35 protein-coding genes (1 of these 35 cut by a window edge) are annotated in these 46,648 nt (G+C 68.6%); 12 read left to right on the top strand and 23 right to left on the bottom strand.

The features are described 5' to 3' along the window. The 15 genes from pal to B0E52_RS05435 form a co-directional block, all read right to left on the bottom strand. A protein-coding gene (gene pal / locus B0E52_RS05365; protein WP_077482362.1) for a peptidoglycan-associated lipoprotein Pal crosses the window boundary here: on the bottom strand, positions 1 to 192 show its 5' end (the start). It extends 318 nt beyond the left edge of the window; only the first 192 of its 510 coding nucleotides appear in the window; it begins with the start codon at positions 190 to 192; its stop codon lies off the left edge, out of view. A 240-nt stretch (positions 193 to 432) separates the two neighbouring features. Beyond that, positions 433 to 1,755 carry a Tol-Pal system beta propeller repeat protein TolB gene (gene tolB, locus B0E52_RS05370; protein ID WP_077482411.1) on the bottom strand — a complete coding sequence of 441 codons (1,323 nt, stop codon included), beginning with the start codon at positions 1,753 to 1,755 and terminating at the stop codon, positions 433 to 435. 8 nt (positions 1,756 to 1,763) lie between these two features. After that, a complete protein-coding gene (tolA, locus tag B0E52_RS05375) occupies positions 1,764 to 2,705 on the bottom strand; it encodes a cell envelope integrity protein TolA (RefSeq protein WP_077482363.1) in 942 nt (313 codons plus the stop codon). Continuing rightward, entirely contained in the window at positions 2,692 to 3,153 is a 462-nt protein-coding gene (gene tolR / locus B0E52_RS05380) for a protein TolR (protein WP_077482364.1), read from the bottom strand. The genes tolA and tolR overlap by 14 nt, the downstream gene beginning before the upstream one ends. Before the next feature lie 14 nt (positions 3,154 to 3,167). After that, the gene (gene tolQ, locus B0E52_RS05385; RefSeq protein ID WP_077482365.1) at positions 3,168 to 3,851 is read right to left on the bottom strand and encodes a protein TolQ; all 684 of its coding nucleotides are present in this window, start codon (positions 3,849 to 3,851) and stop codon (positions 3,168 to 3,170) included. A 31-nt stretch (positions 3,852 to 3,882) separates the two neighbouring features. Continuing rightward, positions 3,883 to 4,293 (bottom strand): tol-pal system-associated acyl-CoA thioesterase, encoded by a 411-nt coding sequence (gene ybgC / locus B0E52_RS05390; protein ID WP_077482366.1) that lies wholly within the window; start codon positions 4,291 to 4,293, stop codon positions 3,883 to 3,885. After that, a complete protein-coding gene (gene ruvB, locus B0E52_RS05395; RefSeq protein WP_077482367.1) occupies positions 4,286 to 5,335 on the bottom strand; it encodes a Holliday junction branch migration DNA helicase RuvB in 1,050 nt (349 codons plus the stop codon). Before ruvB ends, ybgC begins: the two co-directional genes overlap by 8 nt. A gap of 54 nt (positions 5,336 to 5,389) precedes the next feature. After that, positions 5,390 to 7,291, bottom strand: a complete 1,902-nt coding sequence (locus B0E52_RS05400) for a potassium transporter Kup (RefSeq protein WP_077482415.1) — start codon at positions 7,289 to 7,291, stop codon at positions 5,390 to 5,392. Between the two features lie 5 nt (positions 7,292 to 7,296). Continuing rightward, positions 7,297 to 7,890: a Holliday junction branch migration protein RuvA gene (gene ruvA / locus B0E52_RS05405; RefSeq protein ID WP_077482413.1), complete on the bottom strand. Its 594-nt coding sequence runs from the start codon at positions 7,888 to 7,890 to the stop codon at positions 7,297 to 7,299. Next, entirely contained in the window at positions 7,887 to 8,405 is a 519-nt protein-coding gene (ruvC, locus tag B0E52_RS05410; RefSeq protein ID WP_077482368.1) for a crossover junction endodeoxyribonuclease RuvC, read from the bottom strand. The genes ruvA and ruvC overlap by 4 nt, the downstream gene beginning before the upstream one ends. 36 nt (positions 8,406 to 8,441) lie before the next feature. Next, positions 8,442 to 9,170 carry a YebC/PmpR family DNA-binding transcriptional regulator gene (locus B0E52_RS05415; RefSeq protein WP_077482369.1) on the bottom strand — a complete coding sequence of 243 codons (729 nt, stop codon included), beginning with the start codon at positions 9,168 to 9,170 and terminating at the stop codon, positions 8,442 to 8,444. Between the two features lie 81 nt (positions 9,171 to 9,251). Next, on the bottom strand, positions 9,252 to 9,884 hold the full coding sequence (locus tag B0E52_RS05420) for an alpha/beta fold hydrolase (RefSeq protein WP_077482370.1): 633 nt from the start codon (positions 9,882 to 9,884) through the stop codon (positions 9,252 to 9,254). Positions 9,885 to 9,989: 105 nt separating this feature from the next. Beyond that, a complete protein-coding gene (aspS, locus tag B0E52_RS05425) occupies positions 9,990 to 11,762 on the bottom strand; it encodes an aspartate--tRNA ligase (protein WP_077482371.1) in 1,773 nt (590 codons plus the stop codon). A 124-nt stretch (positions 11,763 to 11,886) separates the two neighbouring features. Next, positions 11,887 to 12,414: a DUF3011 domain-containing protein gene (locus B0E52_RS05430; RefSeq protein WP_077482372.1), complete on the bottom strand. Its 528-nt coding sequence runs from the start codon at positions 12,412 to 12,414 to the stop codon at positions 11,887 to 11,889. Positions 12,415 to 12,519: 105 nt separating this feature from the next. Continuing rightward, positions 12,520 to 12,822, bottom strand: coding sequence for a zinc ribbon domain-containing protein (locus B0E52_RS05435; protein ID WP_077482373.1), 303 nt, complete (start codon positions 12,820 to 12,822; stop codon positions 12,520 to 12,522). A 287-nt stretch (positions 12,823 to 13,109) separates the two neighbouring features. On the opposite strand from B0E52_RS05435, the gene B0E52_RS05440 reads away from it, so the two are divergent. Beyond that, positions 13,110 to 15,614, top strand: a complete 2,505-nt coding sequence (locus B0E52_RS05440) for a TonB-dependent receptor (RefSeq protein ID WP_077482374.1) — start codon at positions 13,110 to 13,112, stop codon at positions 15,612 to 15,614. A 66-nt stretch (positions 15,615 to 15,680) separates the two neighbouring features. Here B0E52_RS05440 and clpB read toward each other — a convergent pair whose 3' ends face one another. The 3 genes from clpB to rluD all read right to left on the bottom strand — a co-directional run bounded on the left by clpB (position 15,681) and on the right by rluD (position 20,262). Next, positions 15,681 to 18,263, bottom strand: coding sequence for an ATP-dependent chaperone ClpB (gene clpB, locus B0E52_RS05445; RefSeq protein WP_077482375.1), 2,583 nt, complete (start codon positions 18,261 to 18,263; stop codon positions 15,681 to 15,683). 145 nt (positions 18,264 to 18,408) lie between these two features. Further along, a complete protein-coding gene (pgeF, locus tag B0E52_RS05450; RefSeq protein ID WP_077482376.1) occupies positions 18,409 to 19,155 on the bottom strand; it encodes a peptidoglycan editing factor PgeF in 747 nt (248 codons plus the stop codon). Positions 19,156 to 19,287: 132 nt separating this feature from the next. Beyond that, a complete protein-coding gene (gene rluD, locus B0E52_RS05455; RefSeq protein ID WP_077482377.1) occupies positions 19,288 to 20,262 on the bottom strand; it encodes a 23S rRNA pseudouridine(1911/1915/1917) synthase RluD in 975 nt (324 codons plus the stop codon). 93 nt (positions 20,263 to 20,355) lie between these two features. Here rluD and B0E52_RS05460 point away from each other — a divergent pair, with 93 nt between their 5' ends. Further along, positions 20,356 to 21,222 (top strand): outer membrane protein assembly factor BamD, encoded by an 867-nt coding sequence (locus B0E52_RS05460; RefSeq protein ID WP_077482378.1) that lies wholly within the window; start codon positions 20,356 to 20,358, stop codon positions 21,220 to 21,222. 171 nt (positions 21,223 to 21,393) lie between these two features. Here the strand turns inward: B0E52_RS05460 and B0E52_RS05465 are convergent, their stop codons facing one another. Together B0E52_RS05465 and B0E52_RS05470 are read right to left on the bottom strand one after the other, a co-directional pair. Continuing rightward, positions 21,394 to 23,016, bottom strand: coding sequence for an NAD+ synthase (locus B0E52_RS05465; RefSeq protein WP_077482379.1), 1,623 nt, complete (start codon positions 23,014 to 23,016; stop codon positions 21,394 to 21,396). A gap of 100 nt (positions 23,017 to 23,116) precedes the next feature. Then, entirely contained in the window at positions 23,117 to 23,734 is a 618-nt protein-coding gene (locus tag B0E52_RS05470) for a LysE/ArgO family amino acid transporter (RefSeq protein WP_077482380.1), read from the bottom strand. A gap of 104 nt (positions 23,735 to 23,838) precedes the next feature. Here B0E52_RS05470 and B0E52_RS05475 point away from each other — a divergent pair, with 104 nt between their 5' ends. Then, positions 23,839 to 24,741 carry a LysR family transcriptional regulator ArgP gene (locus B0E52_RS05475; protein ID WP_077482381.1) on the top strand — a complete coding sequence of 301 codons (903 nt, stop codon included), beginning with the start codon at positions 23,839 to 23,841 and terminating at the stop codon, positions 24,739 to 24,741. 90 nt (positions 24,742 to 24,831) lie between these two features. Here the strand turns inward: B0E52_RS05475 and sucD are convergent, their stop codons facing one another. Both sucD and sucC read right to left on the bottom strand, forming a co-directional pair. After that, entirely contained in the window at positions 24,832 to 25,707 is an 876-nt protein-coding gene (sucD, locus tag B0E52_RS05480) for a succinate--CoA ligase subunit alpha (protein WP_077482382.1), read from the bottom strand. A gap of 90 nt (positions 25,708 to 25,797) precedes the next feature. Further along, entirely contained in the window at positions 25,798 to 26,958 is a 1,161-nt protein-coding gene (sucC, locus tag B0E52_RS05485; RefSeq protein WP_077482383.1) for an ADP-forming succinate--CoA ligase subunit beta, read from the bottom strand. 435 nt (positions 26,959 to 27,393) lie between these two features. Between sucC and B0E52_RS05490 the strand changes: the two genes are divergently transcribed. Beyond that, positions 27,394 to 28,968: an ATP-binding protein gene (locus B0E52_RS05490; protein WP_254426716.1), complete on the top strand. Its 1,575-nt coding sequence runs from the start codon at positions 27,394 to 27,396 to the stop codon at positions 28,966 to 28,968. Positions 28,969 to 28,974: 6 nt separating this feature from the next. Here B0E52_RS05490 and B0E52_RS05495 read toward each other — a convergent pair whose 3' ends face one another. After that, a complete protein-coding gene (locus tag B0E52_RS05495; protein ID WP_077482417.1) occupies positions 28,975 to 29,934 on the bottom strand; it encodes a LacI family DNA-binding transcriptional regulator in 960 nt (319 codons plus the stop codon). A gap of 287 nt (positions 29,935 to 30,221) precedes the next feature. On the opposite strand from B0E52_RS05495, the gene pgmB reads away from it, so the two are divergent. From pgmB to B0E52_RS05535, 8 genes are all read left to right on the top strand, one after another. Then, entirely contained in the window at positions 30,222 to 33,305 is a 3,084-nt protein-coding gene (pgmB, locus tag B0E52_RS05500; protein ID WP_077482386.1) for a beta-phosphoglucomutase, read from the top strand. Between the two features lie 38 nt (positions 33,306 to 33,343). Next, positions 33,344 to 35,848, top strand: coding sequence for a TonB-dependent receptor (locus B0E52_RS05505; RefSeq protein ID WP_254426713.1), 2,505 nt, complete (start codon positions 33,344 to 33,346; stop codon positions 35,846 to 35,848). A 165-nt stretch (positions 35,849 to 36,013) separates the two neighbouring features. Then, positions 36,014 to 37,282, top strand: coding sequence for an MFS transporter (locus tag B0E52_RS05510; protein ID WP_254426714.1), 1,269 nt, complete (start codon positions 36,014 to 36,016; stop codon positions 37,280 to 37,282). Positions 37,283 to 37,316: 34 nt separating this feature from the next. Next, positions 37,317 to 39,119, top strand: coding sequence for a tetratricopeptide repeat protein (locus B0E52_RS05515; protein WP_077482392.1), 1,803 nt, complete (start codon positions 37,317 to 37,319; stop codon positions 39,117 to 39,119). Continuing rightward, positions 39,116 to 41,395 carry a glycoside hydrolase family 65 protein gene (locus B0E52_RS05520; protein WP_077482394.1) on the top strand — a complete coding sequence of 760 codons (2,280 nt, stop codon included), beginning with the start codon at positions 39,116 to 39,118 and terminating at the stop codon, positions 41,393 to 41,395. Before B0E52_RS05515 ends, B0E52_RS05520 begins: the two co-directional genes overlap by 4 nt. Next, positions 41,392 to 43,059, top strand: a complete 1,668-nt coding sequence (locus B0E52_RS05525; protein WP_077482396.1) for a trehalase family glycosidase — start codon at positions 41,392 to 41,394, stop codon at positions 43,057 to 43,059. The genes B0E52_RS05520 and B0E52_RS05525 overlap by 4 nt, the downstream gene beginning before the upstream one ends. Positions 43,060 to 43,096: 37 nt before the next feature. Further along, positions 43,097 to 44,173 carry an alpha/beta hydrolase gene (locus tag B0E52_RS05530; protein ID WP_077482398.1) on the top strand — a complete coding sequence of 359 codons (1,077 nt, stop codon included), beginning with the start codon at positions 43,097 to 43,099 and terminating at the stop codon, positions 44,171 to 44,173. 88 nt (positions 44,174 to 44,261) lie between these two features. Continuing rightward, a complete protein-coding gene (locus B0E52_RS05535; RefSeq protein WP_077482400.1) occupies positions 44,262 to 45,659 on the top strand; it encodes a sigma-54 dependent transcriptional regulator in 1,398 nt (465 codons plus the stop codon). Positions 45,660 to 46,648: the final 989 nt, after the last annotated feature.

A 46,648-nucleotide genomic window follows, 5' to 3' on the forward strand; every position in this document is an offset into this window, starting at 1 on the left:
CACGACGCGCTGGCGCAGGCAGGCATCGGTGTTGAGGTCGGCCGGCGTGTACTTGCCGCTGGTCTCGGCCGGCTGGGTCTGGGCGACGGGCTCGCTGGCCGGAGCCTGCGGCTTGACTTCCTGCTTCTTGGAACAGGCGGCCGCGCCAACGCAAAGCAGGGCGACCAGGGCGACGCGAACGGTCTTATTCATGGTGACGTTCCTTCAAACGTGTTGAGTTCCGGCATACAGTGACGGACTGGTTACGGGACGAAATCGCCGGTGGACCGGCTGTTGTTTATTTTGGTCTTGCAAGATCAACGGCGTGTGATGCGCGCCTTCAATGGCTGACCCTGGCGCGCGAAGGCGTTGCGGCCGGCAAAACACGCCGGGCGCGACCCTCGCGGACCGTCCCCGGCATCGACCGCCGCACGCGAATGCGGCGGTCAAAATTCATTGCTGTCGATACGGACCCCAAGCAGGATCGCTCACGCTGCCATTGGCGAGCGCAAGACGCTGGCGCACCATGCCGTCAGCCGAAGTGGCATACAGCACGCCGCGCGGACCTTCAGTGGCACCGTACAGCAGCATGCTGGCGTTCGGCGCCCAGCTGGGACCGAAATCCAGCGGTCCCGGCGAGAGGAAATGCACCTGCCCACCCAAGCCGAGATCCATCACTGCGATACGATACACGTTCCCGTTGCCCTGCACCATGGCAAGTTCCTTGCCGTCGTAGCTGATGCTGCAATTGGAGTTGTAGGTGCCCTGGAAGCTGATCCGCTGGGCGGTGCCGCCGCTGGCCGGGATCTGGTAGATCTGCGGCCGGCCGGAACGGTCGGAGGTGAAATAGATGGACTGGCCGTCCGGTGCCCATACCGGCTCGGTGTCGATCGCGAGGTTGTGGGTCAGCCGGGTTTCCTGGCGGGAGGCCACGTCGAGCACGAACAGTTCGAGGTTACCCACGTAGGACAACGCCACCGCCAGCTTCCGGCCGTCGGGGGACCACGCCGGCGCACCGTTGATGCCCTTGGCATGCGATTCCACCAGCTGGCGGGCGCCGGTGGTGAGGTCTTGCACGTAGATCTGCGAATTGCCGCTCTCGAAGGAGACGTAGGCGATCTTCTTGCCGTCCGGCGACCACGCCGGCGACATCAGCGACTCGTGCGAGCGCGCCACCACCTGCGGGTTGTAGCCATCCGAATCGGCCACCACCAGCGAATACATGGTGTTGTTGCCCAGGCCGACCTGGGTGATGTAGGCGATGCGGGTCCAGAACGCCCCGCGCACGCCGGTGATCTTCTGGTAGATCGCGTCGGCAATCTGGTGCGCCACGCCACGCAGGTCGCCCGCCGGTGCGGTGTAGGACGCCGCCAGCAGGTTCTGCTGCTTGTTCACGTCCCACAGCTCGTAGTTGATCTTGAGCATGCCGCCGCCGGCGTCGCTGACGCTGCCCACCGTGATGAAGTCCTGCTTGAGCAGGCGCCAGGTGGCGAACTTGATGTCCGCGCCCTTGGCAGGAAACTCCACGATGTCGCTCTTGGCCAGCGAGCGGAACTTGCCGCTGCGGTTGAGATCGTTGCGGATCACGTCGGCCACGTCGGTCGGCAGCGGCGCCACGCCGGGCTGGGCGAACGGCACCACCGCGATCGGGGTGGCGGTCTTCACACCGTTGGCGATCTGGATGTCGAGGCCGCCGGTCTGCGCGGCCGCCTGCCCGGCAAACAGCGCCGTGACGAGCAGCAGGACGAGGGCGTACAGCGGATTCGGTTTGCGCATGAGGCTCATCATTGCGGCGAGAAGGTGAAGGTCAGATCGCGTTGGAACACGCTCTCGAAACCCTTGTACGGCAGGGTCTTGGTGCGCAGGATGGCGTTTTCCACCGAACGCCGCCCCGCCTCGTCGTACGGGCAACTGGAATCGACCGTGGCACTCAGCACGTCGCCGCCCGGCAACTGCACAACGTGTACCTTGCACGGAACATTCGGCATGTTATCCGGCCTTAACCAATTCGGCGTGACCGCATTCTGAATGGCCGCGGCATATTCGTCGGAGAGATTGCTGTTCTGGGCGTTGTTGCCGGTCTGCCGCTGCGCGGCGTTGGGCAGGTCGGCCTGACCGTTCTCCTGGGCGTTCTTGAGATCCGCAAGTTGCTGCTTGGCCTGCCTGGCCTTGCTGTCCGCCTTCTTGGTCTGCGCCGAGGCGGCGTCCATCTTCGCGAACAGCTCGTCGATCTTCTTCAGTTCTTCCTTTTTCTTCTGCGCTGCCTGCGCGTCCAGCTCGGCCTGGCGCTGGCGCTGTTTCTCTTCCTGCAGCTTCTTCTCCTCGGCCTGCTGCAAGCCCTGCTCGACCACGCGCTCCTGGTCCTTGAGGTCGGGATGCTCGGGTGGTGGCGGCAGCGGCGCGACCTTGGGCTGCACCACCGGTGGTGGCACCGGCGGCGGCACGGCCGGCGGGGGCGGCACGGTATCCGGAATCGGCTTGGTCTTCACCGCCTTCGGCGGCGGGCTGCCGGTGGGGCCGATCAGGGTGGCCTCGATCACCGGCCCCTTCAGCTCCAGCGGGCGCGAGCAGGTGATCGGGTTCATCCACGCCGGCAGGTGCAAGGCGTTGAAGAACGCCTCGTAGCTGGCGCACGGCAGCACCGCGAGGAACAGGAACGCCACGATGCCGAGGTGCAGCAGGGCGGACAACACCACTGCCCGCGGGGTCGCCTTACGGTCGTCCATGGGACCCCTGACCCTGGCCCGGGCCTTCGCCTGGCGTGCTCATCAAGCCGACCTTGTCGACGCCCGCCTGCTGCAGGGTTGCCAGCACCTTGTAGACGCCGCCGTAGTTGCCAGCGGTATCGCCGGCCACCAGCACGCTGAGCTGCGGATTGGCATCCCTGAAGGCCTTGACCTTGGCCTGGAGCCCCGCCTCGTCCACCGGCTCGGGCTTGCCGCTGCCCACCACGAGGGCGAGCGTGCCGTCCTTCGCCACCTGCACGATCAGGTTGTCCTTCTTGGCTTGCAGCGCCTTGGCGTCGGCCTGCGGCAGGTTCACGTCGACGTTGGAGTTCAGCATCGGCGTGGTGACCATGAAGATGATCAGCAGCACCAGCATCACGTCGATGTAGGGGACGACGTTGATCTCGGATTTCAGCTTGTAGCGCTTGTGGCGCCGTGAGTTCTGCATGTCGGACGCTCCGCTCAGGCCGCGTCGTCGGACTGGATCTGCCGCTGCAGCACGGAGGAGAACTCCTCCTGGAACACGTCGTAGCGCGAGGCGATGCGCTCCACCTTGGTGGCGTAGCGGTTGTAGGCCCACTGCGCGGGGATCGCCGCGAACAGGCCCATCGCGGTGGCGATCAGCGCCTCGGAGATGTGCGGCGCGACCACCGCGATGGTGACGTCCTTCATGTCGCCCAGGCCCTGGAACGCGCCCATGATGCCCCACACCGTGCCGAACAGGCCCACATAGGGGCTGATCGAGCCGACGTTGGCGAGGAACTCCAGGTTGCGCTCCAGCGCGCCGATCTCGCGGGTACCGGCCACCTGCATCGCGCGCTCGGAACCCTCGATCACGCTGCGCTGGTCGTTGGTCTTGCGCTGGCGCTGGCGGGCGAATTCGCGGAAGCCCGACTCGAAGATGTTCTCCATGCCGTCGCTGGCGCCGCGGTGGCTCACTTCGCGGAACAGCTGGGCCAGGTCGCCGCCGGACCAGAAACGCTCCTCGAAGGTCTCCGCGTTCTCCAGCGCCGCCTTGGTCTGGCCGTACTTGCGGATGATGATGACCCAGGACATGAAGGAGAACACCAGCAGGATCAGCAGCACGCCCTTCACGGGCAGGCTGGAGCCCGCGATCAGCTCGAAAATGTTCAATCCGCCGTTCATTGCCTTGGGGTACTCCGCTTCGGCTGGGTGGTCAGGGGGCAGGTTCCAGGATCAGGTCCGCAGGGATCGCCACGGCGCGCATGCGCCGGGTGTCCACACAGGCCACGCGCACGCTGGCGCGGACCAGGCAGGCACCGTCGGCACGCTCGATCGTCTGGCCGAACAGGATACTGGCTGCGCGCCGTTCCTTGACAGCCACCGTCACCGACAGTTCATCGTCTAGCAGGGCGGCGCGCAGGAAATCCAGCTGCATCTCGCGCACCAGGAAGGCCAGTCCGGTGCTTTCCTTGAACGCCATCTGGCCGATGCCCAGCGCGCGCAGCCACTCGCTGCGGGCCCGCTCCAGGAAACGCAGGTAGCTGGCGTGGTAGACCACGCCGCCGGCGTCGGTGTCCTCCCAGTACACCCGCACCGGCCAGCGGAAGGGTTCGCGCTCAGCCATCGGCGCCGCCTCCCGCGAACAGGTCGGCCGCCTGCGCCTGGCGCGGCGGCGGATTCAGGCCCAGGTGGCGCCAGGCCCGCGCGCTGGCCATGCGGCCGCGCGCGGTGCGCACCAGGAAACCCTGCTGGATCAGGTAGGGCTCGACCACGTCTTCCAGCGTGCCGCGGTCCTCGCTGAGCGCGGCGGCCAGCGACTCCACACCCACCGGACCGCCGTCGAAGCTCTCGATGATGGTGCCGAGCAGGCGGCGGTCCAGCTCGTCGAGGCCGTCCGGGTCGATCTTCAGCATGTCCAGCGCGGCCTGCGCCGCGGCCAGGGTGATCTCGCCGCCGGCACGCACCTCGGCATAGTCGCGCACCCGGCGCAGCAGGCGGTTGGCGATGCGCGGCGTGCCGCGCGAACGGCGGGCGATCTCCTGGGCGCCGTCCAGCGCGCAGACGATGCCGAGGATCTTCGCGGCGCGGCGCACGATCGCGGTGAGCTCGTCCACCGTGTAGAACTCCAGCCGCTGCACGATGCCGAAGCGGTCGCGCAACGGGGCCGTGAGCATCCCGGCGCGCGTGGTGGCGCCGATCAGCGTGAACGGCGGCAGGTCCAACTTGATCGAGCGCGCGGCCGGGCCCTCGCCGATCATGATGTCGATCTGGAAATCCTCCATCGCCGGGTACAACACCTCCTCCACCGTGGGCGACAGCCGGTGGATCTCGTCCACGAACAGCACGTCGTTCGGCTGCAGGTTGGTGAGCAGCGCGGCGAGGTCGCCGGCGCGTTCCAGCACCGGGCCGGAGGTGGAGCGCAGGCTCACGCCCAGCTCGTTCGCTATCACGTGGCTGAGCGTGGTCTTGCCGAGGCCAGGCGGACCGAAGATCAGCACATGGTCCAGTGCGCCGCCCCTTTTGCGGGCCGCCTCGATGTAGATCTCCAGCTGCTCGCGCACCGCCTGCTGGCCGAGGTACTCGGCGAAGCGGCGCGGACGGATCGTTGCCTCCAGCGCCTCGTCGTCGAGCTGGGAGACGGGGGTGATGAGGCGGGGGTCGGTCATGCGCGCATTATGCCGCAAGGCCTTGCCCCGCGAGCGGCAGTGCCGCTCGCAGGATCAAATCTCGACCTGCGCGCCGAGTTCGATGAGGCGGTTGCCCGGGATCTGGAAATACGCGGTCGCCGGCAGCGCGTTCCGCGCCATGAAGACGAACAGCTTGTCGCGCCACAACGCCATGCCGGGACGACGCTTGTCGGCCACGATGTTCTCGCGCGACAGGAAGAACGTGGTGTCCATCATGTCGAAGCCGAGGCCGGCGCGTGCGCATTGCGACAATGCCAGCGGCACGTTCGGGTCCTCGGCGAAGCCGAAGCGCAGCGCGATGCCGTGGAACTCGTCGCCCAGCGCGTCGATATGGATGCGTTCCTCGGCGTCGGCCACCGGCGTCTCCAGCATCTCCACCGTCAGCAGCACGTTGCGCTCATGCAGCACCTTGTTGTGCTTGAGGTTGTGCAGCAGCGCATGCGGCACCGCATTCTGGTTCGCGGTGAGGAACACCGCCGTGCCCGGCACGCGCAGCGGCGGGTGCTCGCGCATCGCCGCGATGAACGGCGCCAGCGCCAGGCCGCCCTGCTTGATCTCGCGCACCACCAGCTCGCGGCCACGGCGCCAGGTGGTCATCCAGGTGAACACCGCCAGCCCCAGTACCAGCGGGAACCAGCCGCCGTACTCGACCTTGATCAGGTTCGCGCCGAAGAACGACAGGTCGATCACCAGGAACAGCACGCCCGCCGCGATCACCGCCGGCAGTTTCCAGTGCCACTGCCGGCGCGCCACGACCAGCGCCAGCACCGTGGTGATGCTCATGGTACCGGTCACGGCGATGCCATAGGCCGCGCTCAGCTTTTCGGAGCTGCCGAAATGCAGCACCGCGAACAGCACCATCAGCAGCAGGAAGTTGTTGACCCAGGGCACGAAGATCTGCCCGGACATCTCGCGCGAGGTATGCACGATCGGCATGCGCATCGAATAGCCCAGCGACATCGCCTCGCGGGTCATCGAGAACGCGCCTGAGATCACCGCCTGCGAGGCGATCACTGCCGCAGCGGTGGCCAGCGCGATCATCGGGTACAGCAGGATCGAAGGCACCAGCTTGAAGAACGGGCTGTCGATCGCCTCCGGGTGCATCAACAGCAGCGCGCCCTGCCCAAAATAATTCAGCAGCAACGCCGGAAGCACGAAGCCAAACCACGCCGCACGGATCGGCTTCTTGCCGAAATGCCCCATGTCGGCGTACAGCGCTTCGGCGCCAGTCAGCGCCAGCACCACGCCGCCCAGCGCGATGAAAGCCTGAATGCCGTGGCTGAAGAAGAACTTCACCGCATAACCCGGGTACACCGCGTACAGCACCTGTGGATGGCGCGCAATCATGTTCGCGCCAAGCAGCGCGATCACCACGAACCAGACCATCATCACCGGCCCGAACAGCTTTCCCACGCGCTCGGTGCCGTGCCGCTGCAACAGGAACAGCAGGATCAGCACCACCACGGTGAGCGGCACGACCCACTCGCTCAGGCCGGGCGAGACGACCTTCACGCCCTCCACCGCGCCCAACACCGAGATCGCCGGCGTGATCACGCCGTCGCCGTAGAACAGCGACGCGCCGAAGATGCCGAGGATCACCAGCACCCAGCGCAGCCTGGGTTGCTCGCGCACGCAGCGCTGGGCCAGCGCCATCAGCGCCATGATGCCGCCCTCGCCCTTGTTGTCGGCACGCATGATGAACACCACGTACTTCAGCGACACCACCAGGATCTGCGCCCAGAAGATCAGCGACAGCACGCCGTAGACGCTGGCCGGCGTGGGGTGCATGCCGTCGTGGCTCAACGTCGTCTGCAAGGTGTACAGCGGGCTGGTGCCGATGTCGCCGTAGACCACGCCGATGGCACCCACGGCCAAGGCGGCAAGGCGCCGCTTGGTTTCGGCGGCGGCATCGCCGCCGGCAACGGTAGGGTTCACTTGGTTCAACTCCCCAGCGCGGCGCGCAGCGCCTTGCGGATGATGGCTTCGGCGCTGTCGCCGTCAACGGCGACCTTCTGCACCAGGCGGGTGACTTCGGCGGGCTTGTAGCCCAGCTGCTGCAGCGCCACGGTGGCCTCGCCGGCCGCATCCAGCGGTGCACCGGTCGCCGCGGCGCCCGGCAGGCTCGCGGCCATGCCGTCCACGCGGTCGCGCAGTTCCACCACGATGCGTTCGGCGGTCTTCTTGCCGATGCCGGGGATCTTGGTCAGTGCCACCACGTCGCCGGCATGCACCAGGCGCGCGAAATCGCTGGTGGAGACGCCGGACAGCACTGCCAGCGCGATCTTCGCGCCGATCCCCGAAACCTTCTGCAGGTTGCGGAACAGCGTGCGCTCGGCCTCCTGCAGGAAGCCGTACAGCGCCACGCTGTCTTCCTTCTGCGCGTAATGGGTGAGCAGCACCACTTCCTTGCCCAGTCCCGGCAGATCGTAGATGGTGGACATCGGCGCCTCCAGCTCGTAGCCGATGCCGCCCACTTCCACCAGCAGCCAGGGCGGCTGCTTCGACACGAGCGTCCCGCGCAGGCGACCGATCATCGCCGCCTCCATGCCGTGCGCGGAATGCCCACGCGCTGCAAGCTGGCACGCGTGTGCGCATGCGCCACCGCGATCGCCAGTGCATCGGCGGCATCGGCCTGCAGCGGCCCCTTCAGGCCCAGCAGGATGCCGACCATGTGCTGCACCTGCGCCTTGTCGCCGCGGCCCGTGCCGACCACGGCCTGCTTCACTTCCGTCGCTGCGTACTCGTGCACCGCGATTCCCCGGCTCACCACCGCGCAGATCGCGGCACCCCTCGCCTGTCCCAGCTTCAAGGCCGAATCGGCGTTGCGCGCCATGAACACGCGCTCGATGCCGCACTCGTCCGGTCGATGGGCGGCGATGATGTCATTCAGTTCGTCAAAAATGCGTTTCAGGCGCAGCGGGAAGCTGGCTTCGCCAGCGACTGCCAGCGCGCCATGGAACACGTGCGTGAGCTTGCCGGCGGCATCGACGTCGATGATGCCCACGCCGGTGCGCTGACTGCCGGGGTCGATGCCGAGGATGCGCGTCATCGCGGAATCGGTTCGCTCTGGCGCCGCGACGGCGGCTCAGCCGCCGCTCTCGGCCGGCAGCAAGGCGTTGTGATAGACCTCGCTCACGTCGTCGAGGCCATCGAGCTTGTCGAGCATCGCGGTGAGCGCTTCCAGCGCCTCGCCGGTCACCGCCACGCGGTTGTTCGGGCGCATGCCCACGCCGGCGTGTTCGGCGCCAAGGCCGGCCGCGATCAGCGCCTGCTGCACCGCCTCGAAACTCTCCGGCGCGCACAGCACCGTGCTCTCGCCGCCTTCGTTGACCACGTCGTCAGCGCCGGCTTCCAGCGCCGCTTCCAGCACCTTTTCTTCCTTCGCCGCGTCGCCACCGGTGGCGAAGGCCAGCTCGCCGCAGCGGGTGAACTGGAACGCCACCGAGCCCGAGGTGCCGAGGTTGCCGCCGTGCCTGGTCAGCGCGTGGCGCACGTCGGCCACGGTGCGCACGGGGTTGTCGGTGAAGCAGTCGATGATCAGCGCGATGCCGCCGGGACCGTAGCCTTCGTAGCGCATCTCCTCGCCGGCGCCATCGGCACCCGAGCCGCGCTTGATCGCGCGCTCGATGGTGTCCTTGGTCATGTTCGCCGCGAGCGCCTTGTCCACTGCGGCGCGCAGGCGCGGATTGCTCGCCGGGTCGGCCACGCCGGCGCGCGTGGCGACGGTGATCTCGCGGATCAGCTTGGTGAACACCTTGGCGCGCTTGGCGTCCTCGGCGTTCTTGCGGCCTTCGATGGACGGACCTCTACCCATGGGGACACCCGGACTCGGTTCAAAAAGGACAAGCGGACGATTTTACCGCAAGACGGGCGGATCGCCGCCAGTGCACCGCGCTCAAGCCGCCGTGGTGTCGAAATGGCCATGCCGCAGGAACGCGGTCACCAGACGCGCCACTTCCTGCGAGAACAGCAGGCCGGTGTGGTTGGCCTCGACCACGCAGTGGTCGGCCACGCCGGGCAGCCGGGTTTCCTCCACCGCCACGGTGCCGTCGTGCTCGCCGGCCAGCTGGCCCAGCATCGCCCCCAGCCCCAGCGGCAGGCGGCCGGCGATCACGCCGACCTCGCGCGGGCCGTCCCAGCGCTCGAGACCCTGCTCCAGCAGGCTGCGGTTGTGCCCCAGCAGCACTTCGCCGCCACGCCCCCACGTGGCGAAGGCGCGCGCCGCCGCACTGCCCTTGAGCGGCGAGCCAAGGCAGACCACGCGCCCCGGCGGCAGCGTCTCCGCGTCGAGGCAGGCGCGCAGCGCCAAGAGGCCACCCAGGCTGTGCCCCACCAGGTGCACCGCGTCGGGTGCGCAATCGCCCATCCGCGCCTGCAGCCGCGCGAGGATGCGCTGCTGCGACGAGGCCACGCTGAGGTAGTCGAAGCGGTGCACGCGGTAGCCGTCGGCGATCAACCGACGGTGCAGCATGCCCAGCGCGAAGCCGCGCATCCACAGGCCGTGCAGCAGGATGATGTGTTCGGTCATGCGCGAAAGTGCCTGGATACACCGACGGAGACGACGAGCGAGCCCGCCCCCGATGGGGCAAAACCCGTGAGTCACGAAACCGGCCGGTCCCTGGCCCGCGGCGGCTCAGCCGTGCAGTTTGTCCGCCGCGGCGACGCGCACGTGCAGCTCCTTGAGCTGCGGCTCCGAGACCATCGACGGCGCGTCGGTCATCAAGTCCTGCGCGCTGGTGGTCTTGGGGAAGGCGATCACGTCGCGGATCGACTCGGTACCGGCCATCAGGGCGGCGATGCGATCGATGCCGAAGGCCAGGCCGCCGTGCGGTGGCGCGCCGAATTTCAGCGCCTTGAGCAGGAAGCCGAACTTCGCCTCGGCCTCGTCCGCGCCGATGCCGAGCAGCTCGAACACCGCGCTCTGCATCTCGGGGCGATGGATGCGGATCGAGCCGCCGCCGATCTCGTTGCCGTTGAGCACCATGTCGTAACCGCGGCTCACCGCGGTGGCGGCGTGGCTCTTGAGATCCGCGATGTCGTCGATCTTCGGTGCGGTGAACGGGTGATGCAGTGCCACGTGGCGCTGCGCCTCCTCGTCGTACTCGAACATCGGGAAGTCGGTGACCCAGAGCGGCTTCCAGCCTTCGGCGACCAGACCGCGGTCCTTGACGACCTTCAGGCGCAGCGCGCCCATGAAGTCGGTGACCGTCTTCCACTTGCCTGCGCCCACGAACACGATGTCGCCCGAAGCGGCGCCGGTCGCCTTGAGCACGGTATCCAGCGCCGCGTCGTCGAGGAACTTCGCCACCGGCGAGTTGATGCCTTCGCGGCCCCTGGCGAGATCCTCGACCTTGAGCCAGGCCAAGCCCTTGGCGCCGTAGCGCGCCACGTATTCGGTGAGGCCGTCGATTTCCTTGCGCGACAGCGTGCTGCCTCCCGGCACGCACAGCGCGGCCACCCGGCCAGCCGGGTCGTTCGCCGGCTCGGCGAACACCTTGAACTCGACGTGCTTCAGCGCGTCGGCCACGTCCACCAGCTCCAGCGCGATGCGCAGGTCGGGCTTGTCCGAACCGTAGCGACGCATCGCCTCGGCCCAGGTCATGCGCGGGAACGTCGCGTCCAGCTCGACGCCCTGCACTTCCTTGAACACGTGGCGGATCAGCTCCTCCACGAAGTCCTGCACGTCCCGTTCCTCGACGAAGGCGAACTCGAGGTCGAGCTGGGTGAATTCGGGCTGGCGATCGGCGCGCAGGTCCTCGTCGCGGAAGCAGCGCGCGATCTGGTAGTAGCGGTCGAAGCCGGCCATCATCAGGATCTGCTTGAACAGCTGCGGCGACTGCGGCAGCGCGTAGAACTGGCCCGGATGCACGCGGCTGGGCACCAGGTAGTCGCGCGCGCCCTCGGGCGTGGCCTTGGTCAGGATCGGCGTCTCGATGTCCTGGAAGCCGCGTGCATCGAGATAACGGCGCAGCGCCTGCACCAGCTTGATGCGCTTGCGCATCATTGCCTGCATCTCGGGGCGGCGCAGGTCGAGGTAGCGGTAAGTCATCCGCATGTCCTCGTTCGGGTTCTCGTGCAGCGCGAACGGCAGGTCCTTCGCGGCGTTGAGGATCTCCACCTTGTCCGCCAGCACTTCCACCGTGCCGGTGCGCAGCTTGTCGTTCACCGACAGGCGCTTGCGCAGCGTACCGGTGACGCGCACGCAGTACTCGTTGCCGATCTCGCCGGCCACCACGAATGCGGCGGCGTTCTCGCGCTCCACCACCACCTGCGCCAAGCCCTCGTGGTCGCGCAGGTCGACGAAGGCCACATGGGCCTGCAGGCGGATCTTGTTGACCCAACCGCACAAGGTGACGGTCTGGCCGACCAGCGACTCGTCGATGAGGCCGCAGTAATGCGTGCGCATGCGCTTGGAACTCCGGGCCGCAGCCCCTGGGAAACGGGAGGAAAGACCGGGGATTTTAGCAGGCTGCCGGGAAACTGCCTTCCCGCACGTTCCCGGCTCGCCGCGCCGGAGGTCGACGGCGGGACTACCAGCGTGGCCGGCCGCCGCGGGCGTCGCGGAACTGGCCGCGGCATCCGCCCTTCACCCACACGCTGTAGGGATCGCTGCCCCAGGTACGGCCCTCGACGCAGGCTGCGTCGGACATCTGCCGCGACAGCTCGGAGTAGCGCCACGGCATCTGGCAACGGGTGCCGCGACTGTCATTGCTGGCGCAATAGACTTCCTGGCCGCCGCGATCGCCACCATAGCCGGGGCGGCCGTAGCCACGTGCGTTGCTGAAGTTGCCGCGGCAGCCGCCCTTGATCCAGACGCTGTAGGGGTCACTGCCCCAGGTCTGGCCCTCGATGCAGGCCGCCTTGGACATCTGCTGGGCGAGCACCGAATCACGCCATGGCATCTGGCAGCGCGAACCGCGGGTGTCGTTGCTGGCGCAATAGAGTTCCTGGCTCTGGCCGCGATCGCCGTAACCCTGCGCCCGCGCGTCGCGCGCGGCGAAGCCCGTGGCTGCCAGCAGCGTGCCGGCAGCCAGCACGACCTTGAGCACAATGTGCATGACGGCCCTTCCATGACAGTGGTGGTGCCGCCAAGGTAACCGAGCCACCGGCAGGCGGGTACTGCACGGCAGCTACCGCGGCATGCGGCGATTCAGCTTGCGCGCTCAGTCGCTCGACGAGGTACTGGCAGCCGGTGCCGCGGCGGGTACAGGTGCAGGAGAAGCCGCAGGCGCGGCGGCCGGGGCGGCGGCGGTGTCGCCGGCCAGGTTGCGCTTCTTGTCGCCGTCCTTCTTGAAATCGGTCTCGTACCAGCCGCCGCCGGCCAGCCGGAACGAGGGCGCGCTCACGCGTCGGCGCACCTTGGGCGCGCCGCACTCGGGGCAATCGACGGGGTCGGCATCGGACAGTTTCTGCAGGCGATCGTAGCGGTGACCGCACTGGCTGCATTCGAATTCATAGATGGGCATGGGCACTCCGGAACCGCCGGATCGCCGCGCCCGGACCGGGCAGGCGACGCGACAGCATCCCATTATTCGGGCCGCGCCAGCGCTTTTCAATGCGCCATGTGGGGCATGGACAGGCGCGGACGGACGCGGCAGGCTGGACATCAGGGGAAGTCCGCACCGCCGATGCGGCGCACCCTGACATGCGCAAGCTGCCTCATTTGGACGTCTATACGGCTGTTGACGAACAACGACCGCGGCATTAGCCTGCGATTGTTGCGCCGCACCAACCACTTCCCCGGGGAGACACCATGAACAAGCCGCACCGCACCCTGCTTCCCACCGCGCTGGCCGCCGCCGTGCTGCTGGCTCTCGCCAGCACGCCCGCCGCCGCCCAGGACAACACCGGCAGCAACACGACCACAACGGACGCAGCCGCAGCTGCCAAGGCCAAGCAGTTGCAGACGGTGATCGTCACCGGCACCCGTTCCAGCGACCGCACCGTCAGCAGCTCGCTGACGCCGATCGACGTGGTCTCCGCCCAGGTGCTGCAGCAGACCGGCACCACCGATCTGCCCACCGCGCTGGCGCGCATCATTCCGTCGCTGAACTTCCCGCGTCCGGCCGCAGCCGACACCGCCGACACGCAACGCCCCGCGCAGCTGCGCGGCCTGTCGCCCGACCAGGTGCTGGTGCTGGTGAATGGCAAGCGCTGGCATCCCGGCGCGATCCTGCTCAACAACGGCGTGATCGGCCGCGGCTCCCAGCCGGTCGACCTCAACACCATCCCGCTCTCGGCGATCGACCACATCGAGGTGCTGCGCGACGGCGCCTCGGCGCAGTACGGCTCCGACGCCATCGCCGGCGTGATCAACGTCATCCTGAAGAAAGGCCCCAAGGGCGGCGACGTGGAAGTCAGCGGCGGCCAATACTCCGCCGGCGACGGCCGGCAATGGCTGGGTTCGGCGAACTTCGGCATCCCGCTCGGCAACGACCAAGGCTGGCTGCGCCTCGCGCTGGAGAGCGGCAACGAGGACAACACCAACCGTGCCGGCCCGGACAACCGCTCGCCGGCCTGGCGGGCGCTGGGCGTGAACTTCCGCCAGGGCGATCCCTGGGTGCACAGCAACAACGTGCTGCTCAACGCGCAGTACGACATCACCCCGAACGTGCAGTTCTACACCTTCGGCCACTACGGCCGCCGCAACAGCATCTCGCCGGCGTTCTTCCGCTACGGACTGAACAGCCCCTCGCCGCGCAGCCCGCTGATGGCCTCGATGTATCCCGACGGCTTCCTGCCGCTGGAGAACGCCGACTCCTTCGACCAGTCGCTGGTCGCCGGCCTGCGCGGCACGCTGGACGGCTGGCGCTGGGACGTCTCGGCCAACGCCGGCGGCAACCGCGTCTCCTACGAGACGCAAAACAGCATGAACTTCGCCTACTTCCACGATTTCGGCAGCTCGCCCGCGGTATTCGACGACGGCATCCTCAAGGCCAACCAGCAGTCGTTCGACATCGACATCGCCAAGGACCTCCAGGTCGGCTGGCTGCCGAATGCGGTCACCGTGGCCTTCGGTACCGAGTACCTTCGCCAGAGTTACCAGATCAGCCCGGGCGACCTCCCGTCCTGGTACGTGGGCACCTCGGGCACGCCCGGCGGCGCGCAGGGTTTCGCCGGCTGGCAGCCGGTCAACGCCGTGAACGCCGCGCGCCACGACGTGGCCGAGTACCTCGACTTCGAGACCAACCTCACCGACAAGCTCGGCGCCTCGCTGGCGGTACGCCACGAGGACTACTCCGACTTCGGCAACACCACCTCGGGCTCGCTGTCGGCGCGCTACGACTTCACCGACAGCTTCGCCCTGCGCGGCAGTGCATCCACCGGCTTCCGTGCACCGGCGCTGGGCCAGGAGTACTTCTCGCAGGTCTCGTCGCTGTACTTCGCCAACGGCAACTCTGCCGGCTTGCCGGCCGGCATCTACAACAGCGGCCTGGTGCCGGTGGGCAGCCAGATCGCCACCCTGCTCGGCTCCGAGGCACTGAAGCCGGAGAAGTCGCGCAACTACACGCTCGGCGCGGTGTGGAACCCCACCGGCACGCTGAACCTCAGCCTGGACGTCTACCAGATCTACATCGACAACCGCATCGCATTGTCCGGCGCGATCTCCACCACCTCGCCCAAGGTGGTCAGCTACCTTGCCGCCAACGGCATCTCCAACCTCAACTACAGCAGCGTCAACTACTTCACCAATGCCGGTGACACGCGCACGCGCGGCGTGGACTTCGTGGGCAGCTACGTGTCCGACTTCGGCAACGCCGGCACGCTGACCAGCACGCTCACCGCCAACTACAACCAGAACAAGGTCACCAGCGTCAAGCCGAACCCGGCGGTGCTGAGCAACCTGGGCGTCAACTTCGTGCGCCTCAACCGCCAGGACATCGAGGGCTACCTGGCGAACTCCTCGCCGCGCAGCAAGCTGATCTGGAACGAGCTGTACACGATGGGCAACTGGAGCGTCAACGGCACGCTGACCCGTTATGGCCGCTACACCAGCTACGTGAGCAGCGTGGCCAGCTACAACCCCGCGAAGGGCGTGGTGGACCAGACCTTCAGCCCCAAGTGGATCTTCGACCTGTCAGGCAGCTACCGATGGCAGGACTGGACCTTCACCCTGGGCGTGGACAACGCGCTGAACGTCCACCCCGACAAGAACATCGCCAACAACACCAACAACGGCACCCTGCCCTACTCCACGTTCTCGCCGTTCGGCTACAACGGTGCCTACGCCTACGGCAAGGTGCGCTACAGCTGGTGACGTCGCGGCACGCAAGAAACGCAACGAAGAGCCCCGGCCATGCCGGGGTTCTTCGTTTCCATCCGGTCAGCCCGACTGGAACGACAGGTGGCCACCGGCGGCATCCACCGCGATGGTGCTGCCCGGCGCGTAACGGCCTTCCAGGATCTCCCTCGCCAGCGGATTTTCCAGCTGCTGCTGGATCGCGCGCTTCAGCGGCCGCGCGCCGTAAACCGGGTCGAAGCCCACGTTGCCGAGCAGGTCCAGCGCCTTCTCGCTGATCTCCAGTTTCAGCTGGCGCTCGGCGAGGCGCTTCTCCAGCGCGGTGAGCTGGATCAGCGCGATGCGGCGGATCTGCGACTTCTGCAGCGGGCGGAACACCACCAGCTCGTCGAGGCGGTTGATGAACTCGGGACGGAAGTGCGCCTGCACCACGCCCAGCACCGCGGCCTTCATCTGCATGTAGTCTGCTTCGCTGTCTCCCGCTTGCTCCTGGATCAGCTGGGAGCCGAGGTTCGAGGTCATCACGATCACCGTGTTGCGGAAGTCCACGGTGCGGCCCTGGCCATCGGTGAGGCGGCCGTCATCCAGCACCTGCAAGAGGATGTTGAACACGTCCGGGTGCGCCTTCTCCACCTCGTCGAGCAGGATCACGCTGTATGGCCGGCGACGCACCGCCTCGGTGAGGTAGCCGCCTTCCTCGTAGCCCACGTAGCCGGGCGGCGCGCCGATCAGCCGGCTCACCGAATGCTTCTCCATGAACTCGCTCATGTCGATGCGCACCATCGCGTCCTGCGTGTCGAACAGGAACTCGGCCAGCGCCTTGCACAGCTCGGTCTTGCCCACGCCGGTGGGGCCGAGGAACAGGAAGGAGCCGCTGGGCCGGTTCGGGTCGGACAACCCCGCGCGTGCGCGCCGCACCGCGTCGGACACCGCGCGCACGGCCTCGTCCTGGCCCACCACGCGCTTGTGCAGATCGTCCTCCATGTGCAGCAGCTTCTCGCGCTCGCCTTCCAGCATCTTCGCCACCGGGATGCCGGTCCAGCGGGCCACCACCTCGGCGATCTCCTCGGCGGTGACCTTGTCCTGCACCAGGGTGAACTCCTGCTTCTCGGCCGCCTGCGCGGCGGCGAGCTGCTTCTCCAGTTCGGGCAGCTTGCCGTACTGGATCTCGCTCATCTTCGCGTAGTCCTGCCGGCGCTGGGCCGCTTCCAGCTCCAGGCGCGCGGCCTCGATCTGCTCCTTGATCCTGGTCGCGCCCTGCAACGCCGCCTTCTCCGATTTCCACACCTCGTTCAAGTCGGAGAACTCGCGCTCGAGCTTGACGATGTCGGCCTCCAGGTCGGCGAGGCGCTGCTTCGACTCGCTGTCCTTTTCCTTCTTCAGCATCTCGCGCTGGATCTTCAGCTGGATCAGCCGGCGTTCCAGGCGGTCGAGTTCCTCCGGCTTGGAGTCGATCTCCATGCGGATGCGCGAGGCCGCCTCGTCCATCAGGTCGATGGCCTTGTCCGGCAGCTGGCGGTCGGGGATGTAGCGGTTCGACAGCGTGGCCGCGGCGACGATGGCCGGGTCGGTGATCTCCACGCCGTGATGCACCGCGTAGCGTTCCTTCAAGCCGCGCAGGATCGCGATGGTGTCCTCCACCGACGGTTCGCCCACGAACACCTTCTGGAAGCGGCGTTCCAGCGCTGCGTCCTTCTCGATGTACTGGCGGTACTCGTCCAGTGTGGTGGCGCCGATGCAGTGCAGCTCGCCGCGGGCCAGCGCGGGCTTCAGCATGTTGCCCGCGTCCATCGCGCCCTCGCCCTTGCCGGCGCCGACCATGGTGTGCAGCTCGTCGATGAACAGGATGATCTGGCCCTCGTTCTTGGCGAGGTCGTTGAGCACGGCCTTCAGGCGTTCCTCGAACTCGCCGCGGAACTTCGCGCCGGCGATCAACGCGCCCATGTCCAGCGCCAGCACGCGGCGGTCGCGCAAGCCTTCCGGCACCTCGCCCTTGACGATGCGCTGGGCCAGGCCTTCGACGATGGCGGTCTTGCCCACGCCGGGCTCGCCGATCAGCACGGGGTTGTTCTTGGTGCGCCGCTGCAGCACCTGGATCGTGCGGCGGATCTCCTCGTCGCGACCGATCACCGGATCGAGCTTGCCCGACTCGGCGCGCTCGGTGAGGTCGATGCAGTACTTTTGCAGTGCCTGGCGCTGCTCCTCGGCATTCTCGCTCTGCACCTTCTCGCCGCCGCGCACTTGTTCGATCGCCGCTTCGAGCTTCGCCTTGCTCGCGCCCGCAGCTTTCAATGCCGAGCCCAGCTCGCCCTTGTCCTCCAGCGCCGCCAGCACGAACAGCTCGCTGGCGATGAATTGGTCGCCGCGCTGCTGCGCCAGCTTGTCGGTGAGGTTGAGCAGGCGATTGAGGTCGTTGCCCACGTTGAGGTTGCCCTCCTGCCCGCTGACCTTGGGCAGGCGCTCCAGCAGTTCGTTCACGCGCTGGCGCAGCGCCGGCACGTTCACGCCCGCCTGCGTGAGCAGCGGCGCGGTCGAACCGCCCTGCTGGGCCAGCAAGGCCGCCATCACGTGCACGGGTTCCAGCATGTTGTGGTCGCGGCCCACGGCCAGCGACTGCGCGTCGGCCAGCGCCTGCTGGAAACGCGAGGTGAGTTTGTCCATCCGCATCGGGCTATCCCCACGAAGGTTTTGGCGGACCGGCCGCCACTGCCCGCTGAGATGCGGGTGGCGACTGCCGATTCAAGCAGACACGCCGACGAGGATGCGTCAAGACTTCAGGTGGCGGGCGGGGTTCGCCTTGGAGGAAAGGGCATCAAGAAGCCAGCCAGATCAGGCTGGCAAAGCGCCCGCTGCGCGCGCCCTCGCGCCGGTACGAATAGAACCGCGCATCGGCGAACGTGTCGAAGCCGCCACCATGCACCCGCGCGATACCCGCCGCGGCCAACCGCTGCCGCGCCAGCGCGGCGAGGTCGCAGTGCCAATGCCCCGGCCGCGTCGGCGTGAAGCAGGCGGCGGCGCCGGCCGCATGGCCTACGAAGGCGGCGCGCACTTCCTCGCCGACTTCGTAGGAAGGCCCGGCTATGCACGGTCCCAGCCATGCCAGCAGGCGCGCTGGCGCCACCTGCATCTGTTCGATGGTGGCTTCGAGCACGCCGGCGGCGAGGCCACGCCAGCCGGCGTGGGCGGCGGCTATGGCGCTGCCGTCGTCGGCGCAGAACAGCACCGGCAGGCAGTCGGCGGTGAGGATCGCGAGCACGGTGCCGGGGATGCGCGAGACCGCGGCGTCGGCCTGCGGCTCGTGCTCGCTTGGCAGCGGACCCAGCTCGGCCACGGTGCTGCCGTGCACCTGGTGCAGCCAGCGCGGCGCGCTGGGCAGGTTCATGGCCTGCTGCAACACGCTGCGGTTGCTGTCCACCACCTCGGCGGATTCGCCGCTGCGCAGACCGAGGTTGAAGCGGCCGAACGGTGGCGCGGAGACGCCGGGGCCTTCGCGCGTGCTCACCGCCGCATGCACGCGCGCGGGCGCGGGCCAGTCGGGGAAGATCCAGGTGTCGGTCATATCCTTCGACGCGGGTTGGGCTGGGGAACGACAAGCATCGCATAGGCGCGCCGCTGACGCTCTGACAAGCGGGCGCGACAGGATCACCCAGTTCCGTCCCTCCCCTGCACGCAGGGGAGGGGGCCGCATGGATCAGTCGTCGTCGTGGCCGTGGGCGGCGAGGTCGTCGCGCAAGGCGGCGATCAACGCGGTCATGTCGGCCGGACGTTCGGCGGTGAACGCCAAGGCCTCGCCGGTGACCGGGTGTTCGAACGCCAACCGCTCGGCGTGCAGCGCCTGGCGGCGGAAGCCGCGCAGCGCGGCGACCAGTTCCGGGGCGGCACGCTTGGGCAACTTGAGGCCGCCGCCGTACAGCGGATCGCCCACCAGCGGGTGGCCGATATGGGTGAGGTGCACGCGGATCTGGTGGGTACGGCCGGTTTCCAGGTTGCACTGGAGCAGGCTGTGCGCACGGAAGCGCTCGCGCAGGCGGTAATGGGTGACGGCATGCTTGCCGCTCTCCTCGTCGCGCACGGCCTGGCGCAGGCGATCGCCCATGCTGCGACCGATCGGCTCATCCACCGTGCCGCCCGAGACCAGGCTGCCCAGCACCACGGCTTCGTACTGGCGCTCCACGTCGTGGCGCGACAGCATCTCCACCAGCGCGGTCATCGCGGGCAGGGTCCTGGCCACCACCATCAGGCCGGAGGTGTCCTTGTCCAGCCGGTGCACGATGCCGGCACGCGGCAGCTCGGCCAGCTTGGCGTCGTGATGCAGCAGTGCATTGAGCAAGGTGCCGGAGGGGTTGCCCGCACCGGGGTGCACCACCAGGCCGGCCGGCTTGTCCAGCACCAGTAGGTGCGCGTCCTCGTGCACGATGGCGAGCGCGATGTCTTCCGGCGCGCTGGCCACCTCGGCCTCCAGTTCGGCCTCCAGCCGCACCTGTTCGCCTCCGCGCAGCAGCTGGCGCGGCGGCGCCGTGGCGCCGTCCAGGGTGGCCGCGCCGGACTTGATCCAGGCGGCGAGGCGCGAGCGCGAGTAGTCGGGGAACAACTCGGCCAGCGTCTGGTCGAACCTGCGTCCGGCCGCCGTCAGCGGTACCCGGGCTTCGTGGCGTATCGCGGTCATGCGCCGTCTCCCGCGTAGCGGGCGGCGTCGGGCCGCTGAGTGGCGCCGGTTTCGGCTATCATGCTTTTTCGCTCAAACATCTGAATCCCTTACATGCGTCCAACTATCGACTCGCTCAAGCTGCCGATGACCACCCGGTTCTGCCTCAGGACGCTCGCCGTGCTCGCTCTGGCGCTGACGATGAGCGCCTGCTCGCTGTTCGGCCACAAGCGCGACAACATCGACACCATGCCGGTGGACGCGCTGTACAACAACGCGCACACCTCGCTGGAGAATGCCGACTATTCGGCGGCCATCAAGGCCTACCAGCGCCTGATCGCCCGCTTCCCGTCCGGCGACTACAACGAGCAGGCCCAGCTCGAGCTGGCCTACGCGCAGTACAAGGACAGCCAGTCGGACGACGCCTATTCGACGGTCAACCGCTTCATCAAGACCTATCCGGCCAACCGGCATGTGGATTATGCCTATTACCTGCGCGGCCTGATCAACTTCGATCGCACCACCGGTTTCATGGACCGGGTCTCCCGCGACAAGAAGGCGCAGTCGCGCCGCGACCAGGCCTACAATCTGCAGGCCTTCGACGATTTCGCCGAGCTGTCGCGCCGCTTCCCGAACAGCGCCTACGCTGCCGACGCACGCCAGCGCATGATCTACCTGCGCAACGTGCTGGCGCAGTACGAGATCAACGTGGCCGAGTTCTACCTGTTCAACCGCATCTACATCGGCGCCGCCGACCGCGCGCAGTACGTGATCGAGCACTACCAGCAGGCACCGCAGACCGGCGACGCGCTGGCCATCCTCACCCGCAGCTACCTCGCGCTCGGCCAGGACAAGCAGGCAGATCAGGTGCGCAAGGTGCTTGCGCTCAACTACCCGGAGCATCCTTACCTGAAGGATGCGAAGTGGCCGCACGAAGTGTCCATCTGGCGCAAGATGGTGCCGTTCGCGCGGCATCATTGAGCCGAAGGGTCGAGCGCAACGAAAAACCGGCGAGCGATCGCCGGTTTTTTTGTGGCCGGTTGCGCGAGTCTTGCGCCCTCTCCCCAACCCTCTCCCGCAAGCGGGAGAGGGGGCAATCGTGCCGTGCGGGTCCGCCGTTGCACACCTTGTGGCGAACGTTCGCGTCGACGGTCAACGCCAACCGGAGGTTATGGGATAGCGCCGCTCGCGGCCGAAGGCGCGGCTGGTGACACGCGGCCCCGGCGCCGACTGGCGGCGCTTGAACTCGTTGGCCAGCACCAGCCGCACCACGCGGTGCACCACGTCGGCGGCGAAGCCGGCCGCGGCGATCTCGGCCTGCGACTGCTCGCCCTCGATGAAGCGCGCGAGGATCGCGTCCAGCATCTCGTAGGGCGGCAGCGAATCCTGGTCGGTCTGGTTGTCGCGCAACTCGGCCGAGGGTGGGCGGTCGATGACCGCTACCGGGATCGCCTCCTCGCCGCCGGCCTGCGCGTTGCGCCATCGTGCGAGGCGGTACACCACGGTCTTGTAGACGTCCTTGAGCGGTGCATAGGCGCCGCACATGTCGCCGTACAGCGTGCAGTAGCCCACCGCCATCTCGCTCTTGTTGCCGGTGGCGAGCAACAGCTTGCCGTGCTTGTTCGACAGCGCCATCAGCATCACGCCGCGAGTGCGCGACTGCAGGTTTTCCTCGGTGGTGTCGGCGCCCTTGCCGGCGAAAGCGGGCGTCAGCGCGTGGATGAAGGAGTCCACCGTCGGCTCCACGTCGATCACGTGGTAGTCCACACCCAGTCGCTCGGCCTGCATGCGCGCGCCGTCCAGCGACAGCTGCGAGGTGTAGCGGGTAGGCATCATCACCGCGGTGACGCGGTCGGCACCCAGCGCATCCACCGCCAGCGCCAGGGTCAGCGCGGAGTCGATCCCGCCGGACAGTCCCAGCAGCACGCCCGGGAAACCGTTCTTGTCGATGTAGTCGCGGATGCCGCGCACCAGCGCGGCGTACAGCACGGCCTCGCTGCACGCATCGTCCGGCTCCGGCCAGCCTTCGGCCTGCAGCGTGCGCGTGGCCGGGTCGAACTCGGCCCACAGCAAAGCGTCGACGAAGGCCGGCGCACGCGCCGCGACTGAGCCGTCGCCGTTCACCAGCAGCGAACCGCCGTCGTAGACCACCTCGTCCTGGCCGCCGACCAGGTTGAGGTAGGCGAAGGCGCAACCGGTCTCCTGCGCGCGCGCGACCAGCACCGCCTCGCGCTCGGCCGGCTTGGCGTCGTCCCAGGGCGAGGCATTGATCACCACGATCAGCTCGGCGCCGGCGCGCGCCGCGGCCGCGGCCGGCTCGGGGCGCCACACGTCCTCGCAGATCAAGAGGCCGATGCGCACGCCGGCCAGCGTGGTGAGCGCACTGGCATGGCCAGGACGGAAATAGCGCTTGTCGTCGAACACGCCGTAGTTCGGCAGCGCCTGCTTGTGCGCGATCTGCGCGACGCGGCCCTCGCGCAGCAGCGCGGCGGCGTTGTACACCTCGCCCTCGCTGTGCGGGAAACCCACCAGTGCGGCCAGGCCGTTCGTCCCGGCCGCCAGCGCTTCCAGTTCCTGCTGGCAAGCGGCGAGGAAGCTGGGGCGCAGCAGCAGGTCTTCCGGCGGGTAGCCGGAAAGGGTCAGCTCGGGGAACACCACCAGCTCGGCGCCGCCGCTGCGGGCCTGCGCCATCAGGTCGCCCACCTTCGCGGCATTCGCCGCGACCGCGCCGACCGGGAAATCGTGCTGGGCCAGCGCCAGTCTCAGGACAGCCATGGATCGAGCTCTTCGGGGGATGGAATCGGGGACGAAATGGTAGTGCATCGCCATCCGAACAAGCGGTCCCGATACTTCCGACGCCCGTCACCCGCCGACCTCAGGCCATCGGCTGCCACAGCAGCAGGGCGGCCAGCACCCACATCAGCACTGCCACCAGCACGTCGAACACGCGCCAGGCGGCCAGGCTGCGGAATACCGGCAGCAGCAGCCGCGCGCCATAGCCGAGCGCCGTGAACCACAGCACGCTGGCGCAGCCGGCGCCCGCGGCGAACGACCAGCGGCCGGTGCCGTCGTAATGCGTGGACAGGCTGCCGAGCAGCACCACGGTATCCAGGTACACGTGCGGGTTGAGCAGGGTGAAGCCGAGGCAGGCCAGCACCGTGCGTCCCAGCCCGTCTGTCGCCGCGTCGGCCGGGTGCAGGCCGCTTTCGCCGCTCCAGGCGCGTCGCGCCGCCAGCAGACCATACGCGGCGAGAAAGGCTGCCCCGACGAAACGCAGCAGCTGCAGCAGCCCGGGCTGCCGCTGCACCGCCAGCCCCATGCCGGCCACGCCCAGCGTGATCAGCAGGACGTCGGCCAGCACGCAGACCAGCACCACCGCGCCGACATGCCGGCGCTGCAGCCCTTGCCGCAGCACGAAGGCGTTCTGCGCGCCGATGGCGACGATCAGGCCGGCGCCGGTACCGAGTCCGGCCAGGTAGGCAGGCAGTTGCATGGGGAAGCCTCGCAGAAGGAAGCCCACTTTCGAATGGCCGTCTGCATCAGTAAAACTAAATCTGCTTAACTTGGTTCAGTTCTTCTGCATTGCCGGGAGCGCCCGTGAGCCTGCTCAATCCCCAACTGGCTGCCTTCGCCGCCGTGCTCGACGAAGGCAGCTTCGACGGCGCCGCGCGGCGGCTTTCGCTGACGCCTTCGGCGATCTCGCAGCGCATCAAGGCGCTGGAGGATCGCCTGGGCCAGGTGCTGGTGCTGCGCCAGTCGCCCAGCCGGGCCACGCCCGCCGGCGAGCGGTTGCTGCGCAGCGTGCAGCAGATGCGCCTGCTGGAAGCCGAGACCCTGGACGACTTCGCGGTCGACCCCGCACACGCCGCGCCGGCCACGGTGGCCATCGCGGTGAATGCGGATTCGCTCGCCACCTGGTTCCTGGCCGCACTGGCCGGACTGCACCAGCGCGACGGGCTGCTGTTCGACGTGCGGGTGGAGGACCAGGATCATTCCGCCGGCCTGCTGCGCGACGGTTCGGTGCTCGGCGCGGTCACTGCCGACGCCCGCCCCGTGCAGGGCTGCAGCGTGAAGAAACTCGGCGTGATGCGCTACCTGCCGATCGCCGCGCCGGCCTTCGTCGCCCGCCACTTCGCCGACGGCGTGAACGCGGCGGCGCTCGGCACGGCGCCGCTGCTGGTGTTCAACCGCAAGGACGCGCTGCAGTGGCGCTTCATGCGCAGCATGACCCGCGCCAAGCTAGCTCCGCCCATGCACTACCTGCCCTCCTCCACCGCTTTCGTGGAAGGCGCGGCACAGGGCCTGGGCTGGGCCATGGCGCCGGAGTCCATGCTGGAACAGCCCTTCGCCCGCGGCGAGCTGCAGCCGATCGCGCCCGGTCGCTGGCTGGACGTGCCGTTGTACTGGCAGCACTGGGCTATCCGCTCGACCATCCTGGCCAAGCTCACCGATGCTCTGCTGCAGGCCGCGCGGCAGGGCCTGCGCGACGCACGTCCTTGAGCCCAGCCGTGGGCAACCTTTGGTCGGAAACCCGCAAACGGAAAGGGCCGCATCGCTGCGGCCCTTTCCACGTCGGTCGTGTCGACCCGATTACTTCTTCATCAGCTTCGCGAGCGTCTTGCCGAGGTCGGCCGGCGACTTCACCGTGGTGACGCCTGCCTTCTCCAGCGCGGCGAACTTCGCCGCGGCCGTGCCCTTGCCGCCGGAGATGATCGCGCCGGCGTGGCCCATGCGCTTGCCGGCCGGGGCCGAGGCACCGGCGATGAACGACACCACCGGCTTCTTGACGTACTCGCCGATGAACTCGGCGGCGTCTTCCTCGGCGCTGCCGCCGATCTCGCCGACCATGATGATGCCCTCGGTCTGCGGGTCGTCCTGGAACAGCTTCAGGCAGTCGATGAAGTTGAGACCGTTGATCGGGTCGCCGCCGATGCCGATCACCGTGCTCTGGCCGAGGCCTTCGTTGGTGGTCTGGAACACCGCTTCATAAGTCAGCGTGCCGGAACGCGAAACCACGCCAACCTTGCCCTTGCTGTGGATGTGGCCGGGCATGATGCCGATCTTGCATTCGCCGGGGGTGATGATGCCGGGGCAGTTCGGCCCGATCAGCACGATTTCCGGATGCTGCGCCAGCACGTTCTTCACGCGCAGCATGTCCAGCACCGGGATGCCCTCGGTGATCGCCACGATGGTCTTGATGCCGGCGTCGACCGCCTCAAGGATCGAGTCGGCCGCGAACGGCGGCGGCACGAAGATCACCGACGCGTCGGCACCGGTTTCGGCGACGGCTTCGTCCATCGAGTTGAACACCGGCAGGCCGATGTGCTCGCTGCCGCCCTTGCCGGGGGTGACGCCGCCCACGACCTTGGTGCCGTAGTCGAGGCACTGCTGTGCATGGAAGGTGCCCTGCTGACCGGTGAAACCCTGCACCAGCACCTTGGTGTTCTTGTTGACGAGAACGCTCATTGGAATGTCCTGTGTTCGTATCCCTGTAGGAGCGCACCCTGTGCGCGATCGGAGTCGCGATCGCGCACAGGGTGCGCTCCTACGGGAAAATTATTTGGCGGCGGCCACGGCCTTCTGGGCCGCGTCGTTGAGATCGTCGGCCGGCGTGATCGCCAGGCCGGAGTTGGCCAGCAGCGCACGGCCCTGCTCCACGTTGGTGCCCTGCAGGCGCACCACCACCGGAATCTTCAGGCCCACTTCCTTCACCGCGGCGATGATGCCCTCGGCAATCATGTCGCAGCGGACGATGCCGCCGAAGATGTTGACCAGGATGCAGCGCACCTTGTCCGACGAGGTGATCAGCTTGAACGCCTCGGTAACGCGCTCCTTGGTGGCGCCGCCGCCCACGTCGAGGAAGTTGGCCGGCTCGCCGCCCGCCAGCTTGATCACGTCCATGGTGGCCATGGCCAGGCCCGCGCCATTGACCATGCAGCCGATGTTGCCGTCCATGGTCACGTAGTTGAGGTTGCTCTGCTGCGCGGCAGCCTCGGCGGCGTCTTCCTGGGTGAGGTCGCGCATGGCGGCGAGGTCGGCGTGGCGGAACTCGGCGTTGTCGTCGGAGTTCACCTTGCCGTCTAGCGCGGCGAGGTTGCCGTCGGCGAGGATGGCGAGCGGGTTCAGCTCGACCAGCGAGAGGTCCTTCTCGTTGAACAGCTTGTACAGGCCCAGCATGATCTTGGTGAGCTGGTTGACCTGCTTCGGGTCCAGGTCCATCGCGAAGCCGAGGTTGCGGCACTGGTACGGCTGCAGGCCTTCCACGAAGTCCACCACGATGGTGTGGATGTCCTCGGGGGTGTCCTTGGCCACCTGCTCGATGTCCACGCCGCCGTGCTTGGAGGCGATGAAGGAGACGGACTTGGAGTCGCGGTCGACCAGGATCGACAGGTACAGCTCCTTGGCGATGTCGGTGGCGTCGGTGACCAGCACCAGGTTCACCGGCAGCGCGCGGCCGGCGGACTGGTAGGTCTCCATCCTGGTGCCCAGCATGCCCTTGGCGGCGGCGCGCACGTCGTCCAGGCTGCGGCAGAACTTGACGCCACCGGCCTTGCCGCGGCCGCCGGCGTGGATCTGCGCCTTGACCATCCATTGGGAACCGCCCAGCGCCTTGGCGGCGTCGACGGCGGCATCGGGGGAGTTGGCGACCTTGCCCGGCGGTACGGTGATGCCGTACTGCGCGAACAGTTCTTTGGCCTGGTATTCGTGGAAATTCATTCGATAGCCTCGAGCGAACGGGGAAAACGGCCTCGCGCGGAAGGGACGCGGCGCGGGCTTGCGGGGGTCGGACGGCGTTGTGGCCTGCCGGCGGGCGATGCGCGCGGCGATATCCCGACGAGGCGGGAACCGCGCGAAACGGCCGCCCATTTTCGCGGAAGCGGCCCCCGATGGAAAGGGGCGGTCCCGGAATCGGCCCCGGGCGAGGCCTGCCGCCGGAGCGCGGACGGCCGTGTCGGCCCGGCCATCGGCTGCCCTGGCGGCGCCACCGGGCGGGACTGTCCGGTCGCCGAAACCGTCCGGATGGCTCGAAGTTTCCACGGGGGGAGCCCCTATACTCCGCCAGACCGCCCGGGAGCGTCGTACACCGTGTCCAGCAACGTCCTGCCGCAGCTCAACGCCCAGCGCCCCGTTCCGGCGGCGATCCGCCACGAGATGCTGTTCCTGAACGCCTTCCGGGTGATCCAGGCGCTGGTCTACATCGGCCTGGCCTTCGCGCCGATGCAGATCGGCGGCGTGCCGGTGAACTCGCCGCAACTCGCCCTGCTGGTCACCCTGCCCTACCTGCTGTTTGCCATCCCGGCGCTGGCGCTGACCGGGCGCTGCGTGCCCTACGCCAAGGTGGTCGTGTCGATCTGGCTGGTGGTGGACATCACCGCCGCGGTGCTGGCGCTCAGCGCGATCGACTACGCGCGTATCGGCATCGCGATGATGCTGGCGGTGAACCTGGGCGTGGGCGCGCTGATCCTGTCGCTGCGGCTTTCCAGCTTCTTTGCCGCACTGGCCACGCTGGGCCTGCTCGCCCACGCGTTGCTGGCCCAGCCCGGCAGCAATACCGGCGACCGCAACCTGCTGGAGTCGGCGCTGTTCGGCCTGGCCTATTTCGCGATCACCACGTTGTGCCACGTGCTGGGGCGACAGTTGCGCGCCAGCGAGGCGCTGGCCGAGCAGCGCAGCACCGACCTGGCCAACCTGTCGCAGGTCAACGAGCTGATCATCCGCCGCATGAAGACCGGCGTGCTGCTGGTGGACGACGCCAACCGCATCCACCAGATCAACGAGTCGGCGTGGATGCTGCTGGGCAACCCCAGCGCGGACCAGCGCGACCTGGGCCGGCTGGCGCCCGAGCTGTCGCGCCGGCTGTACCACTGGATGACCTCCGGCAAGCTGGACGAGACCGCCACCCAGCTCGCCGACGGCGTGCCCGAGGTGGTGCCGCGCTTCTCCCGCCTCGCGCCGAACGACGACTCGCTGGTTCTGATCTTCCTCGACGACACCTCGCTGGTCTCGCGCCGCGCCGAGGAGCTCACGCTCAGCTCGCTGGGCCGTCTGTCCGCCTCGATCGCGCACGAGATCAGGAACCCGCTGGCGGCGATCCGCTATTCGGCGCAGTTGCTGGCCGAGTCGGAAAAGATGGACAGCTCCGACCAGCGCATGGTGGAGATCATCAACAACCACTGCGTGCGGCTCAACGAGATCATCGAGAACATCCTGCAGCTGTCGCGGCGCGAACGCTCGCGGCCGGAAACCCTGGACCTGGGCCGCTGGGCGCAGGGCTTCGTGGACGAATACAAACAGGGCAACGACATCGGCAACGACACCTTGCGGGTGGTCGTGGGCGGCGCCGTCGCGGTGGCCGCGATGGCCGACCCGCAGCAGCTGCAGCAGGTGATGTGGAACCTGGTGCAGAACGCGTTGCGCTACGGCCGCCTGCCCGGCGAGCCGGCGCGGGTGATGGTGATCGTGCGCAACGGCGAGCACGGCGAGCCGATCCTGGAAGTGACCGACCGCGGCCCCGGCATCGCGCCCAAGGTGGCCGCGCAGATCTTCGAGCCGTTCTACACCACCCACGAATACGGCACCGGCCTCGGCCTGTACCTGGCACGGCAGATGGCCGAGGCCAACCAGGCCTCGCTGGAATACGTGCGCGTGGCGGGCGGCGGCAGCTGCTTCCGCCTGCTGCTGACGCCACCGCAGATGAATCGCGCGGCCGCTGAAGCCACGGGCTGAGCAGCCTCAGGTCGCGCGCACGACCAGGCTGGTCGGCAACATCTGCGAGGCCACCGGCTGGCCGTCGATCAGCGCCAGCACCTTGCGCGCCAGCAGTACGCCGCCTTCCTGCCAGTTCTGCCGCACGGTCGACAGCGGTGGCAGGAAGCTGGCACCGTGCGGGGTGTCGTCGTAGCCCACTACCGAGACGTCGTTCGGCACCGACAGCCCCTGCTCCACCAGCGCGCGGATCGCGCCCATCGCCAGCAGGTCGCTGCAGGCGAAGATCGAATCGAAATGCACCTTGCGGGCAGCCAGCGAGCGCACCGCGTCGACGCCCGATTCCAGCGTCCAGTCCACCCGCTGCAGCAGCAGCGGCTTGATGCCGTGGCCGGCCAGTTCGTCGACGAAGCCGTGCAGGCGCTGGGCCATTTCCGGATGGTCGGAGTTGCCGATGAACACCGGGTGGCGCCGCCCGATCGAGAGGAAGCGCTCGGCCACGCTGATCCCGCTGTGGCGGTTGTCGCTGCCGACCACGATGTGGTTGTCCTGCGCCGACTCGGCGCCCCACACCACCATCGGCAGGCCCAGGCGGTCGTACAGCTTCACCGCGTCCTGGTGCACGCCCTGGCCCAGCAGGATCAGGCCGTCGGCGGCCTGCACCGCGGCGTTCGCCGCGTCGTGGCGGGTGGTCAGCAGCACGCTGTAGCCGGCCGAGGTCAACTCCTGCGAGATGCCGCCCAGCAGGGACAGCGGGTACGGGTCCCACATCGTGCGGCCGGCCGAGGGTTTCATCTCCACGATCACCGCCACCGTGTGGCTGCGCCGCAGGCGCAGGTTGCGCGCGCTGACGTTGAGCTTGTAGCCGTGCTTGCGCGCCAGCGCCTGGATGCGCTCGCGGGTTTCCGGGGTCACCAGCGGGCTCTCGGCCAGCGCCCGCGACACGGTGATCTTGGACACCCCGGCCAGCTTCGCCAGGTCCGCCATGGTCAGGCCGGACTGCGCCGCGGCGGGCGATTTCTTCTTGGCGGAACTCACGGGCGGCCCTCCGGGCGTGATGCGGGCGGCGCGGAGCCTGCCCTGGCGCGCTAGTGTCACCCGCGACGGCGGCCCCGTCCAATGCTCCGGCGGAGCACCGGCAAGCCGCGCCACAGCGGCTCCACAATGAAATGTTATCGATATCTTGATATCGATATCATTCGCTCGTATGCTGCGCCCGAAACCGCGCCGGTGCCTTTGCCGCGCCCGCTGCAGCCACGCGAGGGGAACATCACGTGCAGACTCATGATGCGGCTCCGCCTGTCCTGTCCGCCGATGCGGGCACGGCGCCGCATGCCGCCCCCGTCGTCGATCCCTGGCAACTCGTGCACCGCGGCCACGACCGCGCCGGTTTTGCCCAGGACGAAAGCCTGTTCGCGCTGGCCAACGGCTCGCTGGGCGTGCGCGGCGGACTGGAAGAGGACGACAGCCCCAGCCAGGGCTGCTTCCTCGCCGGGGTGTGGGAACGCTCGACTATCGCCTACCACGAACGCTTCACCGGCTACGCCCGCGCCACCGATACCCGCGTGCCGGTCGCTGACGCGAGCCGCATCCGGCTGCGGCTGGGCGATGCATCGATACGGCTGGACGAGGGCGAGTGGCTGGCGCTGGAGCGCCGGCTGGACCTGCGCGCAGGCTGCTACCGCCGGACCCTGCGTTGGCGCGCACGGGGCGGCGGCACGCTGGAAATCACCGCGGAGCGGCTGGTGGTGCTGGACCGCCCCGGCCTGCTGGCGATCCGCTACCGCGTGCGCTCGCTCGATTACCGCGGCCCGATCGCGCTGGAATCGGCCATCGACACCGCCCGCGCGGCGGTCGGCCAAGGCGACGACCCGCGCATCGGTGCGCATCTCCACGGCGGCCTGCAGCTGCACGACGCGCAGGCCGGCGCCGACCTCGCCTGGGTGGCCCAGCACACCACGCACAGCGACATCCGGCTGGTCTGCGCGCAGACGCATCGCCTGACCGACCCCGCGCTGAGCTTCCGCAATGCGGCGCGCACCCCGCACGGCGTGGTGCAGAACTTCGTCGGCCAGCTCGCCCCCGGCAGCGAGGTGGTGCTGGAGAAATTCGCCGCCTGGGCCTGGTCGCAGCCCGAAGCCGCGGCAGCCGTCGATCCCGTCCTGCTGTCCAGTGTCACGGAAACACTGGCTTCGGCCGGCCACGCAGGTTTCCCCTCCCTGCTGGCCGGCCAGGCGGGACAACTCGATGCGCTGTGGCGCGCCACCGACCTCGCCATCGACGGCGCGCCGGAGGTGGAACAGGCGCTGCGCTTCAACCTGTTCCAGTTGTTCCAGTCCGGCAGCCGCGACGACCACGGCAGCGTGGCGGCCAAGGGCCTCACCGGCGAGGGCTACGAGGGTCACTGCTTCTGGGACGCCGAGGTCTTCATGCTGCCGGTGCTGGCCACCGCCGCGCCGCAATTGGCGCGACACATGCTGGCCTGGCGCCACGCCACGCTGGACCGCGCCCGCGCCCACGCCCGCGAGCTGAACCACGCTCGCGGCGCGCTGTACCCGTGGCGCACCATCGCCGGCGACGAATGCTCGGCCTACTTCCCCGGCGGCTCGGCGCAGTACCACATCAATGCCGACATCGCCTGGGCGATCCGGCTGTACGTGGACGCCAGCGGCGACGAGGTTTTCCTGCGCGACATGGGCACGGAGATGCTGTGCGAGACCGCGCGCATCTGGCTGCAGGTCGGCCACTTCAACCCGCGCCGTGGCGGTGCGTTCTGCATACCCGAAGTGACCGGACCGGACGAATATTCCGCCCTGGTCGACAACAACCACTACACCAACCGCATGGCGCAACGGCATCTGCGCGACGCCGCCGCCACCGTCGCGTGGCTGGCCGCGGAACATCCCGCCGAGCACGCGGCGCTGGCCGCACGCATCGATCTGGCCGCGGACGAAGCCGCCGAGTGGCAACGTGCCGCCGACGCCATGTACCTGCCGGTGGACGCGGAGCTGGGCATCTTCCCGCAGGACGACGGCTTCCTCGACAAGCCGCGGCTGACGCCCGCTCAGATGCGCGATCCCGCGCTGCGTCCGCTGCTGCTGCACTGGCATCCGCTGACCATCTACCGCCATCAGGTGTGCAAGCAGGCCGACACCGTGCTGGCGCTGGTGATGGCCGGTGAGGACGTGGACACCGCCGCCAAGCGACGCAACCTCGACTACTACGAAGGCGTCACCGTGCACGACTCCACGCTGTCCGCCTCCAGCTTCGCGGTGCTCGCCGCCGAGGTGGGGCGCGACGCGGAGGCGTACCGGTACTTCCTCGATACCTTGCGGGTGGACCTGGACGACTCGCACGGCAACGCCGGGCACGGCCTGCACATGGCGGCGATGGCCGGCAGCTGGCTGGCGCTGGGCTGGGGTTTCGGCGGCCTGCGCGTGCACGGTGGCCAGCCTGCGCTGGCGCCGCAGCTGCCCGCCGCTTGGAAGAGCTACCGCTTCGGCCTGCGCTGGCGCGATGCGCAGCTGCGCATCGAGGCGGATGCCACCGGCGTGCGCTACACCCTGGTCGAAGGCTCGGCGCTGGACTTCCTGCATCGAGGCCAGCCGCAGCGCCTGCGCAAGGGCGAATCGCTGCAGCTGCCGCACCCGTCCGCGCACCCGTTGAAGGCGGTGATCTTCGACCTCGACGGCGTGCTCGCCGACACCGCGGTGCTGCATCGCGCGGCGTGGCAGCAGCTGGCCGCCGAGATCGACGCGCCGTTCGACGAGGCGATCGCCGAGCGCATGAAGGGCGTGGACCGCATGGGCTCGCTGGAGATCCTGCTGGAGCGCGCACCGCGCCGCTACAGCGACGCGGAGAAGGCCGAGCTGGCCGCGCGCAAGAACGCCCGATACGTGGAACTGATCGGCACGCTGACCCCGGACAACCTGCTGCCCGGCGCCCGCGTCGCGGTGGAATCGGTGCGCCACGCGGGGCTGAAGACCGCGCTGGCCTCGGCCAGCCGCAATGCGCCGCAGCTGCTGGACCGGCTGGGCATCGCCGGGCTGTTCGACTGCATCGTCGACGCGAACCGCATCGCGCGCTCCAAGCCAGATCCGGAGATCTTCCTCGCCGCCGCCGCCGGGCTCGGCCTGGCGCCGACGGACTGCCTCGGCGTGGAAGACGCCGCGGCAGGCATTGCCAGCATTCACGCCGCGGGGATGGCGGCGGTGGGAATCGGCCAGGCGGAGGCCCTGGCCGAGGCAGACGTGCTGTTGTCGAACATCGCCGCGTTCGACATCGGCCGAATAACAACGACAAGCGGCCCATCGGCTCGGCTTCCCGCCGCTGCCGCATCACCATGCAACCAGAACTGATGGGGAGTCAGAACATGAGCACTCGGATATTCACAAGCTTGACCCTGTCCGCGGCGATCGCGGCCGCCCTCGCCTCCGGCACTGCGCTGGCGCAGGACAACGGCCAGACCGCCAGCGGCACGCCAGCCACGGCGAACGCCACGCAGAACGCCGGCAAGAACACGAAGAACGGCAAGTCCGTGCAGGCGCTGGAACAGGTCGTCGTCACCGGTTCGGCGAACACCGCAGGCGTGCGCAAGATCGACGCCAGCTATTCGATCACCACCGCCACGGCCGCGCAGATCCAGCAGGACAACCCGCGCAGCGCCGCCGACCTGCTGAAGATCGCGCCCGGCGTATGGCCCGAGTCCACCGGCGGCCAGACCGGCGCCAACATCGAGATCGCCGGCTTCCCGGGCGGCGGCGACGCGCCGTTCTACACCAACCAGATCATGGGCACGCCGCTGTACGGCATGCCCTCGCTGTCGTTCTTCGAGCAGAGCTCGATGTTCCGCCTCGACGACACCGTCGACCACGTGGAGCTCCTGCTGGGCGGCCCGTCGGTGGTGTTCGGCGACGGCCAGATCGGCCTCACCTCCAACTACATCCTCAAGCAGGGCACCGACACGCCGTCCGGCAGCATCGGCGTCACCTACGGCACCGAGAACCTCAAGCGGGTCGACGGCTTCTACGGCTTCCCGATCGGCAAGGGTGGCTGGTACGGCAGCGTGGGCGGCTTCTACCGCGAGTCCAACGGCGTGCGCGATCCGCAGTTCCCCGCCGACAAGGGCGGCCAGCTCACCGCCACACTGACCAAGGATTGGGACAACGGTTCGCTGGTGTTCTGGGCGCGCGGCCTCGACGACAAGAACCAGTTCATCACCCCGATCCCGCTGATCCAGACCGGCTCCGGCCAGTTCACCGCCTACCCGGGCTTCGACCCGCAGACCGACACCTACTACAGCAAGGCGATGCAGCACGTGTACCTGGAGAGCTATCCGGGCGGCGGCACCAGCGCGAACCTCGCCGACGGCCGCGGCGCCCAGCTCGGCTTCTTCGGCGCGAACTTCGACTGGGACTTCGGCAACGGCTGGACGGTCAGCGACAAGTTCCTGGTCGACGGCGGCAACATGGACACCAATGCGCTGTTCTCCGGCTCCAATCCGCAGACGCTGAGTTCGTGGGAAAGCGGCAACGGCGTGCCCGCCGGTGCAGTCGCCACCGCCAGCTACACCAACGGTTCGGGCATCGTCACCGACCCGAACGCGGACGTGATCAGCCAGGGCTGGTGGCACATCCACAAGAACATCAAGAGCGCGGTCAACGACTTCCGCATCAGCAAGGAGTTGTTCGAGGGCAACACGCTGACCGCCGGCCTGTACCTGGCGCACTACACCGACAACGACCGCTGGTCGCTCGGCAACCCGATGCTGATGAGCAACACGCCGAACGCCACGCCGATTGCGGTGAGCTACGTGCAGGGCGGCCAGACCTACCAGGTCACCAACGCGCAGGGCCTGATCTACAACGGCGGCTTCAACATCACCGAGAACGGCGTGGCCACCAACAAGGCGTTCTACCTGTCCGACACCTGGAAGCTCGACCGGTGGATCCTCGACGCCTCGGCGCGGCTGGAGAACGAGGACGCGCACAACACCGTGTGCAACCTCTCGAACGTCAACATCGACGGCAACCCGAACACGCTGTACGACAACAGTGTGTCGATGTGCAACGGCACCTACTCCCGCACCGACTACAACAAGACCCACACCTCGTGGACGGCCGGCGCCACCTACAAGATCCAGGACGACATGGCGCTCTACGCCCGCGCCAACAAGGGCGTGCACTTCAACAGTTTCGACGACATGCGCGGCAGCGTCACCGGCGACACGCCGCCGGTGCTGAAGATCCAGAACTTCGAGGTGGGCTGGAAGTACCAGATCCCGCTGTTCAGCGCCGACATCTCGTTCTACCACCGCCAGTTCGACGGACTGAGCTACCAGCCCTCGACGCTTGGCGTGCCGTTCGGCAGCAAGTCCACCTATGGTTCGGACACCAAGGGCATCAACTTCAACCTGCACGCGAACACGCCGGACCAGATGTTCTCGGTGACCGCGGTCGGCAACTGGATGGAAGGCCACTACACGCACTTCGAGGGCGACGCGGTGTTCTCCGGCCTCAACGGCATCTTCTACGGCACTTACCAGGGCAAGCAGCTGCAGCGCCAGCCCAAGTTCCAGATGCGCCTGACCCCGGCCCTGCGCTTCCCCACCGCCTACGGCGACCTGCGGCTGTGGGTGACGATGGAGTACGTGGGCAACCACACCCAGGACCAGCTGGCCCTGCAGCAACTGGGCACCTACACCGACTTCAGCGTGGGCGCGCAGTACAACTACGGGCCGCACTGGCTGTTCACCCTGGTCGGCTCCAACGTCACCGACGCGCTGGGCCTCACCGAGTCGAACTCCCGCATCGCGGGTTCGGCGGCCGGCGCGTCGGGCGTGATCCTCGCCCGCCCGCTGGAGGGCCACGAGTACAACCTGCAGGTGAAGTACCAGTTCTGAGGAGGCTGTGCTCTCGCTCGTCATCCCGGCGCAGGCCGGTATGACGAGCGGGAAGCCCACTGTTCAGACGCTTCCTGAGCTAACGTTTACCCCGCGTAGCGGCCCGGACTGCGCGATGGCGGTCCGGGCCGCCTTTTTCGTCGCGGCCACCTGCACGAGGTGCGCATGAATCGTTTCCGCATGATCGCCGCGCTCGCGCTGACCTACGTGGTCTTCGCGATCCTGCTCAACAGCGTGGGCACGGTGATCCTGCAATCGATCGCCAGCTTCGGCGTCGGCAAGACCGAGGCCAGCCTGCTTGAACTGTTCAAGGACCTCACCATCGCCGTGGTCTCCTTCGGCGTGGCCTCCTTCCTGCCGCTGATCGGCTACCGGCGCGCGATGATCCTGGCGCTGGCCCTGCTCGGCGTCGCCTGCGTGCTGATGCCGCTGTTCCCCGGCTTCCGCACCACCGAGGTGCTGTTCACCTGCGTCGGCATCTCGTTCGCGCTGGCCAAGGTCGGCGTGTATTCCTCGATCGGCCTGCTCACCGCCGACCGCGCGGCGCACGGCCGCCTCACCTCGACGATCGAGGGCACCTTCATGCTCGGCGTGCTGGCCGGCAACTGGCTGTTCAGCGCGTTCATCAACCACGCCGATCCCGCCGACCTGGCGTGGCTCAACGTGTACTGGGTGCTGGCCGTGCTGTGCGTACTGGTGATCGCCCTGCTCGCCACTTCGCGCATGGACGAGTCGGCGGCGCACAACGTGCACACCTCGACCATGAAGGGTTCGCTGGTCGAGATGTTGCAGCTGTTCGTGCGGCCGCTGGTCTACGTGTTCCTGATCTCGGCCTTCCTCTACGTGCTGATCGAGCAGAGCTTCTCCACCTGGCTGCCGACCTTCAACAACGAGATCCTCAAGCTGCCGAACGCGATGAGCATCCAGCTCGCCAGCATCCTGCCCGGCGCGATCGCGCTGGGGCGGCTGGCCGCCGGCCAGGCGCTGCGGCGGATGCACTGGTACACCTTGCTCAACATCTGCGTGGTCGGCATGGCCGCGATCGTGATCGTGAGCCTGCCGCTGGCGCGCAACATCGTGCCGAACGCCCACGTCAGCTGGGGCAACGCGCCCGTCGCCGCCTGGCTGTTCCCGCTGGTGGGCCTGCTGATGGCGCCGATCTACCCGGTGATCAACTCGGTGGTGCTGAGCTCGCTGCCCAAGCCCGCGCACGCGGCGATGACCGGGCTGATCGTGATCTTTTCCGCACTGGGCGGCACCCTGGGTTCGCGCATCACCGCGATCGTGTTCGCCCGCTCCAACGGCATCGATGCGTTTTATTTCTCGCTGCTGCCGATGAGCCTGATCCTCATTGCGCTGTTTTTCTTCAAGCGCGAAACCGACCGCCACGGCATGGCCGTGGCGACGCCAGCCATCCGCCTCGCGGCGAAATAGCGCCGGCGACGCACTCGTGTCCACGCCCGCACCCATGTCGCTCGATGCCCTGCGCCAGGTCGGTGCGCTGCTGCAGGCCGGCGAGCTGCGCGGCGCGCACGAACGCCTGCAAGCCATCGTCGCGGCGCATCCGGACTGCGTGGAGGCGCTGCGCCTGCTCGGCGGCCTGCGCCTGGGCTTCGGCGATGCCGAAGGCGCCGAGGCGTTGCTGCGCCGGGCGCTGGGGCTGGACCCGGGCTGGGCACCCACGCTCGCCACGCTGGGCGAGCTGCTGCTGGCCGCCGGCCGCGACGACGAGGCCGAAGCGTTGCTGCGCCGCGCGGCCACGAAGCTGCCGCAAGCCGCCTTGCGGCTGGCTCGCCATTGCAACGAGCGCCAACGCCCGGCCGAGGCGCTGGCCTTGCTCGCACCGCTGTGTGCCGCCGGCGCAGTCGAGGCCGAACTGGCCGCGCAGCACGTGGCGGCGCTGGCGGCGCTGGGGCGTGCCGATGAAGCCGCGGATTTCCATCGCCGCGCGGCGGAAGCCGCGCCCGACAACCCGGTTGCCGCGCAGGCGCTGGCGATCGCGCTCGCCGCCTGCGGCCGCCACGCCGAGGCCGAACGCGCCGCCACGCGCGCGCTGGCGCCCGGCCGCGTGAGCGCCGCCGCCCACTTCACCCGCGCGCGCAGCCTGCTCGCGCTGGGCGAGTTCGCGCGTGCGGAGACGGACCTGCGCGAGGGCCTGCGGCTGGAGCCGCGCCACGCCGAGGCGCACGACCATCTCGCGCGGCTGGTGTGGATGCGCAGCGGCGATCTCGCCGAAACCACCGCCGCGCTCGATGCCGCGCTGCACCGGTTTCCCGGCGACGAAACCCTGCTCGCCGCCAAGGCCGCGATCCTGCAGGGCGCGGGCGATGCGCGCGGCGCCTGGGCCTGCCTCGCCGAGTCCGCCGCCCGCGCGCAGGCCACGCCGTCCCTGCTGGTGCGCGCGGGCCTTTCCGCGCTGGAGTTCGAACCCGCCACCGCGCTCGCGCTGGCCGAACGCGCGCTGCGGCGTTCGCCTGCCAGCACGCCCGCGCGCAGCCTGCTGGCCGCCGCCCTGCTCGGCATCGGCGATGCGCAGCGCGCGCTAGCGCATTGCGAACTCCTGCTCGCCGACGCGCCGGACGACCAGTACCTGGTCGCGCTGCAGACCACCGCGTGGCGCCTGCTCGGCGACCCGCGCCACGACGCGTACTGCGACTACGCGCAGCTGGTGCAGCCGTACCGTCTGCAGGCGCCGGCCGGCTGGAGCAGCCTCGCCGGCTTCCTCGCCGACCTGAAGCGCAGCCTTGAACGCCTGCACGATCCGAACGGCCATCCGCTGCTGTTCCAGTCGCTGCGCCACGGCACCGAGACCACAGCGGACCTGGCCCGCCTCGCCGATCCGGTGATCCAGGCACTGTTCCAGGCCTTCGACGCGCCGATCCGCGATTACATGGCTTTCGTCGGCCACGGCGACGACGCGCTGCGCCGGCGCAACCACGGCCACTACCGTTTCAACGGCAGCTGGTCGGTGCGCCTGCGCAGCGCGGGCTTCCACGCCAACCACGTGCATCCGCGCGGCTGGATCTCCTCGGCCTGCTACATCGACCTGCCCGACAGCATGGCCGGCAGCGGCACCACCGACGGCTGCCTCGCCTTCGGCGAACCCGGCATCCTCACCGCGCCGCCGCTGCACGCGCAGCACGTGGTGCGCCCCGAGCCCGGCCTGCTGGTGTTGTTCCCTTCTTACGCCTGGCACGGCACGGTGCCGTTCCGCAGCGAGCAGGCGAGGCTCACGGTGGCCTTCGACGCGGTGCCGGGAGAGCGGCCATGAAATGCGCCCTGCTTGCAGGCGCCTGGCTGGCGCTGGTTGCGCCGATCGTGTGCGCCACCGACGACGCGGGCTGGCAGCTCGATGCCAGCTCGGCGGATTTCGCCCACTACTTTCCGGGCCAGCTCGGCAACGGCTACGTCGCCACCTTCAGCGACCCGCGCGGCACCCAGGGCACGCTTGCGTACATGGTCGGCCTGATGGACGAGACGCCGGGCGACATCGCGCGACCCGCAGCGATCCCCGGCTGGCTGGGCATCGACTATTCCACCGGCGACTCGCAAGCCGGCCACTACTGGCTCAACCAGGTCGAACCCGACCCCGCCACGTTCCGCGATTATCGCCAGACGCTGGACCTGCGCCGCGGCGTGCTGACCACGCGCTACCGCTATCTCGACCACGGCCGCAACACGCGCATCGCGGTGACCAGCTTCGTGAGCCAGGCCGATCCGCATCTCGCCGTCACGCAACTGGCGATCACGCCGGAATACGACGGCACGGCGGAGCTGTCGCTCACGCTGGACACCTGGGCGCCGCACCAGCCGCGCCTGCCGCTGGCGCAACTGGACGGCCAAATGACGCAGGAGGCGCTGGCGGCGAACAACCTGCAGATCCGGCCGCTCCCGCCGGCCACCGCCGACCGCGCGCCACTGTGGTACCACGGCGACGTGCAGGTGCTGGACGCCAGCGGCGACGCCCGCGCCTACACCATGGCGCTGGATGGCCGCGCGGCGCACGGGCCGCGCATGGCGATGGCGGTGGCCGTCGGCCGGTCCGACAACGTCGTGCCCAGCGAGGCGAATTACCGCCGCGACCCGTACCGGATGGCGCTGGACCTGCGCGTGCCGGTGCGCAAGGGCCAGACCTACGTGTTCACCAAATACGTCGCGTTGTCGCGCGACGGCTGGGGCGGCGACGCGGCCGCCGATCTCGCGCTGGCGCGCGCCGCACGCACGCGCGGCTTCGACGCGCTGCTGGCCGATCAGGCCGCCGCCTGGGCAAAGCTGTGGCGCAGCGACATCGAGATCGACGGCGCCCCCGACGCCCAGCGCATGGTGCATGCCGACCTCTACTACCTGCTTTCCAACGTCGCCCCCGATACCGCCTGGGCCGCCGGCGCCTGCGGCCTCTCCACCGGCTACGCCGGCCATGTGTTCTGGGACAGCGACACCTGGCTGATGCCGGCCCTGCTGCTGTTGCATCCGGCGCGCGCGAAATCGTTGGTGATGTTCCGCGCGCGCGCGCTGCCGGCGGCGCGGGCGCGCGCGCAGGCACGCGGCCTGCAAGGCGCCATGTACCCGTGGGAGGCCGACCCGGAGACCGGCACCGAGCAGACGCCGCACGCCGCCCATGTGCTGGGCGAGCGCGAGATCCATGTCACCGCCGACGTCGCCATCGCCCAGTGGCAGTACTGGCTCGCCAGCGGCGACGAGGACTGGCTGAAACGGCATGGCTGGCCGGTGATCCGCGCCGTGGCCGAGTTCTGGGCCAGCCGCGCCACCTGGGTCCCCGCGCGGCACCGCTACGAGATCCTGCACGTCACCTCGGTGGACGAGGATTACAACGACGTGCCCAACGACACCTACACCAACCTCGCCGCGATCAAGGCGTTGCGCATCGCGACCGCGGCGGCGAAGCAGGTGGGCGCGGCCGCCGATCCGCGATGGGCCAGGGTCGCCGACGGCATCTACGTGCCGATGGCCGCCGACGGCAGCCATCACCTGGACTTCGACCCCAGCGTGCCGCACGACCGCGACACCTGGGGCGGCAGCTCGCTGCCGATGCTGGCGCTGCCGTCGCTGGACGTGGCGATGAGCCCCGCGCTGCGCCGCGCCGATTACGCCTACGCGGTCGCCCCCGTGCGCCGTTCCACCCGGGACCCCAACAGCATGGGCCTCGCCCCGCTGTCGATCGCCGCCGCCACCGCCGGCGAAACCGCCGATGCCGACGACTGGTTCGAGCGCAACCTGCATGCGCGGGTGGTGCAGCCACCGTTCGCCGTGCGCACCGAGACCGCGCACAACAACACCGGCTATTTCCTCACCGCCAGCGGCGGCATGCTGCAGAACATCCTCTACGGCTTCACCGGCCTGCGCATAGAGCCAAAGGGACTGGTGCCGACGTATCCGCCGATGCTGCCCGCGCGCTGGACGGCACTGACGCTGCGCAACCTTACCTTCCGTGGCCGGCTCTATGACATCAGCATCCGACGCGGCGCCGACGGCAAACCCGTGCTGTCGATGACCGCCACGCCATCCACCGGGAATCCCAGCCCATGAAACTCCGCACCCGCCTCGCTGCCCTGCTGCTTGCGCTGCTGTCCGCGCCCGTGGCTTCCGCCGCCACGCCCGACGCCGCGAAGACGCTGGACTACATCCATCACGCCTGGACCACGCTGACCCGGCAGATGGCCGACTGTTCCGCCTTCGGCAAGGGGCCGGGCGACACGCAGCTCGCGCTCTACCTGCCGCATGCGCTGCCGATGCCGTCCGGCCTACCCGCGATCGCCGCGCGCTGCCACGTCGAGCTGCGCCGGTTGCCGCAGACGATCCGCGAGATCGGCGACGTGGATGCGGCAAAGCTGCCCGCGCAAGGCCTGCTCTACCTGCCGCATCCCTACGTGGTGCCGGGCGGCTTCTTCAACGAGATGTACGGCTGGGACAGCTACTTCATCGAGCTGGGCCTGCTGACCGACCACCACGAAGCGCTGGCGCGCGACATGGTGGACAACGCGCTGTTCGAGGTGCGGCACTACGGCGGCGTGCTCAACGCCAACCGCAGCTACTACCTCAGCCGTTCGCAGCCGCCGTTCCTCGGCGCGATGATGGCCGCGCTGCTGGCCGATCCCACCAGCTTCCGCGACGACGCCGACAAGCGCGCGTGGCTCGCGCGGGCCTATCCGCTGGCGGTGCGCAACCACGATCTCTGGTTGCGCACCGAGCACCGCGCCGGCGATACCGGCCTGGCGCGCTACTTCGACTACGGCCACGGCCCGGTGCTGGAGGCACACGACGCCAGCTACTACCAGGGCGTGATCCGCTGGTTGCTGGCGCATCGCGCGGAGGATCCCGGCTATCTGGTCAAGGCCTCGCAGCACCCCGACGCCGCCGAGGCGGCGCGGCTGAAAACCGCGAGCTGCGATATCACGACCTCCGAGGTCTGTGCCGACGCCTGGGTGGATGGCTACCGCCTCACCGCCGACTACTACCTCGGCGACCGCGCGATGCGCGAATCGGGCTTCGACGTGAACTTCCATTTCGGCCCCTACGCCGGCCTCACCCACCACTACGCGCCGGTGGGCTTGAACAGCCTGCTCTACCGCTACGAGCGCGACCTGCACGACTTCGCCGTGACGCTGGGCAAGACTGCCGATGCAACGCACTGGGCGCAGGCAGCCACCGCACGCAAGGCGGCGATGGACCAGTACCTTTGGCAGCCCGCCAAGGGCATGTACATGGACTACGACTTCGTGGCGGGCAAGCCCTCGACCGATCCCTACCTCAGCACGTTCTACCCGCTGTGGGCCGGCGCCGCCTCCGCCGCGCAAGCGCAGGCGCTGCGCGGCAAGCTCGCGCTGTTCGAGCAGCGCGGCGGCCTGCGCATGAGCACGCGCACCACCGGCGCACAGTGGGACGCGCCTTACGGCTGGGCGCCCACGAACTGGCTCGCGATCAAGGGACTGGACGCCTACGGCTTCCATGACGACGCGCACCGCCTCGCCGGCAAGTTCATGGCCACCGTGGATCGCAGCCTCGCCGCGGATGGCACCATCCGCGAGAAATACAACATGGCGCTCGGCAATGCCGATGTGAAAGTGAGCGCCGGCTACACCACCAACGTCATCGGCTTCGGCTGGACCAACGGCGTGTACCTGAAGCTGCACGAGTTGCTGGAAGGCCCCGCGACGGGAAAGCCTGCCGCCGCAGCGACCGTGGTGCACTGAAGGCACGGACCCTGTCCGCATCGAGCGAGGAACCGCCATGAACCGCCCGCGCTTTTCGCGTCTCGCCTCGACGCTGCTGCTCTGTAGGGGCCTGGCCGCCACCTATGCCGCCGCGCAGGACGGCCAGCCGGGTGTGCAACCCGACGGCAGCGTCACCGCGGCCGCCGCCAGCATCCCGTATTCCGCGTTCGCCTCGGCGCAGGCACGCGCGTTCTTCCCGAAGATGCTCGCCGCAGGTGCCAAGGCACCGCCGCTCACCGCACCGATCGCCGAAAGTCGCGCGTTCTACGACCGCATGAACAGCGACCGCGCCGCGCGCATGGAGAAGCTCTACCCGGTAAAAACGCACCGCGACACGATCGCCGGCGTCGGCGTCGACGTGGTGTTGCCGGCGCAGGGCGTGGCGCCGGAAAACCGCCACCGCGTGTTGCTCAACCTGCACGGCGGCGCCTTCCTGTGGGGCGCGCACAGCGGCGCGCTGGTGGAATCGATCCCGATCGCCAGCCTCGGCCGCATCGAGGTGATCGCCGTGGACTACCGGCTGGGCCCCGAGCACGTCTTTCCCGCCGCCAGCGTCGATGTGGAGAACGTCTACCGCGAGCTGCTGAAGACGCACAAGCCGGAGCAGATCGGCATCTACGGCTGCTCGGCCGGCGGCATCCTCACCGGCGAAGCGGTGGCGCGCTTCATCACCGACCGGCTGCCGGTGCCCGGCGCGATCGGCATGTTCTGCGGCGCGCTGACCGACCTCGGTGGCGATTCGGCGTATGTCGCGCCACTGCTCAACGGCCAGGACGTGCCGGCGCAGCCGCTGGGCCTGGCCGCGATTCCCTACTTCCGCGGTGCCGACCCGCGCGACCCGCTGCTGCAGCCGGGGCTGTCGCCTGCCCTGCTGGCGAAGTTCCCGCCGACCCTGCTGATCAGCGGCACGCGCGACATGGCGCTGAGCTCCATCGTCCACAGCAACGAACTGCTGCGCCAGGCCGGCGTGCCCACCGAGCTGCGCGTGTGGGAGGGCATGTGGCACTCCTTCTTCTCCGACCCGGAGTTGCCGGAGTCGCGGCAAGCCTATGCCGCCATCGTCGCCTTCTTCGAACGCCGGCTGGCCCGTTGACCCGGTCCGCATCCGCAGGCACGGAGCTTTGCCCCCCGTGGGCGCGGCGGGTATCCTCACCGCAATCCCGCCGCCACCGCCACGACCCATGAGCCAGCAGACCGTCCTTGTCATCGACGACGAGCGCGACATCCGCGAACTGCTCACCATCACGCTGGGGCGGATGGACTTGCAGGTCGACGCCGTGGGCACCGTCGCCGAGGCGCGCTACGCGTTGGCCGGCAAGACCTACGACCTGTGCTTCACCGACATGCGCCTGCCCGACGGCAACGGCCACGAGATCGTCGAGCACATCGCCGCCAACCACCCGGACATGCCGGTGGCGATGATCACCGCCTACGGCAACGTGGACGCCGCGGTGAACGCGCTGAAGGCCGGCGCGTTCGACTTCGTCTCCAAGCCTGTGGACATCCAGATGCTGCGCCAGCTGGTGCGCACCGCACTGCGCCTGGCCGAGGAAAAGCGCAGCGGCAAGGCCGCGGCCAAGGCCGGCGGCGCCGGCGACCGGCTGATCGGCGACTCGTCGGCGATGCAGCAGGTGCGCTCCACCATCGCCAAGCTCGCGCGCAACCAGGCGCCGGTGTACATCGCCGGCGAATCCGGCGTGGGCAAGGAACTGGTGGCGCGACTGATCCACGAACAGGGCCCGCGCGCGACCGGCCCGTTCGTGCCGGTGAACTGCGGCGCGATCCCCTCCGAGTTGATGGAGAGCGAGTTCTTCGGCCACCGCAAGGGCAGCTTCACCGGCGCCGGCGCCGACAAGGAAGGCCTGTTCCAGGCCGCGCACGGCGGCACGCTGTTTCTCGACGAGGTGGCCGAGCTGCCCCTGCACATGCAGGTGAAGCTGCTGCGCGCGATCCAGGAAAAGGCCGTGCGCCCGATCGGTGCGCGCGAGGAAGTGCCGGTGGACGTGCGCATCCTCTCCGCCACGCACAAGAACCTCGCCGCCCTGGTCGAGCAAGGCCAGTTCCGCCAGGACCTGTTCTACCGCATCAACGTGATCGAACTGCGCGTGCCGCCGCTGCGCGAACGCCGCGGCGACGTGCCGCTGCTGGCCGACTTCATCCTGCAAGGCCTCGCCCGCAAGAGTGGCGGCCAGCCCAGCCGCCTGCTGCCCGAGGCGCGGCAGGCACTGGAAAGCTACGAGTTCCCCGGCAACGTGCGCGAACTGGAGAACATCCTCGAACGCGCCACCGCGATGTGCGATGGCGAACACGTCGACGCCAGCGACCTGATGCTGCCGCAGCGCCTGCCGCGCGCGGACATCTTGCCCGCCGCCCCCGGCCAGCCGGCACCCGTCGCGGCGCCCTCGCCGGCCAGCGCCACCGGCGACGGCGGCCTCGATGACTACATCAGCAACCTCGAGCGCGGCGCCATCGTGAAGGCGCTGGAGGAGTCGCGCTACAACAAGACCGCCGCCGCGAAGAAACTCGGCATCACGTTCCGGGCGCTGCGCTACAAGCTCAAGAAGCTCGGCATCGACTGATGCCGCTTGCAGCCCTCTCCCCGCCGGGGAGAGGGTTGAGTGAGGGGCCGCCCTCGCCACACCGTCACCACGTCCGAGCCTCTCCTCGCCCGCTTGCGGACGCGGAGAAGGGCCATGGATGGCCCTGCTTTCCTCGCGCCCCAGAGCCGAGCACATCCCTGTGCTCTCTCCGCGTGGAGGAGCGAGGAAGAGGGGTTGTGGAGAGGGGTTCTTTGCCCCGTATTCGCCAGTTTCAAAGCCGTTTCGTGCGCCTGCCGGCGCCCGAGTCACTTTTCTCTTGCGAGGCCAAGAGAAAAGCAACCCAAAGAGAAGGCCACCCCGGTTGGCGCGTTCCGTCCATCCATGGACGGAACGTCCGTGAAGCTGTGCCGGGCTTTTCGAGCGGGCTCGGGCAACCGCTCCTGCGTTGCCTCAACTCCGGCATCCATGCCGTCGCCTGCCCGCGCGAAAAGGCATCGGCATCCCTGCCGATGCCCGCTGCGCGGCCTGATCGTCCCCGCCTCACCGCCGCCCAGGGGCCCCGGAAAAGCAGGCGCGCGTCCTGCGCACCAGAAGCCAGTGCGCCGCCATGTGTCGCTGCCATCCCGAGGCCCCGTCCATCGTGCATATCGGCGTTTTTGGAGTGATAAGACTTATGCCCCCGTTTTGCATGATATGCACACCAGCATGTCCTCGATTACCGATCCGAAGATCAGACCCAAACCATTCTCTGCGCAAAGAATTTCTGCACTTGACGCTGGAGCTTCGGCGATGGAGCATGGTTTGCATATGCCCCGATCAGGGGTCTACTAAGGATGGTCTGATCAATCACCGCCTCATGCTCTCGGCGCGTATTTGAGCCAGCGGCAGGCAAGATGCTCCCGCCCGCGAGCCCCATTCCATGTTCTTCGTGCCGCCGCCAGCCTTTTCAGGCCACGGCGGACGCAGCAACCCTATCTCGGTTGCAGCAGTATCCCGCGCGCCATCCATAGGTTGACCAGCGCAAACAG

The organism is Rhodanobacter sp. C06, assembly GCF_002001105.1.
GTDB lineage: Bacteria > Pseudomonadota > Gammaproteobacteria > Xanthomonadales > Rhodanobacteraceae > Rhodanobacter_A.

Excerpts from the sequence above, each read along its gene's own strand:
- sucD (WP_077482382.1), bottom strand. The coding sequence starts at position 25,707 with ATGAGCGTTCTCGTCAACAAGAACACCAAGGTGCTGGTGCAGGGTTTC.
- B0E52_RS05440 (WP_077482374.1), top strand. The coding sequence starts at position 13,110 with ATGAACAAGCCGCACCGCACCCTGCTTCCCACCGCGCTGGCCGCCGCC.
- ruvC (WP_077482368.1), bottom strand. The coding sequence starts at position 8,405 with ATGACGCGCATCCTCGGCATCGACCCCGGCAGTCAGCGCACCGGCGTG.
- B0E52_RS05510 (WP_254426714.1), top strand. The coding sequence starts at position 36,014 with ATGAATCGTTTCCGCATGATCGCCGCGCTCGCGCTGACCTACGTGGTC.
- B0E52_RS05525 (WP_077482396.1), top strand. The coding sequence starts at position 41,392 with ATGAAACTCCGCACCCGCCTCGCTGCCCTGCTGCTTGCGCTGCTGTCC.
- clpB (WP_077482375.1), bottom strand. The coding sequence starts at position 18,263 with ATGCGGATGGACAAACTCACCTCGCGTTTCCAGCAGGCGCTGGCCGAC.
- B0E52_RS05435 (WP_077482373.1), bottom strand. The coding sequence starts at position 12,822 with ATGCCCATCTATGAATTCGAATGCAGCCAGTGCGGTCACCGCTACGAT.
- rluD (WP_077482377.1), bottom strand. The coding sequence starts at position 20,262 with ATGACCGCGATACGCCACGAAGCCCGGGTACCGCTGACGGCGGCCGGA.
- B0E52_RS05465 (WP_077482379.1), bottom strand. The coding sequence starts at position 23,016 with ATGGCTGTCCTGAGACTGGCGCTGGCCCAGCACGATTTCCCGGTCGGC.
- B0E52_RS05460 (WP_077482378.1), top strand. The coding sequence starts at position 20,356 with ATGCGTCCAACTATCGACTCGCTCAAGCTGCCGATGACCACCCGGTTC.
- B0E52_RS05515 (WP_077482392.1), top strand. The coding sequence starts at position 37,317 with ATGTCGCTCGATGCCCTGCGCCAGGTCGGTGCGCTGCTGCAGGCCGGC.
- B0E52_RS05430 (WP_077482372.1), bottom strand. The coding sequence starts at position 12,414 with ATGCACATTGTGCTCAAGGTCGTGCTGGCTGCCGGCACGCTGCTGGCA.
- aspS (WP_077482371.1), bottom strand. The coding sequence starts at position 11,762 with ATGCGCACGCATTACTGCGGCCTCATCGACGAGTCGCTGGTCGGCCAG.
- tolQ (WP_077482365.1), bottom strand. The coding sequence starts at position 3,851 with ATGAACGGCGGATTGAACATTTTCGAGCTGATCGCGGGCTCCAGCCTG.
- ruvB (WP_077482367.1), bottom strand. The coding sequence starts at position 5,335 with ATGACCGACCCCCGCCTCATCACCCCCGTCTCCCAGCTCGACGACGAG.
- sucC (WP_077482383.1), bottom strand. The coding sequence starts at position 26,958 with ATGAATTTCCACGAATACCAGGCCAAAGAACTGTTCGCGCAGTACGGC.
- B0E52_RS05535 (WP_077482400.1), top strand. The coding sequence starts at position 44,262 with ATGAGCCAGCAGACCGTCCTTGTCATCGACGACGAGCGCGACATCCGC.
- tolB (WP_077482411.1), bottom strand. The coding sequence starts at position 1,755 with ATGCGCAAACCGAATCCGCTGTACGCCCTCGTCCTGCTGCTCGTCACG.
- B0E52_RS05520 (WP_077482394.1), top strand. The coding sequence starts at position 39,116 with ATGAAATGCGCCCTGCTTGCAGGCGCCTGGCTGGCGCTGGTTGCGCCG.
- B0E52_RS05420 (WP_077482370.1), bottom strand. The coding sequence starts at position 9,884 with ATGACCGAACACATCATCCTGCTGCACGGCCTGTGGATGCGCGGCTTC.
- B0E52_RS05490 (WP_254426716.1), top strand. The coding sequence starts at position 27,394 with ATGCTGTTCCTGAACGCCTTCCGGGTGATCCAGGCGCTGGTCTACATC.
- pgeF (WP_077482376.1), bottom strand. The coding sequence starts at position 19,155 with ATGACCGACACCTGGATCTTCCCCGACTGGCCCGCGCCCGCGCGCGTG.
- B0E52_RS05470 (WP_077482380.1), bottom strand. The coding sequence starts at position 23,734 with ATGCAACTGCCTGCCTACCTGGCCGGACTCGGTACCGGCGCCGGCCTG.
- B0E52_RS05495 (WP_077482417.1), bottom strand. The coding sequence starts at position 29,934 with ATGGCGGACCTGGCGAAGCTGGCCGGGGTGTCCAAGATCACCGTGTCG.
- ruvA (WP_077482413.1), bottom strand. The coding sequence starts at position 7,890 with ATGATCGGTCGCCTGCGCGGGACGCTCGTGTCGAAGCAGCCGCCCTGG.
- tolA (WP_077482363.1), bottom strand. The coding sequence starts at position 2,705 with ATGGACGACCGTAAGGCGACCCCGCGGGCAGTGGTGTTGTCCGCCCTG.
- B0E52_RS05530 (WP_077482398.1), top strand. The coding sequence starts at position 43,097 with ATGAACCGCCCGCGCTTTTCGCGTCTCGCCTCGACGCTGCTGCTCTGT.
- tolR (WP_077482364.1), bottom strand. The coding sequence starts at position 3,153 with ATGCAGAACTCACGGCGCCACAAGCGCTACAAGCTGAAATCCGAGATC.
- B0E52_RS05415 (WP_077482369.1), bottom strand. The coding sequence starts at position 9,170 with ATGGGTAGAGGTCCGTCCATCGAAGGCCGCAAGAACGCCGAGGACGCC.
- ybgC (WP_077482366.1), bottom strand. The coding sequence starts at position 4,293 with ATGGCTGAGCGCGAACCCTTCCGCTGGCCGGTGCGGGTGTACTGGGAG.